This is a genomic window from Streptomyces sp. NRRL S-340 (assembly GCF_000720185.1).
Classification (GTDB): domain Bacteria; phylum Actinomycetota; class Actinomycetes; order Streptomycetales; family Streptomycetaceae; genus Streptomyces.
Map to the genome: position 1 here is coordinate 56706 of NZ_JOIY01000023.1, position 55316 is coordinate 112021.

The 55316-nt window shown below is 71.0% G+C and carries 56 protein-coding genes and 4 pseudogenes (2 of these 60 cut by a window edge); 28 read left to right on the plus strand and 32 right to left on the minus strand.

All coding sequences use genetic code 11. The features are described 5' to 3' along the window. Window positions 1-709, plus strand: the end of a protein-coding gene (locus IG64_RS19200) for a SpoIIE family protein phosphatase (RefSeq protein WP_037857835.1). It extends 1385 nt beyond the left edge of the window; only the last 709 of its 2094 coding nucleotides appear in the window; the start codon falls outside the window, past its left edge; it ends in the stop codon at window positions 707-709. Window positions 710-1009: 300 nt separating this feature from the next. Here the strand turns inward: IG64_RS19200 and IG64_RS19205 are convergent, their stop codons facing one another. Then, window positions 1010-1540 carry a MarR family winged helix-turn-helix transcriptional regulator gene (locus IG64_RS19205; RefSeq protein WP_037857838.1) on the minus strand — a complete coding sequence of 177 codons (531 nt, stop codon included), beginning with the start codon at window positions 1538-1540 and terminating at the stop codon, window positions 1010-1012. A 58-nt stretch (window positions 1541-1598) separates the two neighbouring features. Between IG64_RS19205 and IG64_RS19210 the strand changes: the two genes are divergently transcribed. Next, entirely contained in the window at window positions 1599-2552 is a 954-nt protein-coding gene (locus tag IG64_RS19210; RefSeq protein WP_037857840.1) for an amidohydrolase family protein, read from the plus strand. Between the two features lie 121 nt (window positions 2553-2673). Here IG64_RS19210 and IG64_RS19215 read toward each other — a convergent pair whose 3' ends face one another. From IG64_RS19215 to IG64_RS19260, 10 genes are all read right to left on the minus strand, one after another. Next, window positions 2674-3399, minus strand: a complete 726-nt coding sequence (locus IG64_RS19215; RefSeq protein ID WP_037857843.1) for a dienelactone hydrolase family protein — start codon at window positions 3397-3399, stop codon at window positions 2674-2676. A gap of 286 nt (window positions 3400-3685) precedes the next feature. Further along, window positions 3686-4495: a carbon-nitrogen hydrolase family protein gene (locus IG64_RS19220; protein ID WP_051813093.1), complete on the minus strand. Its 810-nt coding sequence runs from the start codon at window positions 4493-4495 to the stop codon at window positions 3686-3688. Between the two features lie 81 nt (window positions 4496-4576). Further along, window positions 4577-5257, minus strand: coding sequence for a GntR family transcriptional regulator (locus IG64_RS19225; RefSeq protein WP_051813095.1), 681 nt, complete (start codon window positions 5255-5257; stop codon window positions 4577-4579). A gap of 78 nt (window positions 5258-5335) precedes the next feature. Then, the gene (locus IG64_RS19230; protein WP_199811622.1) at window positions 5336-5863 is read right to left on the minus strand and encodes a flavin reductase family protein; all 528 of its coding nucleotides are present in this window, start codon (window positions 5861-5863) and stop codon (window positions 5336-5338) included. After that, window positions 5860-6213 (minus strand): cupin domain-containing protein, encoded by a 354-nt coding sequence (locus IG64_RS19235; RefSeq protein WP_037857849.1) that lies wholly within the window; start codon window positions 6211-6213, stop codon window positions 5860-5862. The genes IG64_RS19230 and IG64_RS19235 overlap by 4 nt, the downstream gene beginning before the upstream one ends. Beyond that, a complete protein-coding gene (locus tag IG64_RS19240) occupies window positions 6210-7703 on the minus strand; it encodes a 4-hydroxyphenylacetate 3-hydroxylase family protein (RefSeq protein ID WP_051813097.1) in 1494 nt (497 codons plus the stop codon). The genes IG64_RS19235 and IG64_RS19240 overlap by 4 nt, the downstream gene beginning before the upstream one ends. 11 nt (window positions 7704-7714) lie before the next feature. Then, complete coding sequence (locus IG64_RS19245) at window positions 7715-8377, minus strand: DUF2848 family protein (protein WP_051813099.1); 663 nt, start codon at window positions 8375-8377, stop codon at window positions 7715-7717. A 33-nt stretch (window positions 8378-8410) separates the two neighbouring features. Then, window positions 8411-9121 carry a hypothetical protein gene (locus tag IG64_RS19250; protein WP_037857851.1) on the minus strand — a complete coding sequence of 237 codons (711 nt, stop codon included), beginning with the start codon at window positions 9119-9121 and terminating at the stop codon, window positions 8411-8413. A 268-nt stretch (window positions 9122-9389) separates the two neighbouring features. Next, complete coding sequence (locus tag IG64_RS19255; RefSeq protein WP_037857853.1) at window positions 9390-11042, minus strand: amidohydrolase; 1653 nt, start codon at window positions 11040-11042, stop codon at window positions 9390-9392. Between the two features lie 87 nt (window positions 11043-11129). Next, window positions 11130-12470 (minus strand): MFS transporter, encoded by a 1341-nt coding sequence (locus tag IG64_RS19260; protein ID WP_051813101.1) that lies wholly within the window; start codon window positions 12468-12470, stop codon window positions 11130-11132. Between the two features lie 169 nt (window positions 12471-12639). Between IG64_RS19260 and IG64_RS19265 the strand changes: the two genes are divergently transcribed. Further along, window positions 12640-13566 carry a LysR family transcriptional regulator gene (locus IG64_RS19265; RefSeq protein WP_234438554.1) on the plus strand — a complete coding sequence of 309 codons (927 nt, stop codon included), beginning with the start codon at window positions 12640-12642 and terminating at the stop codon, window positions 13564-13566. Window positions 13567-14472: 906 nt separating this feature from the next. Here the strand turns inward: IG64_RS19265 and IG64_RS19270 are convergent. From IG64_RS19270 to IG64_RS19275, 3 genes are read right to left on the minus strand one after another with little or no spacing between them, the layout of a single operon-like run. Beyond that, window positions 14473-15408, minus strand: a complete 936-nt coding sequence (locus IG64_RS19270) for a DUF72 domain-containing protein (protein ID WP_037857854.1) — start codon at window positions 15406-15408, stop codon at window positions 14473-14475. Further along, window positions 15309-16181: a DUF1684 domain-containing protein gene (locus tag IG64_RS43265; RefSeq protein WP_420709944.1), complete on the minus strand. Its 873-nt coding sequence runs from the start codon at window positions 16179-16181 to the stop codon at window positions 15309-15311. Before IG64_RS43265 ends, IG64_RS19270 begins: the two co-directional genes overlap by 100 nt. After that, the gene (locus IG64_RS19275; protein ID WP_037857857.1) at window positions 16178-17029 is read right to left on the minus strand and encodes a helix-turn-helix transcriptional regulator; all 852 of its coding nucleotides are present in this window, start codon (window positions 17027-17029) and stop codon (window positions 16178-16180) included. The genes IG64_RS43265 and IG64_RS19275 overlap by 4 nt, the downstream gene beginning before the upstream one ends. Window positions 17030-17167: 138 nt before the next feature. On the opposite strand from IG64_RS19275, the gene IG64_RS19280 reads away from it, so the two are divergent. From IG64_RS19280 to IG64_RS19290, 3 genes are all read left to right on the plus strand, one after another. Beyond that, on the plus strand, window positions 17168-17455 hold the full coding sequence (locus IG64_RS19280) for an Atu4866 domain-containing protein (RefSeq protein ID WP_037857859.1): 288 nt from the start codon (window positions 17168-17170) through the stop codon (window positions 17453-17455). 100 nt (window positions 17456-17555) lie between these two features. Further along, window positions 17556-18992 carry an MFS transporter gene (locus IG64_RS19285; protein ID WP_037857862.1) on the plus strand — a complete coding sequence of 479 codons (1437 nt, stop codon included), beginning with the start codon at window positions 17556-17558 and terminating at the stop codon, window positions 18990-18992. Between the two features lie 83 nt (window positions 18993-19075). Next, entirely contained in the window at window positions 19076-19843 is a 768-nt protein-coding gene (locus IG64_RS19290) for an SDR family NAD(P)-dependent oxidoreductase (protein WP_037857864.1), read from the plus strand. Here IG64_RS19290 and IG64_RS41210 read toward each other — a convergent pair. Beyond that, on the minus strand, window positions 19830-19985 hold the full coding sequence (locus IG64_RS41210) for a hypothetical protein (RefSeq protein ID WP_158771604.1): 156 nt from the start codon (window positions 19983-19985) through the stop codon (window positions 19830-19832). The two genes, IG64_RS19290 and IG64_RS41210, sit on opposite strands and share 14 nt — an antisense overlap. 419 nt (window positions 19986-20404) lie before the next feature. Further along, the gene (locus IG64_RS19295; RefSeq protein ID WP_051813103.1) at window positions 20405-20860 is read right to left on the minus strand and encodes a MarR family winged helix-turn-helix transcriptional regulator; all 456 of its coding nucleotides are present in this window, start codon (window positions 20858-20860) and stop codon (window positions 20405-20407) included. Between the two features lie 207 nt (window positions 20861-21067). Here IG64_RS19295 and IG64_RS19300 point away from each other — a divergent pair, with 207 nt between their 5' ends. The 8 genes from IG64_RS19300 (at window position 21068) to IG64_RS40515 (ending at window position 28858) form a co-directional block, all read left to right on the plus strand. Beyond that, window positions 21068-22045, plus strand: a complete 978-nt coding sequence (locus IG64_RS19300; RefSeq protein ID WP_037857865.1) for a TAXI family TRAP transporter solute-binding subunit — start codon at window positions 21068-21070, stop codon at window positions 22043-22045. After that, window positions 22042-22767 carry a class II aldolase/adducin family protein gene (locus tag IG64_RS19305; RefSeq protein ID WP_037857866.1) on the plus strand — a complete coding sequence of 242 codons (726 nt, stop codon included), beginning with the start codon at window positions 22042-22044 and terminating at the stop codon, window positions 22765-22767. The genes IG64_RS19300 and IG64_RS19305 overlap by 4 nt, the downstream gene beginning before the upstream one ends. Window positions 22768-22818: 51 nt before the next feature. Next, window positions 22819-23586: a dienelactone hydrolase family protein gene (locus IG64_RS19310; RefSeq protein WP_078884095.1), complete on the plus strand. Its 768-nt coding sequence runs from the start codon at window positions 22819-22821 to the stop codon at window positions 23584-23586. A gap of 31 nt (window positions 23587-23617) precedes the next feature. After that, on the plus strand, window positions 23618-24601 hold the full coding sequence (locus tag IG64_RS19315) for a hypothetical protein (RefSeq protein ID WP_037857867.1): 984 nt from the start codon (window positions 23618-23620) through the stop codon (window positions 24599-24601). Window positions 24602-24623: 22 nt separating this feature from the next. Further along, window positions 24624-25724, plus strand: coding sequence for an alcohol dehydrogenase catalytic domain-containing protein (locus IG64_RS19320; protein ID WP_037857869.1), 1101 nt, complete (start codon window positions 24624-24626; stop codon window positions 25722-25724). Next, the gene (locus IG64_RS19325; protein WP_037857871.1) at window positions 25721-27304 is read left to right on the plus strand and encodes a bifunctional 3-(3-hydroxy-phenyl)propionate/3-hydroxycinnamic acid hydroxylase; all 1584 of its coding nucleotides are present in this window, start codon (window positions 25721-25723) and stop codon (window positions 27302-27304) included. Before IG64_RS19320 ends, IG64_RS19325 begins: the two co-directional genes overlap by 4 nt. 109 nt (window positions 27305-27413) lie before the next feature. Continuing rightward, window positions 27414-28691, plus strand: coding sequence for an NAD(P)-dependent alcohol dehydrogenase (locus IG64_RS19330; RefSeq protein WP_234438555.1), 1278 nt, complete (start codon window positions 27414-27416; stop codon window positions 28689-28691). Next, window positions 28688-28858, plus strand: a complete 171-nt coding sequence (locus IG64_RS40515) for a hypothetical protein (protein WP_199811623.1) — start codon at window positions 28688-28690, stop codon at window positions 28856-28858. Before IG64_RS19330 ends, IG64_RS40515 begins: the two co-directional genes overlap by 4 nt. Window positions 28859-29314: 456 nt before the next feature. On the opposite strand, the gene IG64_RS19335 is transcribed toward IG64_RS40515, so the two are convergent. Further along, on the minus strand, window positions 29315-30154 hold the full coding sequence (locus IG64_RS19335; protein ID WP_037857873.1) for a fumarylacetoacetate hydrolase family protein: 840 nt from the start codon (window positions 30152-30154) through the stop codon (window positions 29315-29317). 105 nt (window positions 30155-30259) lie between these two features. Between IG64_RS19335 and IG64_RS19340 the strand changes: the two genes are divergently transcribed. Genes IG64_RS19340 through IG64_RS19350 form a run of 3 tightly spaced genes read left to right on the plus strand, consistent with a single transcriptional unit; the run spans window position 30260 to window position 31993 of the window. Next, window positions 30260-30754 carry a VOC family protein gene (locus IG64_RS19340; protein ID WP_037857874.1) on the plus strand — a complete coding sequence of 165 codons (495 nt, stop codon included), beginning with the start codon at window positions 30260-30262 and terminating at the stop codon, window positions 30752-30754. A 53-nt stretch (window positions 30755-30807) separates the two neighbouring features. Then, entirely contained in the window at window positions 30808-31203 is a 396-nt protein-coding gene (locus IG64_RS19345; RefSeq protein ID WP_324609584.1) for a helix-turn-helix domain-containing protein, read from the plus strand. Next, on the plus strand, window positions 31190-31993 hold the full coding sequence (locus IG64_RS19350) for an IclR family transcriptional regulator (RefSeq protein ID WP_037857876.1): 804 nt from the start codon (window positions 31190-31192) through the stop codon (window positions 31991-31993). The genes IG64_RS19345 and IG64_RS19350 overlap by 14 nt, the downstream gene beginning before the upstream one ends. Before the next feature lie 881 nt (window positions 31994-32874). Here the strand turns inward: IG64_RS19350 and IG64_RS19355 are convergent. Further along, window positions 32875-34062, minus strand: a complete 1188-nt coding sequence (locus tag IG64_RS19355; protein ID WP_037857878.1) for an MFS transporter — start codon at window positions 34060-34062, stop codon at window positions 32875-32877. A gap of 89 nt (window positions 34063-34151) precedes the next feature. Between IG64_RS19355 and IG64_RS19360 the strand changes: the two genes are divergently transcribed. Continuing rightward, a complete protein-coding gene (locus tag IG64_RS19360; protein ID WP_037857880.1) occupies window positions 34152-34913 on the plus strand; it encodes a DeoR/GlpR family DNA-binding transcription regulator in 762 nt (253 codons plus the stop codon). Between the two features lie 266 nt (window positions 34914-35179). On the opposite strand, the gene IG64_RS19365 is transcribed toward IG64_RS19360, so the two are convergent. Continuing rightward, window positions 35180-35383 carry a hypothetical protein gene (locus tag IG64_RS19365; RefSeq protein ID WP_037857881.1) on the minus strand — a complete coding sequence of 68 codons (204 nt, stop codon included), beginning with the start codon at window positions 35381-35383 and terminating at the stop codon, window positions 35180-35182. Window positions 35384-35846: 463 nt separating this feature from the next. On the opposite strand from IG64_RS19365, the gene IG64_RS43270 reads away from it, so the two are divergent. Then, window positions 35847-35969 carry a DUF3885 domain-containing protein gene (locus IG64_RS43270; RefSeq protein ID WP_420709946.1) on the plus strand — a complete coding sequence of 41 codons (123 nt, stop codon included), beginning with the start codon at window positions 35847-35849 and terminating at the stop codon, window positions 35967-35969. Here the strand turns inward: IG64_RS43270 and IG64_RS19370 are convergent. Then, window positions 35951-36535, minus strand: coding sequence for a YrhB domain-containing protein (locus tag IG64_RS19370; RefSeq protein WP_037857883.1), 585 nt, complete (start codon window positions 36533-36535; stop codon window positions 35951-35953). The genes IG64_RS43270 and IG64_RS19370 overlap by 19 nt on opposite strands. A gap of 196 nt (window positions 36536-36731) precedes the next feature. Further along, window positions 36732-36981, minus strand: a pseudogene (locus tag IG64_RS38980) (LexA family protein); the annotation flags it as partial. 193 nt (window positions 36982-37174) lie between these two features. Between IG64_RS38980 and IG64_RS19375 the strand changes: the two are divergent. Both IG64_RS19375 and IG64_RS38985 read left to right on the plus strand, forming a co-directional pair. Beyond that, window positions 37175-37717, plus strand: a complete 543-nt coding sequence (locus IG64_RS19375; protein WP_199811624.1) for a hypothetical protein — start codon at window positions 37175-37177, stop codon at window positions 37715-37717. A 30-nt stretch (window positions 37718-37747) separates the two neighbouring features. Then, window positions 37748-38628 (plus strand): IS5 family transposase gene (locus IG64_RS38985; protein WP_107474300.1). Its coding sequence is split into 2 segments (ribosomal slippage): window positions 37748-38108 and window positions 38108-38628, totalling 882 coding nucleotides; the frame shifts between segments, so codons are not numbered across the junction. 85 nt (window positions 38629-38713) lie between these two features. Here the strand turns inward: IG64_RS38985 and IG64_RS19380 are convergent. Beyond that, window positions 38714-39595, minus strand: coding sequence for an alpha/beta fold hydrolase (locus IG64_RS19380; protein WP_037857885.1), 882 nt, complete (start codon window positions 39593-39595; stop codon window positions 38714-38716). A 119-nt stretch (window positions 39596-39714) separates the two neighbouring features. Between IG64_RS19380 and IG64_RS19385 the strand changes: the two genes are divergently transcribed. After that, window positions 39715-39990, plus strand: a complete 276-nt coding sequence (locus IG64_RS19385; protein ID WP_037857888.1) for a DUF4253 domain-containing protein — start codon at window positions 39715-39717, stop codon at window positions 39988-39990. Window positions 39991-40193: 203 nt separating this feature from the next. Here the strand turns inward: IG64_RS19385 and IG64_RS19390 are convergent. Both IG64_RS19390 and IG64_RS19395 read right to left on the minus strand, forming a co-directional pair. Then, window positions 40194-40977 (minus strand): annotated as a pseudogene (locus tag IG64_RS19390) (IS110 family transposase); the annotation flags it as partial. 292 nt (window positions 40978-41269) lie between these two features. Continuing rightward, entirely contained in the window at window positions 41270-42631 is a 1362-nt protein-coding gene (locus IG64_RS19395; protein ID WP_037857889.1) for an erythromycin esterase family protein, read from the minus strand. 751 nt (window positions 42632-43382) lie between these two features. Between IG64_RS19395 and IG64_RS43275 the strand changes: the two are divergent. Beyond that, a pseudogene (locus tag IG64_RS43275) lies at window positions 43383-43487 on the plus strand (hypothetical protein); the annotation flags it as partial. Here IG64_RS43275 and IG64_RS43280 read toward each other — a convergent pair. From IG64_RS43280 to IG64_RS19425, 7 genes are all read right to left on the minus strand, one after another. Next, window positions 43460-43885, minus strand: coding sequence for an IS110 family transposase (locus tag IG64_RS43280; RefSeq protein WP_420709948.1), 426 nt, complete (start codon window positions 43883-43885; stop codon window positions 43460-43462). The pseudogene IG64_RS43275 and the gene IG64_RS43280 overlap by 28 nt on opposite strands. Before the next feature lie 497 nt (window positions 43886-44382). Further along, window positions 44383-45870, minus strand: coding sequence for a hypothetical protein (locus IG64_RS41215; RefSeq protein WP_051813106.1), 1488 nt, complete (start codon window positions 45868-45870; stop codon window positions 44383-44385). Window positions 45871-46589: 719 nt separating this feature from the next. Further along, entirely contained in the window at window positions 46590-48824 is a 2235-nt protein-coding gene (locus tag IG64_RS19410; RefSeq protein ID WP_037857892.1) for an ATP-binding protein, read from the minus strand. An 81-nt stretch (window positions 48825-48905) separates the two neighbouring features. Then, complete coding sequence (locus tag IG64_RS41630) at window positions 48906-49385, minus strand: DUF6207 family protein (protein WP_078884097.1); 480 nt, start codon at window positions 49383-49385, stop codon at window positions 48906-48908. A gap of 108 nt (window positions 49386-49493) precedes the next feature. Continuing rightward, window positions 49494-49904, minus strand: a complete 411-nt coding sequence (locus IG64_RS19415) for an arsenate reductase ArsC (RefSeq protein ID WP_037857893.1) — start codon at window positions 49902-49904, stop codon at window positions 49494-49496. Beyond that, the gene (gene arsB / locus IG64_RS19420) at window positions 49897-51009 is read right to left on the minus strand and encodes an ACR3 family arsenite efflux transporter (RefSeq protein ID WP_037857894.1); all 1113 of its coding nucleotides are present in this window, start codon (window positions 51007-51009) and stop codon (window positions 49897-49899) included. Before arsB ends, IG64_RS19415 begins: the two co-directional genes overlap by 8 nt. Then, window positions 51006-51389: an ArsR/SmtB family transcription factor gene (locus IG64_RS19425; RefSeq protein WP_037857896.1), complete on the minus strand. Its 384-nt coding sequence runs from the start codon at window positions 51387-51389 to the stop codon at window positions 51006-51008. Before IG64_RS19425 ends, arsB begins: the two co-directional genes overlap by 4 nt. A 105-nt stretch (window positions 51390-51494) precedes the next feature. Here IG64_RS19425 and arsM point away from each other — a divergent pair, with 105 nt between their 5' ends. Next, a complete protein-coding gene (gene arsM, locus IG64_RS19430) occupies window positions 51495-52313 on the plus strand; it encodes an arsenite methyltransferase (RefSeq protein WP_037857964.1) in 819 nt (272 codons plus the stop codon). 63 nt (window positions 52314-52376) lie between these two features. Here the strand turns inward: arsM and IG64_RS42265 are convergent. Then, window positions 52377-52503, minus strand: a pseudogene (locus IG64_RS42265) (translation initiation factor IF-2); the annotation flags it as partial. Between the two features lie 233 nt (window positions 52504-52736). Here IG64_RS42265 and IG64_RS19435 point away from each other — a divergent pair. The 4 genes in view from IG64_RS19435 to IG64_RS19450 are tightly spaced (at most 26 nt apart) and all read left to right on the plus strand, a layout consistent with a single transcriptional unit that may run on beyond the window. Then, window positions 52737-53033: an antibiotic biosynthesis monooxygenase family protein gene (locus IG64_RS19435; RefSeq protein ID WP_037857899.1), complete on the plus strand. Its 297-nt coding sequence runs from the start codon at window positions 52737-52739 to the stop codon at window positions 53031-53033. Between the two features lie 16 nt (window positions 53034-53049). After that, complete coding sequence (locus tag IG64_RS19440) at window positions 53050-54171, plus strand: ABC transporter permease (protein ID WP_037857902.1); 1122 nt, start codon at window positions 53050-53052, stop codon at window positions 54169-54171. After that, window positions 54168-54884, plus strand: a complete 717-nt coding sequence (locus IG64_RS19445) for an ABC transporter ATP-binding protein (protein ID WP_051813108.1) — start codon at window positions 54168-54170, stop codon at window positions 54882-54884. Before IG64_RS19440 ends, IG64_RS19445 begins: the two co-directional genes overlap by 4 nt. A 26-nt stretch (window positions 54885-54910) precedes the next feature. Continuing rightward, window positions 54911-55316, plus strand: partial view of a TetR/AcrR family transcriptional regulator gene (locus IG64_RS19450; protein WP_037857904.1) — the 5' portion only. 170 nt of this gene lie beyond the right edge of the window; 406 of the gene's 576 nt are visible here — the first part of the coding sequence; its start codon is at window positions 54911-54913; its stop codon lies off the right edge, out of view.

Sequence of the window (55316 nt, forward strand, 5' to 3'; positions counted from 1 at the left end):
CAACTCCGCCGTGACCCTGCAGCGCAGCCTGCTGCCCGGCACCCCGCCCCGGCTCACCGGTCTGGAGGTGGCCTCGCTCTACCAGCCCGCGCAGGCGTCCTGCGAGGTCGGCGGCGACTGGTACGACGTCATCCCGCTGGCCGGCGACAAAACCGCCCTGGTGGTCGGTGACGTGATGGGCAACGGCGTCGACGCCGCCGCGGCGATGGGCCGGCTGCGCACCGTGACCTGCGCGTACGCCGACCTCGGCCTGGACCCCGACGAGGTGCTGCGGCACCTCGACAAGATCACCTGCGGGCTCGAGCGCTACATCGCCACCTGCCTCTACGCCGTCTACGACCCTCACCGCCACCTGTGCCACATCGCGAACGGGGGCCACCTGCCCCCCGTTCTCGTCCGCGCCGGCGAGCGCCCCGAACTCCTGGACCTGCCCACCGGTGCCCCGCTCGGCGTCGGCGGGGTGCCCTTCGACACCACCGCCTTCGACCTGTACCCGGGCGACCGGCTCGTCCTCTACACCGACGGTCTCGTCGAGACCCGCCACCACCCCATCGACGAGCGCCTGGCCACACTGGTGAACGTCCTCGACGAACCACCCCGCCCGCTCGACGAAACCTGCCAGTGGCTCCTGCACTCCCTTCGCCACCCCGAGGACAACGACGACGTGGCCATCCTCATCGGGCAGGCCCGGCCGGCACAGAGGCCCTGAAGGAACCACCGCCCTGTCGGCCGGCCACTCCCTCTCCCTGCCTCCCGGGCGAAGACGGACAGGAGGAGGGCCATACGGAGGCCGAGCACGCTGACCAGTGCCTGCACGGCGGTCTGTGTCCGGGCGCGGTACGGGCGCCGTAGCCCGATCCGGAAGGCGCCGGCGGCGCCGCCGAGCGCCGGGCGGGGATCCCGCACCAGGTCGGTCATGCGCTGGAGCACCGGGGCGGCCGCTGTACGCGCGGTGCCGGGATCCGGCAGCGCGTTGCTCAGCAGGGCCGGCCGGCGGAACCAGGGTGCGTCACCGCTGTGCGGCCTCCCCCTCGGCGGGCGGGGGGACGGTGTCGCCGATGACGGCGGCGAGGCGCTGGAGCTGCGCGGCGAGTTCTCGGCGTTCCAGTGGTGTGAAGTGCGCCAGAGCTTCGCACTGGCGTGCCCGCAGTTCCGTCCGCATGACCGCGAACCGGCCGGCGCCGTCCTCGGTGAGGCGGATGAGGACCTGCCGCTCGTCGTGCGGGGAGCGCTGCCGTGTGACCACGCCCGCCGCTTCGAGCTGTTTGAGCATGCGGGTGGCGGTGGGGACGCTGACCTCGGCGGCCGCGGCGAGCCTGCCGACCGGCAGTCCCTCTCCCCGGGTGTCCGCGGCGAGGGGCTCCAGCAGGGTGAGCTGGGCCATGGACAGCCCGGCCCCGGAGCGGCCCATGGTGGCCGCCCGAGAGCGGCGCATGGCATAAAAGAGCCGGTCGGCGGCCTGCGCCAGCTCCCTCACACTCGTCTCTTCGCAGGCAAGGTCCTCAAGGCCGTGCTCTTCGTGCTTGCTCACCTCTCCCATGGTTGTTAGCTTACTAAATGAAGTCATTAGCAAGCTAAGTTTTAGGAGGCTTCCAGTCATGGACTTCCCCGCCCGCATCGACGTCCACCACCACATCGTCCCGCCGGTCTGGGCCGAGACTCTGGCCGCCCGCGGCATGGACTCCGGCGGCTGGGCCATCCCCGCCTGGAGCCCGCGGAGCGCGATCGCCATGATGGACCAGCAGGGCATCGCCACCGGCGTCATGTCCGTCACCGCGCCCGGCGTCCACCTCGGCGACGACACGGCCGCCCGCGACCTGGCCCGCGCCGTCAACGAGTACGGCGCCGAGGTCGTCAAGGACAACCCCGACCGCTTCGGCCACTTCGCCAGTATCCCGCTGCCCGACGTCGACGCCGCCGTCGCCGAGGCCGCGCACGCCCTCGACGTCCTGGGCGCCGACGGTGTGGTCCTGATGTCCAACGCCCACGGCAAGTACCTCGGCGACCCGGCCTTCGAGCCCCTGTGGGACGAACTCGACCGCCGCTCCGCGAACGTCTTCGTCCACCCCGCGCAGCCCCCGATGACGCTGCTGCCCGGCACCCCCGCCCCGCTCGCGGACTACGTCTTCGACACCACCCGCACTGCCCTGAACATGGTGCTGAACGGCGTCATGGACCGGTACCGCAACATGCGGGTGATCCTCTCCCACGGCGGCGGATTCCTGCCGTATGCCGCCTACCGCTTCTCCGGCCTGACCTCCACCGTCGTCGACCGGAACCGCAAGGCGGAAGACGTCCTGCGCGACCTGAAGCGGTTCTACTTCGACACCGCCCTGTCCGCGAGCCCCTCCGCCCTGCCGGCCCTGCTCGCCTTCGCCGAGCCGGGTCACCTCCTGTACGGCAGCGACTGGCCCTTCGCCCCGCAGGAGGCCGGCTCCTACTACAACCGCTTCCTGGAGACCTACCCCGGCTTCGCCCCCGGCCAGGCCGAGGCCATCGACCGCGGCAACGCCGGGGCGCTCTTCCCCCGCCTCGCCCGCCGGCGGGCGTAGGCGGGCCCGCATGCCGACGTCAGCGCAGTGCCGGGATGCCCCGCGTCAGCGGTGCGGGGCATCGGCGCGTGGCCAGGGGCGGGCGTGGAATCGGAAGGCGGAAGCGCGGTTGCCGACCGGATCACTCCGGTGCGGTCAGGCACTCGGCGAGCAGGTCGACGACGTCGTGCCAGACCCGCTGCGCGTGCCGTGGGTGGTGGCCGACGCCGGGGACCACGGGGTGGTCGACCGGCGGGTGGTGGAAGGCGTGCAGGGCGCCGCCGTAGACCACGAGGCGCCAGTCGACGCCCGCGGCCTGCATCTCGGCGGTGAACGCGTCCCGTTGCGCGGGCGGCATGATCGGGTCTTCCGAGCCGACCCCGGCCCACACCGGGCAGCGGATGCGCGCCGCCTCGCCCGGCCGGCCCGTGGTCAACGCGTTGACCGTCCCGATCGCGCGCAGGCCGACGCCGTCGCGCCCGAGTTCCAGCGCGATGGCGCCCCCGGTGCCGTAGCCGACGGCGGCGATCCGGTCCGGGTCGGTCCGTGGCTCGGCGCGGAGCACGTCGAGCGCCGCGTGGCCGATGCCTCGCATCCGGTCGGGGTCGGCGAGCAGCGGCATGCAACGGGCCAGCATCTCCTGGGGGTCGGCCACATAGCGTCCGCCGTGAAGGTCGAAGGCCAGCGCCACGTATCCCAGCTCGGCGAGAGCGTCGGCCCGGCGGCGCTCGACGTCGCTGAGCCCCATGCCCTCTGGCCCGATCAGCACCGCCGGCCGGCGATCGACTCCGGCCGGGAGTGCGAGGTGCCCGATCATCGTCAGGCCGTCGGCCGGGTACTCGACCGTGCGCGTCGTAACCGTCGTCATGCGACTGGACTGTAGTGATCGTCGCGTCCGGTCGGGCCGCTGTTCTGCCGTTGGCAGAGCGGCGCGGGTGTCGGTTCGGCGGCCCACACCTGCGAACGGCCCGGCGAGACCGCCAGGGCCCGTGCGCCCGGCCGTCTGCTCGTCCGGTCCGACAGGAGGGCGGCAGGGCGGCACCCCCGCCGATGCCGCCGCTCTGCCGGACACCCCCGTGCTCGTGGTCCCCACTTCTCCTCTCGTCACCGCCCCCACACCCGGTGTGCCGCCGACGCCGTAGCCGGCGTCGGCGTCAGGCCGGGGCGGGAGCCGTGAGCCGTACGCGGTTGGCCAGGACCGGGAGGGCCTGCCTGGCCGGTTCCAGCGTGGACAGGTCCAGGTCCTCGACCAGCAGTCCGGGTTCCCGGTCGAGGGCGCCGACGAGGGTGCCGTCGGGAGCGACCAGACGGCTGTGTCCCACGCCGAGGGGGCCGGGCCCCGAGGGGCTGCCGACGCCGGCGGGGTCGGCCTGCCCGCAGGCGGCGACGAAGCAGGTGGAATCCAGCGCACGGGCGGTCGTCAGGAGCCGCCAGGCCTCGGGCTTCCCCGGCCCGTCACCCCAGGACGCGGAGACGACCACGACCTGCGCGCCCGCCTCGGCGAGCGCGACGAACTGCTCGGGGAAGCGCACGTCGTAGCAGGTGGCGAACCCGAACCGCACTCCTCCGATGTCGCGCACGAGCAGGTCGGTGCCGGCTTGGACGGTGTCGGACTCGCGGTAGCCGAAGGCGTCGTACAGGTGGATCTTGTCGTACCCGTCGGTGGTGACTCCGTCGGTGACCAGAAGGGTGTTGCGCGTGCGTCCGTCGGGGGCCGGCGTGAACATCCCGGCCACGATCGTCACCTTGTGGGCGGCCGCGAGGGACGCGACCTGACGGGCCCAGGGTCCGTCCAGCGGCTCGGCCGCGTCGGCGACCGAGCCGGAGAAGGCGCACATGGCGGCCTCGGGGAAGACGACGACGTCGGCGCCCCGGCCGGAGGCCCGGGCGGTCAGGCCGGTGATGGCGCGCAGGTTCTCCTGCGGGTCGGTGGTGCTGAGCATCTGGGCCAGGGCGATACGCACGGATCCTCCTGTGACGATGGGCGGCGATGGACGGTGGTCTGGTCGCGCCGATGCCCGTGTGCTCCCGGCCGCAGGGGCGCTCTACTGGGCGAGAAGGGTGACCAGGGTGGTGTTCAGGTGCCGGTCGATGGCGGTCGCCGCGGCCTCGGCGTCCCCCTCTTCGAGGGCCCGCATGATCAGGGCGTGCTCGGCGCAGACCTCCTGCCAGCGGGATTCACGTTCCTGGACGGCGAGGAGTCCGGCACGTGTCTGGCGGTCGCGCAGGCTGGTGTAGGTGCGGGTGGCCAGGCGGTTGCCGGCGAGGGCGACCAGTGCCTGGTGGAATTCCCGGTCGGTGGCGATGAATTCCCGGGCGTCCCGCGGCGTGTGCGGGGTGGTGTCGGCGAGTTCCTGCTGGTGGGCCAGGTGTTGGCGAAGTCCGGTGAGGTCGGCTCCGGGGAGGGACGTGATCTTCTGCGCGGCGTGCTTCTCGAGCACTCCGCGGATCTCGAACAGTTCGGTCAGTTCGCGGGAGGTCATGGCGGGGACGAACACGCCTCGTTTGGGCATGAGCCGCACCAGGTCCTCGGAGGCGAGGACGACCAGGGCCTCGCGGACCGGGGTCCGCGAGACGCCGACGGTGTCGGCGATGGCCTGCTCGCTGAGAAAGGTGTCCTGGACGTCGGGGTCCGTCAGGACGTTCTCGCGCAGGTACGCGAGAACCTTGTCCCGGGTGGAGAGAGCCTGCCCGGCCCGGGTGTCCGCAGTGTCCGCCTGGTTCATGTGCGCATCGTATGCACTCCGTGGACGTCCGCCGGACGGGGCTGCCCGCAGGGCCCGGGCAGCCCCGTCGTGGCGCGGTCAGAAGGTCCAGGGCATCGGGTCGTGCCCGAAGCCGAAGAACTCCCCGAAGTGTCCGGCGTCGAAGGCCAGGGCGGCTCCCTGGCGGTCCCAGGCGCCGGTGACCTCTCCGAAGATGACCCGGTGGTCACCGACCGTGATCGCCTGGTGGACGGTGCACTCCGCCTGGGCCAGGGAGTCCTTGATCAGGCGGATCCCGTTGCCGGTCACGTCGAAGTGGCCGCCGGCGAAGTGGTCCCGGCCGGGCCGTGAGAAGACCCGGGCCACCTGCTCCTGCCGGGCGGACAGGATCGAGACGCCGAAGGTGCCGCAGGACTCGATGGCGTCGCCGGTCCGGGACCCGTGGTTCAGGGAGACCATCAGGATCGGCGGCTCCAGGCTGATGGACGTCAGGGAGTTGACGGTCATGCCCTGCGGGGTGCCGTCCTCCAGGGTGGTGACCACGGCGACGCCGGTGACGAAGTGCCCCATGGTGCGGCGCATCGCCAGTTTGTCGGGTACCCGCAGGCGTTGGGTCAGCGCGCTCACGCGTCCTCCTTGCGCATGTAGCGCACCTCGAACATGCGGGCGCCGGTCTCGGACTTCCAGGGGCCGTGCCTCATGCCGGGCGGGCGCACCGCGTAGCAGGGTGCGGTGAACGTCCGGCCGAGCTCCAGGTCGGTGAAGGAGCCCTCGAAGATGAACACCTCCTCCCAGGAGTCGTGCACCTGGACGCCGTTGGCGGAGGTGTCGGTGCCCGGTTCGAACTTGAGGATGCGCGTGACGACGTCGTGCTCGGGGTCCTCGGCCAGGACGGCCATGGTCAGTCCGGGGGCGTTGCCGGGGGCCGGGACGTAGGTGACGTCCTCGATGCCGGTGAACTCGATCTCGGGCTTCATGCGGAGACCTCCTGGGTGTCGGTGGGGGCGGGGGCGGTGGTGACGTCCGGGCCGGGGACGGAGGCGAGGAAGGCGTCCAGCTCCGGCAGCAGGGACTCGTAGCCGAAGTTGTCGAAGGCGTAGACGCCCTTCACCAGGAACGGGGCGCCGGCGTAGAACATCTCGTACTGCTGGTGGCGGCCGCCGAACTCGGTGCCGATGATGTCCCAGGCCAGCTTGAAGAGCTTGACGCGCTCGGTGGTCTCCACGCCCGGGGACTTGACGTAGCGGGCGAGGTCGCCGCGGGTCAGGTCGCTCTCGAGGTCGCGCACGGTGGCGGGCAGTTGCAGAACGCCGCCGCCGACCAGGTCGCGCAGGATCGCGATCACGCGCGGGTACATCTCGGACTGCAGGCCCATGGAGCCGTACAGGGCGCGGGCGCCCGGGATCATCAGGCCGGACTCGTCGGGCTCGGCGGTGTACTCGGCGGCCAGGACGGCGGACTCGATCAGGGAGACCAGGGAGGCGATCTCACCGAGCTTCTCGCGCACGCCGGGGATGCGGTCGGTGCCGTTGACCTGGGTGACGCGCCGGGCGACGGAAGCGATGAACTTCAGCTTGGCGGTGAAGCGGATCTGGGCCTGCCAGTTGCCCAGGGCGTGGGCGCCCGTGCCGAAGAACTGCCGGCGCACGGTGTCGGTGTCCCGGCAGGCGAACACGCGCTCCCAGGGGATGAGGACGTCGTCGAACACCACCAGGGCGTCGGGCTCGTCGAAGCGGGTGGTCAGCGGGTAGTCGAACTCGCTGGACGCCTGCGGGGCGTAGGGGCGGCGGTGGTAGAGCTTGAGGCCCTCGGCGGCGGCCGGCACCGCGAAACTGACCGCGAAGTCGACGTCGTCCGGGCCCAGCGGCTTGATACAGGACACGAAGATCTCGTCGGCGACGGCCGCGCCCGTGGCCAGCATCTGCGAGCCGCGCACGACGATGCCGTCCTCGCGCTCCTCGACGACGCCGACCTGGATGAACTCCTCGCCCCATCCGGAGGCGGTGGTGGCCCGGGAGTACTGCGGCGGGATGATCGCGTAGGCCAGGTACAGGTTCTCGTCCTGGACGCGCTGGACGTAGTCGCGCACGTTCTGCGAGAAGTCGCGCGTCTCGGTGGTGAACACCTCGGGGTGCGCGCCGAACGCGGCCATGTAGGTGCCCACGTGGTCGGGGCTGCGGCCGATCCAGCCGTGGGAGACCTCGGCCCAGGTCTCGATGGCCCGGCGGCGCTCGACGAGGTCCTCGCGGCTGTAGGGGGCGGTGAACACCTTGTTGACGGTGGTGCCGTCCGCGCGGGTGGTCTGCATGCCGCGCTCGGGGCTCGCCGCCACGTCGAGCATGGTGGCCACGGTGCGGGCCACACCGGCGAAGGCGGGGTGCTTCGCGACGTCGTCGACGGCCTGACCGTCCAGGTAGACCTGGCGGCCGTCGTTGAGACTGGACAGGTACTCGGCTCCGGTACGCATCAGGGGTCTCCTCAGTTCGTCTTGTACTCGTGGCGGATGGTGGTGCCCTCTGCTGTGGTCAGCTCGACGACCCAGGAGGTGGCGAACAGGAACCGGCCGGTCAGCAGCGGTACCGTGCCGCCGATGACCACGACGTCCTCGTCGTCCGTGATCAGGCCGCGCTCGGTCATGCGGGCGAACAGGTCGCACGGGTGGAGCAGTTCGGCGAGACTGCCGTCCTGGTACGGGGCTCCGTCGGCGGTGCTGGTGAGGGTGCAGCCGTCCCAGTCGAAGGTGTCCGGGTCGAACGGGACGACGGTCGCGCCGATCGGTTTGGGGCAGGCCCGCTTCGAGGTCAGGATGTCGGTCTTCTCGATCTCGCGGTCGGTGTGGTCGGAGGCCACGCCCAGGAAGAAACGACCGCCCTGGCGCACGATCAGCGGCTCGGCCTCGCCGGAGGAGTCCGGGGACGCCGGGGCCTGGGCGGCGGTGGTCAGCAGGCCGAGCGGCATGGGGTAGAACATCGGCACCTCGGGCGGCGGCGCGACGCCGATGGCCGCCAGCTCGTCGATGTGCGCCTTGACTCCGGCCTGGTCGCGGCCGGCGTACCCGGCCACCACCACGGTGGCGTTCTCCAGGGGGACGGGGACGCCGTCGGGCGTGGTGAGAGTGACAGCGTCGGTGGTCGTCGTCACTGACGACTCCTTCCGGGGTCGGTGCGTGGGGGTTCAGTGCGTGGCCGGACGGGCGCGGAGGTCGTCGTGGCGCAGCGCCCGCACGGTGGAGGTCAGGTGGTCGCGGGCGGCCTGGACCGCCGCCTGCTCGGCGGCGCGGGCGAGGGCCGCGGCGACCGCGCGGTGCTCGGCCAGGACGTCCCGGCCGCGTTCCTGGCACCGCGGTGCGGCCCGCGCCCGCCCAGGCGCATCCGCCGGTGGTGCGGGGAGCGGCACAGGCCGGTGAGGACGTGGTCGCCGCCCGCGGAGACGGTCGCGGTGTGGAACTCCACGTCGAGGGGGTCGGACCCGACCGGATCGTCCAGGGCCGGCGGCCTGCCGGCCCAGGATGCCGGACAGCCGGGCGGACGACGCCCGTGCGCAGGCGGCCTCGGCGGTGGCCCAGTTCTCGGTCACGCCGCGCGCCTCGAACAGGGCGCCGGCGTCGCCGGGGCTCGCGGGCGGGACGAGCGCTGCGCGCCGCGGGACCCGGCGCACCCTCCCGTCCCCCCGCGGGTGGGTCAGGGCCTCGCGCACCGGGGTGCGGGGCACCTGTGCCGCCTCGGTCACCTGAGTCCCGGTCAGGAACGGGTCCTCGTTCGACGGCAGCGCGACGGTCTTGTGCAGCATCCGCTCGCAGGCGGCGGCGTCGGCGGCGGTGTGGTGCCGGCCCGCGGACAGCGGCCCCAGGCGCGGGACGACGGGCTCCGTCGGGTTCTCCGCCATGTGCACACCTGCCTTTCCTACGTCGTCGGAGAGCGAGCGAGGCTCCGGCCGCAATCGGTATGCCGACTGTAGACGAGCTGTATACAAGTTGTCGACAGTCGATCTCGTCATGCTGGTGCAGAAGTGGTGAGGACTGCCGTGCGCGCCGGAGCGGCGCCGCCACCAGGGGAGTCGACCGGTGAACCCGGACCGTTTCGGTTCAGGTTCCAGGGCAGTACAGACGCCCTCGATCGATTCGGGAAGACCCGCGGTGGCCCGCGCCGGCGGTTCAGGAGACCCGCAGGGCCCCCGTGTCGTGGGCGATCCGGCCGCCGACGACGGTGGCCGCGACCGTCACCTCCGCGATGCGCTCGGGAGCCACGGCCAGCAGGTCGTCGCTCAGGACGGCGAAGTCCGCCAGCCTGCCCCGCGACAGGGTGCCCTTGACGTGCTCCTCGTGGACCGCGTGGGCGGAGCCGACCGTGTACGCGCGCAGGGCCTCCCGGGCCGTCACCGCTTCGTGCGGGGCGATCGGCAGGCCCGATGCGGTCCTGCGGTTCACCATGTCGTGGATGCTCAGCAGCGGATCGGGCGCGACGACGGGCGCGTCGGACGAGCCCGGCAGCACGACCCCCGCGTCGAGGAACGAGCGCATGCGGTAGGCGAGTTCACTGCGGACAGGACCGAGAGCCGCCAGCAGGCCGTCACCGATCTCCGAGAGGAAGCGGCCCTGCGGCACCGGGATCAGCCCCAGTCCGGCGATCCGGGCGACCTGCTCGGCGCTGGTGACCGCCGCGTGCTCGATCCGGTGGCGCACGTCGGCGCGGGGGTGCACGCGCTGCGCCTCCTCGTAGGCGTCGAGGACGATGTCCAGGGCCGCGTCCCCGATGGCGTGCGTGGCGATCTGCCATCCGCAGCGGTGCGCCTCGACGATGTAGCGGCGGATCCGCTCGGGTTCGTGCTGGAGCAGGCCGCTGTTGCCCGGGGTGTCGTGGTAGTCGCAGCACATCGCCGCGGACCGGCCGATCAGCGAACCGTCCGACATCAGCTTCGTCGGTCCGACGCGCAGCCATTCGTCGCCGAAGCCGGTGCGCAGGCCGAGGTCCAGTCCGTACCAGTCGGCGCCCGGCTCGAAGGCGCCGCAGTCGCGCAGCGCGGTGATGTACGGCATGACGGTCATGCGGACGCCCAGCTCACCGCGTTCCCGCACCCTCATGTAGGCGTCCAGGTCGGCGGGGCCGTTGCCGATGCCGTCGGTGACACCGATGCCCGGCTCCGTCACGCTGGTCAGTCCGACGGCGAGGGCGGCCCGTGCGCCGGCGGCGATGTTGGCGGTCCACTCGGCGACGGGCTCGGGACGCAGTGCCCGTTCGACCAGCTGCATCGCCGTCTCCTGGAGCAGCCCCCGCGCCCGCCCCGCCGCGTCGCGCACGACGTGGCCGCCGGGCAGGTCGGGCACCGCGGAGAGGTCGCCGAAGCCGGCCCGCCTGAACGCCTCCGTGCTGGCCACGCCCATGTGGTGCGAGGTGTGCACGAGCCACACCGGGCGGCCCTGTGCCGCCTTGTCGAGCGCCTCGGCGGTCGGATGGGCGCCGATCTTGTTCTGGTCGTAGCCCGCGCCGAGGATCCAGGCGTCCTCGGGCAGCGTCGCGGCCCGTTCGGCCACCGCCGCGTACAGCGCGTCGAGGCTCGGCGTGACGGCGTACGAGAGGTCGAGTTCGCGCAGTCCCTTGCCGACGAGGCTGAGGTGGTGGTGCGCGTCGTTGAACCCGGGGACGGCGGGGGCGCCGCCGAGGTCCACGACCAGGTCGGCCGTGCAGCCCGCCAACTCCTCGTCGAGGGCCGCGATCCGGCCGTTGAGGACACCGAGAGAGCGGGCGGTGGGGCGGTCCGGGTCGAGGGTGGTGAAACGTCCGTTGCGGAAGACGGCGTCGAGACGCACGGGTGGTCAACTCCTTGGGTGGGGCCGGTCGGCCGCCGCGGCGCGGATGCTCGCACGGCGGCCGCCCGGTCGGTGAGGTGAAGGCCGTCAGACGGCCGCGGGAACGGGCTCGACCCGGGGTGTACGCCGGCCGGTGGACCGGGCGAGCGCGGCGACGCAGGCCGAGGTGACCAGCAGCAGGACCGCGTAGAACGCGACCACGGGCCAGATGGAGCCGCCCCCGGACGTCAGCAGCGACTGGGCCACCAGCGGGGTCGTACCGCCGATGAGGGTCGAACACAGCTGGTAGGACAGGGAGATGCCGGTGTAGCGGATGCGGGAGGGGAAGGCCCGGGCGAGGAACCCGGCCAGGACGGCGTAGTACCCGGAGCCGCTGACGATGCCGAGCGCGATGCCGCAGAAGACGAGGACGGGCCGCGCCGTGTCGATCATCAGGAACATGGGGACGGCGACGACGACGTTGACGAGCAGCGAGCACACCATGAACCGGGTCTCCCCGGCCCGTTCGGAGAGCAGGGCGGCGTACGGCTGCCACAGGAACTGCACCACGGTGATGCCGAGCAGGACGTACAGCATCGTCTGCCGGCTCATGTGCAGCTCGTTGGTGGTCCAGGACAGCACGAACGTGTTGGTGAAGTAGGCGGCGGAGATGCCCATGATCGAGGCGCCGATGCCCAGCAGCACGGTCCGCCACGCGGTGCGCAGCACCTCGGCGACCGGGAGCTTCACCACCTCGCCGCTCTCCTTGACCCGTTCGAAGTCGTCCGACTCCTCGACCCTGAGACGGATGACGAGGCCGACCACGACGAGGAGCCCGGACAGCAGGAACGGCACGCGCCAGCCCCAGGACGTGAACGCGGCGTCGTCCAGGGTGCCCGCGGCGAGGAAGACCAGGGTGGACAGGATCGCCCCGGCCGGAGAGCCCTGCTGCACCAGCATGGCGTACAGGGATCCCCTGCCCTTGGGGGCGTTCTCGGAGGCCATCAGGACCGCGCCGCCCCACTCGCCGCCGACGGCGATGCCCTGCACGGCGCGCAGAAGTGCCAGCAGCAGGGGCGCCGCTGTGCCGATCTGCGCGTGTGTGGGCAGGACGCCCACCAGGAAGGTGGCGGCACCCATCATCACGAGCGTGGTGACCAGGGTGCCCTTGCGGCCCATGCGGTCCCCGAAGTGGCCGAAGACGATGCCGCCCAGCGGTCTGGCCAGGAAACCGACCCAGAAGGTGGCGAAGGAGGCGAGCACACCGGCGGCCGGCGACACGTCGGGGAAGAACAGCTTGCCGAAGACGAGCGCGGACGCCGTGCCGTAGATGAAGAAGTCGTACCACTCGATGGTGGTGCCGACGAACGCGGCGAGGCCCGCGCGGCGGGCCCGGCGCGGGGCGCGCGTGCTTGCGGCGGCGGAAGAGGCGGAGCGGGCAGCGTTCATGAGGCCTCCGGCGGACACGGGGCTCTTCGGCGAGCGTGGCGGACGGCCGGGAGGACCCGGCCGGGACCGGTGACGAAGGACCCGGGGCGGTGAGCGGACAGCCATAGTGTGAATTCGGCCGGTCATACGGTCTAATACTTGATTACTCGTCTTCCCATGCCTCGAAGGCATGGGCGGCTCACCGGAACCGATGGAGGCCGTGGTGGAACTCCGCGTGCTGCGCTATTTCCTCGCCGTGGCGGAGGCCAGGTCGGTCACCGCCGCGGCCCGCCAGGTGCACGTCGCCCAGCCCTCCCTGTCGCGTCAGCTGAAGGGGCTGGAGAAGGACCTGGGCGTCGGCCTCTTCACGCGCGGCCCCGGTTCCCTGACGCTGAACGCCGCGGGCCGCCGCTTCCTGCCCATCGCCCGGGACCTGGTCCGCCGCGCCGAGCAGGCCGCCGAGACGATGGCCGCCACGGGGCGGGGAGAGGAGGCCTCCCTGACCGTGGTCGCCGCCGCCCCCACCGTCGCCTACCTCCTGGCCCCGTTCATGGCGGAGGGCGGTACCGCGGGGCCGGCGCTCCACGACGCCCTCCAGGAGGAGCCGAGCAGGGTCTTCGACACCCTGCTGCGCAGCGACGCCGACCTGGGTGTCTCGACCACTCCGGCCCCGGCCCCGCTGGAATCGGCCTTCCTGGGCCGCACCCCCGTCGTCGCCCAGGTCCCCGCGCGTCATCCGTGGGCCGAGCACACCACGGTCACCCTCGCCGAACTGACCGTTGAGCCGCTGATCGTGATGCCGCGCTCCCACGTGGCGCGGCTGGTCGTCGACGAGGCCGTCAGCCGGGCGGGCCTGACGCCCGCGGGCGTCATCGAGAGCGGCTCGTCCGCCTTCGCGCAGGCCCTCGCCGCGCGGGGCCGGGGCGTGTGCCTGGTCACCGACGACGCGCGCTTCGGCCTGCGCGAACTGATCGTCCGGGCGCCCGGCGGCCCCCTCACCGTCCCCCTCTACGCGGGCTGGGACGCCTCCCACTACGCCCGCTCCGCCATCCTCACCCTGGTCGACGGTCTGAGAGAGCACCTCGTCCATCGCCTTCGGCGCTACCCGGGCCTGTGATCCGGGGCCTGCGAGGCGGCGCGGTCGTCGTAGAAGCCTCACCGGTCCTGTGGCCGGGCGGACCATCCGCGCCGGCTCAGCGGGTCGGGGCGCGGCAGCGGGCGGGAACCGCACCGAGGACGAGGTGGGCGCAGTCGCCGCCCTCGGCCGCGTTCCCCCGCAGTTCGGCGATGCCGGGCGACCACCGCGTCGGTGACGGGAGGGCGGCACCGGCCACGCCGTCGGGCGTGCCCGGTCACCGGCCGCCGCGACGGGCAGCGGCGCGCGGACGGGATCCCGGGAGCCTTGCGGGTTCGGTCGCGGGGGAGCCGCGTCGGGAAGCGGCCGATGTCCCGGTCCGCCAGTTCCTTCGGGTCAGCGCTTGATGCGGCTGCGTATGGCAAGGACCGCCAGCGCGAGCAGGGCAGGCTCGGTGAAGCGACTGACCATCTCGGTATACGTGCCCCAGGTGGTGAGGTCCTGACCGCTGGATGGGCAAGTTGCGGCCTTTATGGCCTCACCAGACCTTCAGCGGACGGTACTTGGGAATTCGCTAGAGCACCAACCTCGAAGAAAACACCCACGATGTTCATCGCCGGCGGGCCCTCCGCTTCGCCGTGCGATACCCGGCGTACCACCAAAGGTTGATTCACCGAATCTCGACTGGGCTGGTTCAGTCGATGAAGTCGCGACGGTGTACGTACGGCTCTGGCTCGTACACGGCAAGGAGGACGGCTTCGGCATGGCCGGGCTCCTCATGCCGCCGGCGCGCTTGGCCCTCTTCGAATGTTCCGGGAGCAGCGGTCGCCGACACCTCGGCGCCGCAAGGACTCGACCTCGACGCCGAGCCCGGCCGGCTGCGGGGTCTCAACGACGCCTGCCACTCGCCCGTCGCCACCGCCGGCCTCATCGGCCATCCGAACGTGGTCAGCCATCCCAGCCGGTCCCCGGCAGCGGGACAGCCGTAGGCCGCGGCTGGTGCGGTACCCGCGCCCCCAGCAGGCGCCGCATCGTCTCCGCTGCGCGGACCGCCGCGTCCGCGCAGCAGTTGTTGAACAGGACGTGCACCTGTTCCGTCCGCTCGGCCAGGCCCCGCACCCGGGGCACCCACTCCGCCAGCTCCGCCTCGGTGTATGTGTGTCGGTAGGCGTCCTCCTTGGACCCGGTGCCCCAGAGCGGGCTGCGCCCGTGGAAGCGGACGACGGCCAGCCGCCGTGCCGTGACCGGCGCGGAAGGCGGCATCGAGGTCGGCAGGTGCCGGGCCGTGTCCACGGCGACCGCGGTGGCGTCCAGATCCGCGAGCAGTGCCGCGGTGGCCGGCTCCCGGTCGCCCCGCCACCAGTCCGGATGCCGGAACTCGACGGCGAAAGGCCAGCCACGGGCCCGCTCACGGCAAGCGCGTACGAACGCCTCCGACCGTGGGCCGGGCGTGAGCGAGGGAGGGAACTGGAACAGCACGGTCCCGAGCCGTCCGGCCCGTCGCAGCGGCGCCAGCCCCTCGGTGAAGCGCGCCCACAACTCGTCGAGCAGGCCCGCGTCGTGGCCGCCGGGATCGGGGGTGCGCCGCCGGCCCAGGGCCGGCCGCAGGTCGGCGGGCAGCGCGTTCGGGCGCGTCGGATGCCCCGTCAGCAGGGAGAAGGCCTTGACGTCGAAGACGAAGCCGTCCGGCGTCCGCTCCGCCCACAGGCGGCTTGTGCGTTCGCCGGGCAGCGCGTAGTACGTGGAGTCCACCTCGACGACGGGAAACCGCTCGGCATAGAACCTCAGCCGCCCCTCGGCGTCGCGCCGCCCCCGTGGATACCAGCCGCTCGCCACCAGTGCTCGGTCCGTCCAGGAACAGGTGCCCACGAGGATGTCGCCCATGAGGGCCGTATTACCCGTGGGCGCCCGGCCATGTCCGGCTGGGTGGGCAGGCTCACCCGTCCGTCCTCGCCGGCGCCGGAGATCATGAGGGAGCGGCCCGCGCTGCGGCTGGTCACGCCGCTCGTGCGGTCGGTGAAGACGGCGTTCAGCACCCCGCCGGAACGCAGCGCCCGCAGGGTGCACCTGTGAGCGCCGTACTGGATGCGCGCGCGGCGGGGGAGTCGTACGCGTGCTCGTCCAGTCCCGGATCGACGGAGCGTGTTCGAACTGGGTGATTCGTACGGTTCGTGATGACCCGCCACCACCCAATCGGGACCGGCGAGAAGGCGGGGACTCCGCGGAAGTTCCGCCGCGTGGGAGCGTGCGGGTCGTGGACCACGATCACGCAGGTCCCGCGGCAGGTGATGCCGAGCTCCAACTCGCCGGGCAGATGTTCTGGATGCGTCTCGCCCGGGGTGAGGTGGCCCGGGCGCAGGTGGCCGTCCTCGTCGGTGTGGCCGCGGCACCGGCACCGGCTTCTCGCTCACCGGACTCAGGCGCAAGGACGAGAGGGCAGCCCGTGTCACGACGTGTCCCGACGAGTCGGCCCCCGGTGGGACGGCCGCCCTCGGAGCGGTACGCCACGGTATGGAGGACTCGCCGCGAGCCGCACTCGGCAGAGGGCGTCGGCCGCCTTCTCCCAGAGGACGCGCCGGGCCGGCTGCCGGCCTGCCTGACGACCGGTTCTCCCTGGGCCCGACTCTGGCCTGAGCCGTGGTGCGCGCGGGACTCACTGTCCGGCCGAACGGGACGGAGTCAGCTTCCCGCTGGCGTGCAGGGTGCCGAGGAGGGCCAGGGCGTGGGCGGAGGGGCTGCCCGGCTCGGCGTGGTAGATGACGAGTTGCTGGCCCGGGGCGTCGCGGACGTCGAAGGACTGGTAGGTGAGGGAGAGAGGGCCGACGTCCGGGTGGAGGAGTCGCTTGGCGTCCTGGGTCTTGCCGCGCACGGTGTGCTGCGCCCACAAGCGTCGGAACTCGGTGCTGTGCCCGGTCAGCGTGTCCACGAGGTGGCGCAGACGCGGGTGCTCGGGGTCGAAGCCGCTCGCCTGGCGCAGATTGGCCACGGCGGCCTGCGCGGCCCGGTCCCAGTCCTGGTAGAACTGCCGCCCGGCCGGGTCGAGGAAGGTCATGCGGGCCAGGTTGTCCGCGGGGGTGAAGGGGGCGTAGAGGGCGTCGGCCAGGGCGTTGGCGGCCAGGAGGTCGAGGGTGCGGCTCATGACGAACGCGGGGGTGTGCGCGTAGCCGTCCATCAGCTGGCGCAGCGCGGGACTGACCTGCTCGCTGGTGTGGAGGCAACCCCGGCCGTCCGGTGACACCCCGGCAAGACGGTGCAGGTGGGCGCGGGCGTCCGCGTCGAGCAGCAGGGCCCGGCCGAGGGCGTCCAGCACCTGGGGGGAGGGGTGCCGCTCACGGCCCTGCTCCAGCCGGGTGTAGTAGTCGGCGTTGACTCCGGCCAGGACGGCGACCTCCTCGCGGCGCAGTCCGGCGACCCTGCGCACGCCGTGACTCGCCATGTTGACGTCCTGTGGCCGCAGGCCGGCGCGGCGCGCGCGGAGGAACTCCCCGAGGTGGTTGTCGTCCATGGATCCCAGGCTAGGCGGTGCCCGCGCGCGCTTCCCGGGTGTGCCGCACCCAGGCAGGAAGGACCCTGGCACCCCTTCGCTGAGCTGCGCAGACTCGGTCGGGCACCACAGCTGACGCTCACCGACGAAAGGAATCCGATGACAGGCGACGCGCGCAGCGACCGGAACCGCGGGAACGCCGACGTGGTCGGCATGTGGGTGACCGCGGACGGCCACATCCGCCAGGAGCTGCTGCCGGACGGGCGCTACGACGAGGCCCGGGGAGACCGGCGCAGCGCGTACACCGGCCGGTACACGGTGACCGGCGACCACCTCGACTACGTCGACGACACCGGCTTCACCGCCACGGGCGACATCCGCGACGGCGTGCTCCACCACGAGCACCTCGTGCTCTACCGCGAGGACCGGGCGGAGAAGCCCTCGTGAGGGAGCGCGGCAGCGTCGCCCTTTCCCACGTCCACGGACACGGAGTCCGCCGCGGTACGGGCCCCGTCCCGCCCGACCGTCCCCGGAAGAAGGCAGAGCGATGAAACAGACCGGCGAAAGCACCACCGGCACCGTCGGAACCGGACCCGTCGCGGGGGTTCTCCCGTCACCCGGCACTCCGGCGCTGCTGGTGCTGTGCGCGGCTCATTTCATGGACGCCATCGACCTGTCCGACGTGGGCGTGGCCCTGCCGGTCATCCAGCGTGACCTCGGTATGTCATCGGGTTCCCTGCAGTGGGTCGTGTCCGCCTATGCCCTCGGCTACGGCGGGTTCCTCCTCCTGGGCGGCCGGGTCGCCGATCTGTTCGGCCGACGACGCGCCTTCCTCACCGCGGTCGCCGTCTTCGGCGTGGTGAGCGCACTGGGAGCGCTCGCGCCGAACGGTGGCCTGCTGGTCGCGGCGCGGCTGATCAAGGGCATCGCCGCCGGCTTCCTGGCACCGGCCGCCCTCTCCCTGATCACCACCGGCTGGCCGGAGGGCCCGCGGCGTGGCCGTGCTCTCGGGTGGTACGCCACCGCCGGCGCCTGCGGCTTCGTCGGAGGGCTCGTTCTCGGCGGCGTGCTGACCGAAGTGTCGTGGCGGCTGGTCTTCGCCCTCCCGGTGCCCATCGCCGCAGCGGCACTGCTCGCAGGGCTGCGCCTGCTCCCGGCGGACCGCCGGGACGGCGCGCGCGACAGGATCGATGTCCCGGGTGCGCTGACGGCCACCGGAGCACTGGTGCTCTTGGTCTACGCCCTCACCCGGGCTCCCTCGCACGGTTGGCTGTCCGCCCGCACTCTCGTCCTCTACGTCGCCGCGGCCTGTCTGCTCGGCCTGTTCCTGCGTGTCGAGTCCCGCGCACCCAGTCCCTTGGTGCCGCTGCCCTTCCTCATCCGGCGCGCAACCGCCGGCACCAATCTGACGGTCTTCGCCATGTGGGGCGCCTACACGTCCTTCGCGTTCCTCGCCACGCTCTACCTGCAGAACGTGCTGGACTGGACGCCGCTGCAGACGGCCGGCGCCTTCGTCCCGCTGGGCCTCGCCAACGGCGCGCTGGCGCCGTTCGCGGGACGGCTCGCGACCCGGTTCGGCGTGCACAGGACGATCGCCGCGGGGATGCTGCTGCTCGCACTGTCCTACGCGTTGTTCTTCCGGATCGGGCCGGACAGTTCCTTCCTCACCGTGGTCCTGCCCGTCATGGTCGTCAACGGCATCGGCACCGCCGCGACGTTCCCCGCGCTGAACATGAGCGCGGTGGCCGGGGTGCCCGACCGGGACCAGGGGCTGGCGGGAGCTTTGCTCAACACCTTCATGCAGATCGGCGGTGCTGTCGTCCTCGCCCTCGTCACGGCAGTCGACGAAGCCGGGCAGCGGGCACACCGCAGTGACCCTCTGGCGGGCTACGGCCCTGGCACCGCGGTCATCATCGCCGTCGTACTCGCCGGCCTGGGCGGCACCCTCCTCCTCCGGCACCGGACCGGCAGCCGGGACCACTGACGAGGTGGTTCCTCACTCCACCACCGAGCCGTCCGGCACCACGCACGGACACCCGGCCCACCACCCCACCAGGGAGCACCCGCATGACCTCCACGACCCCGTCCGCCGAAGCCGCCGAGTTCAGCGGGAAGACGGCTCTCGTCACCGGCGCCGCGCGTGGCATCGGCAAGGAGACCGTGGCACTCCTGCACGCCCGCGGCGCACACGTCGTCGCCGTCGACATACGGCCCGGACTGGACTCGCTGTCAGCGGAGTTTCCAGGGGTCGTGACGGTGACCGGCGATGTCACCGCGGAAGAGACCGCCACTCGCGCGACAGGGGCCGCCGTCGATGCCTTCGGCGGGCTGGACATCTTGGTCAACAACGCCGGGCGCACCCTGAACAAGCCGGTCACGCACACCACCGCACAGGACTGGGACAGCGTGATGGCCGTCAACGCCCGCGGCGCCTTCCTCTTCGCCCGGGAGGCCTTCCGCGCCATGGAGGAGCGCGGGGGCGGGGCCATCGTCAGCACCGGCTCCTACGCGTCCACCGTCGGGCTGCCCGAAGGGGTCGTCTACAGCGCGTCGAAAGGCGCGCTGGCCCAGCTGACCAAGGTGCTGGCGCTGGAGGGCGGCCCCCTGGGCATCCGCGCGAACCTCGTCGCCGCAGGCGTCGTCGAAACCGACTTCCTCGACACCTTCCGCCCCGACAGCCGCGCCTACCTGGCGTCCTTCGCGGGCGCCCACCCGCTGGGCAGGGTGGCGCAGCCCCGCGAGATCGCGGAAGTCCTGTGCTTCCTGGCCTCGCCGCGATCCTCTTTCGTGACGGGCGCCGTACTGGCCGCGGACGGCGGCTTCACCGCGGCCTGATCCGCCGCGGCAGCAGCCCGCCGCGTACGAGGCGCTCTCCGCCGAGGTGTCCTCGCGCGAGGATCTGACCGATGTCCTGGTGGGACTGGTCCAGGTCGGGCCGTCCCGGCGCCGCGGCGCGGTCCTCGCCTTCGGACTGCACCTCACCATGCTGCGCGATCCCGCGCTGCGCGCGCCGACCCGGGAGTGGACCGGGTTGGTCATCCAGCAGCCGGTCGGTTCGCAGGATTCTTCCGGCCGTTCGACCAGCAGGGTCCGCAGCGGCAGCACGCCGTCCCCCCCCGTCCACGGGCCGCGTCCTGAGCGGTGCGGGAGGCTTCCTTGCCGTGGCCGGGCTCGAAGACGTAGCGGGGGCGGGCCCTTGGCGACGGCATGTCCCGCCGCCGACTGGGCGCCGTCCCGCGGCTCCACCACTCCACCGACTTGTAAAGCTTCGGCGGCTGCGGCCGATGCCTGCCCTGCCGCGACCTGGCGACCTGCGTTCTGGTGCCTTCCTCCCCGGTGGGGACGCCCCTCTTTCTGCGGGTGGGGTGTGCCGCCTACGGGGTCGGCGTGTGCCGCCTACGGGGTCGGCGCCAAGATGCGGGCAAGTTCCCACAGGTCGGGCAGTGCGGCGCTGATGCGTTGCCCGGCCCCGGCCGGCAGCTGCTGCAGAGCCTCCTTGATCGCCTTGCTGAGGCTCTCGTTGACTTCCTCGCCGGCTGTGATCATCTTCCCTGTGGGATGCAGCTCCACGTACCGTCGGTCGTGTTCACCGGGGCGGCGGTCGATGAAGCCGTCGCGGGTCAGCCGGGTGACCAGGGTGCTCACGTTGTTGGGCTGCATGCTCAGGGCGGTGGCGATCTCGCCGACACTGATGCCCGGCCGGCTGTCGATGAGGCGCAGAACCTCCACCTGGGCGAGCGGGCGGGTGGGCTGGCCGGTCGGTGGCGTCTGGCGCTGGCGGAGCGCCCGGTGCAGCGTCCACGCAAGACGGATCAGGTCATCGGGCAGCTGTTCGGACTCTCGCTCGCTCACCTGCCCACTGTACCTCTAAAGCTAGAGCTGTATCCCCCGTCGGGCCGCGCCGGGTCACGGATGGCTTGACGGGAGGGGCGAGGCAGATGACTCTAGCAGTAGAGGTATAGCCGTAGATTTACCCGCTCGCTCTCTCGCATCCTGGCGCTTCGCCTTCTATGCTGGCCGAATCGCAGGACATAAGTCCTCGTATTCAGGACTGGAGCCATGGGACCCACCACCGTTTCGGCCGGCCGACCGGCCGAGCCGAAGATCGAACGCTCTCTCACGCTGCATCTGCGCGGCGACTGGGGCACCGCGAACCTGCACCGGGTCTGCGGATGGATCGCCCAGGAACTCGCGGACCGTTGCGGGCCGCACACGCGGATCGCGACGTGGAACAGCAGGGGCTTCAGCGACGCGGTACGGGCCGTGGGCCGGGGAGAGGTGCAGGTCGCCCTCACCACACCGGCGGCCTTCGCCGCCGCGGCGCTCGACGGCCGCGGCGTCTACGCGGACGAGTTCTTCCCCGACCTGCGCGCTCTCGGTGTGGTGCCGCAGCGGGACCGCCTGGTCGTGGCCGTGCACAAGGACCTCGGCGTCACCACTTTCGCCGAACTGCGTCGGAGCAAGCCCGCCCTGCGGCTCGCCACCTCCGTCCATGACGGCGTCAACCACGTGGGACTCGCCGCACACGAGCTGCTGACACGTGCGGGCGTCGACGTGGCCGGCTGGGGCGGCGAACTGCTGGAGGACGAGCGACCGTTCGAGTCGTTGGACCATGCCACGCAGGGACGGGCGAACGCCATCGTCCATGAGGCGATCATGCTGCCCGCGTGGCAGGAGATCGGCCGTCATTTCACCTTCCTCGAAGTCGAGGACGACGTCCTGGACAGCCTCCATGCCGACTTCGGCTGGCCCGCGGCGGTCGTCGACGACGAGTACTTCCCCGGCCGGGCGGCCTTCAGGACCCTCGACTTCTCGGACTTCCTCGTGTGTGCCCGCGCCGACCTGGCCGAGGACGTGGCCTACGCCATCGCGTGGCTGCTGGGGGAGACGCGGCACATCATCGAAGGGCAGTACCGGCACCTGGCCCCGGAACGCAGCCCCGTCACTTACCCGCTCGACCCCGTCACCATGGGCAGGACCCCGATCCCCCTGCACCCCGGGGCCGCCCGGTACTACGACGCCCTGCCCGCCGCATGACACCCGCCCAGGCCCGCGGACTCGCCGTGGAAGCCTCCCACGCCCTGGCCGCGGCCGGACAGGGGGACATGGTCTGGGGGCACGTCGCCGTGCGCGACCCGGACGGCCGTGGCATCTGGATCAAAGCACCCGGCTGGGGCCTCGAAGAGGTCCGTGACGACCGGCTGCAGCTCGTCTCGTACGAAGCCGAGGTGCTGATCGGCGAAGGGGCTCCGCACAAGGAGTGCCACATCCACCTGGAAATACTGCAAGCCTCCCCGGACCTGGACTGCACCGTGCACACCCACGCGGTGTCGGCCATCGCGTTCGCCGCCCTCGACGTGCCCCTCCTGCCGCTCTCCCACGAGGGCGCCCTGTTCGCGGGAGAGGACGTGCCGAGGTTCAGGGATACGGGTGGGCTCGTCAGCAGTCCCGAGCTGGGCAGGGCTCTCAGCGCAGTGCTCGGCGCAGCCCCTGCCGCTCTCATGCCCAAGCACGGGCTCGTCGCCGCCGGACACACCGCCGCGGCAGCCGTCATGCACGCCGTGCTGCTCGACAGTGCCTGCGCCGTCCAGCTCCGGGCGCAGGCGGCCGGGCGGGCGGTCGTCCACTCCGACGTCACAGAGGCCCGCGCCAAACGCGCCCAGTGCTGGCCTGACAGCCAACTGCTGGCCGGTTACCGCTATCTCGTCCGACAGGCGGCCACCACGCGCGCCGCCTCCGATTCCTCCGGCCCCGCCTGAGACGCGCCGTCCCTCGACCGCCTCATGCCAGCTCAGCAAAGGACATGTGCCATGAACGACCAGCCCGACTCCGCCGCAGTCGCCACCGACTGGACCACCGTCGCCACCGACTGGACCACCGTCTCCACCGGGGACGGACCGATGCGCGTCTTCGTCGCGCGGCCCGCACAGCCCTCCGACCGGGCCGTGGTCGTCCTGCAGGAGGCGTTCGGCGTCAACGACCACATCCAGGACATCGCGTGCCGCTACGCCGCGCGAGGCTTCCTCGCCCTGGCCCCGGACCTGTTCCACCGCAACGGTGCCGGCACCCTCGCCTACGAACAGCACGCCGAAGCCATGCCGCTGATCGGCGCCATCGGGCCGGAGGCGATCGTCACCGACGTCGAAGCCGCCTTGGCCCACCTCGCCGAGAAGGAGAACGTGCCCGCCTCCCGCACGGCGATCCACGGCTTCTGCTTCGGTGGCCGCGCCGCCTTCACCGCCGCGACCGGTATCCGCGGCCTCGGCGCCACCGTCGTCTTCTACGGACCGGGCATCGCGGCCGGCCCGCACGCGGTCCTGGACCGGACCGCGGACATCGACGCCCCCGTGATGCTCCACGTCGGCGCCCAGGACCCCACCATCCCCGGCGACCAGGTCGCCGCCATCGAGGAAGCCCTCACCACCGCGGGCGCCACCTTCGAGAGCCACGTCTACGAAGGCGCCGGGCACGCCTTCGCCTGTGACGCCCGCCCGCACATGTACGTCAAGGACAGCGCCGAGACCGCCTGGCAGCGCACCCACGCCTTCCTCGACAAGTACCTTCCCGCTGCTTCCTGATCACCGCTTCCCCGACGGAACAAGGACGTTCATGGGTACTGTCACCGAAATCGTCGCGGTCGTCTGCGCCGACGAGCCCTCCCGCACGATCGAGCGGGACGAGCACCTCCTGCTGTCCCCTCCGCACCCCAATCCCTTTCCGGTGAAGCTCTGGAGGGATCACGAACCTCTGAGTGTGGTGCACTTCCCCCACGCGTACGAGCCCGTGCCGTTCGCCCCGCCGCGCGGCGTCTACGAGAGCGACCAGGTCCGCGTCGAATGGCAGACGATGGACAACCGGCAGCCCTTCTACCACCGCAACTGCGACGTCGACGAGATCTCCTACCAGATCACCGGCGAACGCACCCTCATGACAGAGCTGGGCACGGTCGAGCACCGGCCGGGAGAGTTCTCCCGGCTGCCCCGCGGTGTCGCCCACGACAACTACGGGCGGCGCGAGAGCCACCTGCTCTTCTACACGCCCGCTCCCGTCAGGGAGGAACGCGCCCCCGTCCGGCGCTCCGAAGCCGTGTTCCCGCCCTTCCCCGGCTGGGAACCGGGCGACCTCAACGAGGCGGTCACCCAGTGCATGGGCACGCCCGGCCACGACATCACCGTCGCCCCCGTCGACGAACGGCGGCTCCTGGAGCAGGTACACGCCGAGAAGGAACGCCTCAGCGTCCTCACCGGAACCGAGGATGTCGGCACGACCTGGCTGTACCGCTGCGCCGGCTTCCGTCTGGGGTCCGTGCGCCTGACGCCCGGGCCCCGGCGCGTCTACCGGCGCACCCTGGACGCCGACGAGATCCAGTACCAGATCAGCGGCCGCCGGACGCTGGTGAGCCAGCGGGGCATCGTCGAGCTGGGGCCGGGCGACTTCGTCCGTGTTCCGCTCGGCATCGCGCACACCAGCGTGTGCGCCGAGACCAGCGAGCACATCGCCCTGTTCTCCGACCGTGAGCTTCCGCAGATCGCCGAGACGACCAGGACCGCCGAGCCGTACACCCGCGACCGCCTGGCCGCGCTGCGGCACTGAAACGACGTAGGAGCCGCATCTCATGACCGCCATGCTCGCCGCGCGCGCCCACAAGGGCTCCGACGCGCTGCACCTGCACACGATCGCCGTCCCTGACCCGGGGCCCCAGGACGTCCTGGTGAAGGTGGCCTCCGCCGGGCTCGCCCCCGGGATGATGACCCTGCTGGCCCAGGGCGCCTTCAGGCACCTGCCCACCACACTCGGGCACGAGGCCGCCGGCACCGTCGCCGCCGTGGGCAGCGAGGCAGCGGGGGTCGGTGTCGGCACCCGGGTGCGGGTGCACCCCAACCTCAACTGCCGCGCCTGCGAGTACTGCCGCTCCGACCGGGACATGATGTGCCCGCAACAGGCGATGATCGGACACGCCGCCTTCGGCGACGTTCCCATGCCGTTGTACGACCGCTACCACGACGGTGGTCTGGCCGAGTACATCCGCGTGCCGCACTGGCTCGTCGACACTCTGCCCGACAGCGTGTCCTTCGACGTCGGAGCCAAGATCCACGACCTCGCCAATGCCATACGTGCCCTCAAGCGCGCCGATCTGCCGCTGGGCGCCACCCTCGTGGTCACCGCCGCCACCGGCACGATGGGGACAGCCACCATCAAGCTCGCCCGGCACTTCGGCGTCTCCCGTCTCATCCTGGTGGGACGCAGCGCCGAGCGGCTGGACGCGGTCAGGCCGCTCTCCGGCGACGTGCACACCGACGTGGTGGCACTCGACGAACTGCCGCCGAACTGGGCGGAGGAAGGCGGTCTCACCCGAGCGCTGCGCGCCCTGGTCCCGCAGGGCGCGGACGCGGTCCTCGACTTCGTACCGGAAGGACCCGCCACTTCCCAGGCTCTCGCCGCTCTGGCAACCGGTGGCAGCCTCGTCCACATGGGCGCCAACCGCAGCCCGCTGCCGTTCCCGATGAGCGCCGTCATGGTCAACTGCTGGCGCATCGTCGGCACCCGCGCCTGCACCCGCACGGACGTCCGGGAAGTGATCACCCTGCTCGCGCGGGGCGCACTGGGCGCGGAGGAGCTCATCACCCACCGCTACCCACTGGCCGGGGCGAACGAAGCCGTTGCCGCGCTGCAGAACCGCACGGAGCCGATCTGGATGGCGGTGGTCAACCCGTGACCGCGGCTCAGCTTCCCGTCCTCGTCGTCGGCGGCGGTCCTGTCGGTCTGACCGTGGCGAACCTCCTCGCGGCCCGGGGTGTGCCCCTTGTCCTCGTCGAGCGGAACGCCTCCACCAGCGACGAGGCCAAGGCCATCAGTCTGGACGACGAGTCCCTGCGGACCTTGCAGACGGCAGGTCTCGCGGACAAGGTCCTGGAGATCGTCGTACCGGGCACCGGAACCCGTTACTACGACCGCAGAGGCCGGCCCCTCTTCCACGCCCGCGGCCCACAGCCCTACCGGCTCGGCTTCCCGTTCAAGAACCAGTTCGCCCAGCCCGAACTGGAAAAGCTGCTCTTGGACGAGCTGAAGTCCCGCCCTGGAGCGGACATCCGCTTTTGCACCGAACTGGTCACCGTGACCGAGAACCCGGGCGGCGCCACCGCCGTGATCCGGTCACCCGGGAACACGGTCACGGAAGACCTCCGGGTCAGCTGGGTCCTGGCATGTGACGGGGGCCGCTCCACCGTGCGAGAACTGCGCGGCATCGGCATGACCGGCACCAGCCATCAGGAGGTCTGGCTGGTCGCCGACACCATCGGCGACCACCACGACGAGCGCTACGGCATGCACCACGGCACCCCCGAGCGGCCCACGGTGATCGTGCCCGGCCGCGGCGGCCGCTGCCGCTACGAATTCCTCCTGCACCCGGGAGAGGGCGAGAAGGGAGCGAGCCCCGACTTCCAGACCGTACGCCGGCTCGTCGCGCCCTACCGGCCCCTCACCGAGGACCAGGTGGAACGCTGCACCGCGTACACCTTCAACGCCGTCGTCGCCGACCGGTGGCGCGACGGGCACGTCCTGCTGCTCGGTGACGCCGCGCACATGATGCCGCCCTTCGCGGGCCAGGGGCTCAACTCCGGTGTCCGGGACGCCGCGAACGTGGCCTGGAAGATCGACGACGTGTGGCACGGCCGTGCCGCGGAGACCCTGCTGGACACCTACGAGGCGGAGCGGCGCCCGCACGCCACCGCGACGGTCCGCTACTCGGAACGACTCGGCGACGTCGTCATGACCACCGACCGGCGCCGCGCCCTTCTGCGGGACGTCGCCGCCCGCACGCTGCTGCGCATACCACCGGGGCGCCGGTACCTCACCGAGATGCGGTTCCGTCCCCACGCGCGGCACCGGGCCGGCCTGGTCGTCGGAGGCCACGCACTGACGGGCACCCAACTGCCCCAGCCACGGGTCCTGGTCCCACCGAGTCTGCACCCGCAGTGGTTCGACCAGGTACTCGGCCCGTCCTACGCACTCCTGGGCATCGACGTCCCGGACGCCGCCTGGCAGCACTTCGACGCCACCCAGTGGCCGGACGACAGGCTCGACATCAAGCGGATCGACGTGCTGCTGGGCGACCGGTTGCCACCGGCGGCGGGACCACGCGAAGCCGTCGCGGACGCGGACGGCCGCCTGGAGGAAGCCCTCGCCCCCGCCCGCAACCGGTTCGTCCTGGTCAAGCCCGACCGCTACATCGCTGCCGTCATGGGCCCCGACGACATTCCTGCCGTGGCCGAGGCATTGCGCAGGAACACCCGGTGACCTCGGTCCCGACGACCACGGCGGCCGTACGGGTCCACGAGCACGGCGGCCCCGAGCGACTCCTCCACGAGCAGCGGCCGCTGCCCGCCCTGGGCCCACCGATGTGCTGGTGGCCGTCGACACCGCCGCCGTCTCGGGCTGGGACCTGAAGTACCGCCGCGGACTGCGGCCCGGCACGAAACGCGCGGGTGGCCGGTTCCTGCCCCGACCCGGCCACCCGCCTTTCCTCATCGCACGAGAGAAGAAGCTCTTGCCCACCCTCACCACCGTCGCAGTGGCCCGCACCGGCGAGGACACCTTCCACTGGGAACGCGCCGTCCTCGACGACCCCGGCCCCGGCGAAGTCCTCGTCCGCCTCGTCGCGGCCGGCCTGTGCCACACCGACCTGTCCGTCCTGGCCGGGCGCCTGCCCACCCCTCTTCCCGCCGTTCTGGGCCACGAGGGAGCGGGAACCGTCGAAGCCGTGGGACCCGGCGTGGCCGGCATCGCCCCCGGGGACCACGTCGTGCTCTCCTTCAACTCCTGCGGCCGCTGCGACGCCTGCCGCACCGGCCGGCCCACCACCTGCGCAACGTACTTTCCCCTCAACTTCCGGGCCGCACGGGCCGACGGCACCACCCCGATCCGCACCGAGGACGGCACACCGCTCGGCGGCCTGTTCTTCGGACAGTCCTCGCTGGCCCGCCACGCCGTCGTCTCCGCGCAGAGCGTCGTCCGGGTCGACGTGGCAGGCGAGGAAGAACTCGTCCCTCTGGCACCTGTCGGCTGCGGGATCCAGACCGGAGCCGGTGCGATCCTGAACCTGCTCAAGCCCCGCTACGGTGACAGCGTGGCCGTGTTCGGCGCCGGGGCGGTGGGACTGTCGGCCGTCATGGCGGCCCGTCTCACTCCCGCCCGCACCATCGTGGCCGTGGACGTCGTCCCGTCGAGGCAGGCTCTCGCCACCGAACTCGGCGCCACCCACACCATCGACAGCGGCAAGGAAGATCTCCGCTCGCGCCTCGCCCATCTGGCCGGTCCCGGCGGCCTGACACACATCGTGGAAACCACCGGTGTCCCCGCACTGCTGGAGCTGGCCGCCACGGCCATCACCGCCCATGGCACCGTCGCCGTCATCGGAGCCCCCTCCGCCGGCAGCAAGGCATCCTTCGACATCAACTCCCTCATCGACGGCCGCACCATCCGCGGTGTCACCGAGGGCGGCAGCGACCGCACCACCTTCATTCCCGCTCTCATCGACCTGGCACGCCAAGGACGCCTGCCCTACGACAGGTTCGTCCGCTTCTACGCCGAAGACGAGCTCCACCAAGCGGTGACCGACGCCCGCTCCGGGCACACCATCAAACCGGTGATCTGCTTCGGCGACCGGACGGGGGAGGAACGATGAGCCTGCCGCACGCCCGCAACCTGATCGACGGCCGGTGGCACGACGGACACACGACAGGCACCGCCCGTGCCCCGGCCACCGGACAGGCCATCGGCACCTTCGCCGATGCCGGAGCCGTCAGCGCCCGCCACGCCATCGACGCGGCCCGCCGCGTTTTGCGCTCCTGAGGAAGCGAGTCCAGCATCTGGCGCGCGCGGGTGCAGAGCTGCCGGCCTCCTCGCGTCCTGGACTTGTGCCGGTTGGCAGTTGCTCCACGAGACCGCAGCCGTCCGGGAACGCTTCTGGCAACCCACGGCGCCCGGGATCGGTCTCGGCCTCCGTCACCGCCTCGGTCACCTGCTGGACTCTCCACGCTGGGCGTCCGACAGGCGGCCCACCACTGCGGCGACACCCTCCAGTGCAGTGCCCGATGCGCGCGCGGAGCCCGGCACTGTCCGCTCCGAGCGGCGGGTGGGTCTTTAGAGCTGCGGACAAAAGTGGGTTCCGGTCAGCGGGCGGTGTCCGGTGCGTGCGATCGCCAGGCGCCGGGAGGTCCTTGTGGCGGAGCTGCCAGGGCCTTTTGGCAACGCGGCGAGGGCGCGTGCCGGGCGCCGCCCGCCGGGGCCCGCTTTTGTTCGCAGCTCTCAGTCCAGCGTCTCGCGGACGCACACGTTGCGGGTCTCGCCCAGGCCCTCGATGACGGTCCTGAGGGTCTGGCCCTCCTTGAGGTAGACCTTGGGGTCGCGCCCGTCACCGACACCTCCCGGCGTGCCGGACAGGATCACGTCGCCCGGCTGCAGCGTGATGATGTCGCTGACGTAGGCCACGATGTCCGCGATCCCGAACAGCAGGTCAGACGTGCGGGAGAGCTGCATCACCTCGCCGTCCACCTCGCAGCGGATCTCCAGGTCCGGCTCCCGGCCGCCGAACTCGTCCGACGTGACCAGTTCGGGGCCCAGGGGTGTGGTCGCCTCGAAGGTCTTGCCCGCCAGGAACTCCCGGGTGCGGCGCTGGTACTCGCGCACGGTCACGTCGTTGGCGACGGTGTAACCGGCCACGTGGCCGAGGGCCTCGGTCTTGGCGACGTGGCGGGCGGCCCGGCCGATGACGAAGGCCAGTTCCGCCTCCCAGTCCACGGTGTCGCTCACCGCGGGCAGGGTGACCGTGTCGCCCGCGCCGATGAGGGAGCCGTCGTACTTCGCGAACAGGGTGGGGTGGCGTGGGGTGTCCCGCCTCATCTCCTTGATGTGCGTGGCGTAGTTCAGGCCGAGGCAGATGATCTTGTTCGGGTGCGGCACCACCGGAGCGAAAACGGCCTCGGCGGCGTCGACGCGCTCGCTTCCGCCGCCGGCGGCCGCCCGGGCCCAGTCGTCACCCGAGTTCAGCAGGTCCCCCACGTTCGCATGGGGGAGCAGGACGTAGGAGTCCCCGTCACGCCGAGCGGCCCGGGTCCTGCCACTCGTCCGCAAAGTCGCCAGCCGCATGCCTGGTGCCCCTCTTCCTTCGTTGACTGATTCCGGGGTCGATCGTACGCTAGTCGCGACATGCAGGATACATGTCCTGCAAAACGAGACACAGGAAGGGGTGGCATGGCTATCACCGGACTCGGCCACACGGGGCTGTGGGTCTACGACCTGCCGAAGATGCGGGACTTCTACGAGCGCGTCATGGGGCTGAGCGTGACGGACGAGGACGAAGGGCTGCAGATCGTCTTCTTCAGCGCGCGGCCCGACGAGGAGCACCACGAATTCGTGCTCCAGTCCGGACGGACCTCTCCCATCGGCGACAAGCAGCAGCACCAGATCTCCTGGCGCGTGGCGTCGATCGAGGACATCCGAACCTTCCACCGGCGCTTCGAGGAGGAAGGGGTCCGGGTTCAGCAGGAGGTGACGCACGGCAACGCCTTCGGGATCTACTTCTTCGACCCCGAGGGGAACCGCAACGAGGTCTACCTGCGCATCGAACGGGACGTACGGCAGCCCTTCCGCAAGAGCATCGACTTCAGCCTTTCGCCGGAGGAGATCTACGCGGAGGCCGAGCGGCTGCTGAGCGACGGCGGCGCCGCCTACCAGCCGGTCCAGTAGCCCAGGGCCGGCTTCCTCGCCCCCTGCCAAGTCGCCTGTATGCCAGGATCCACATCTCGCGATACGGGAGTCGGGCAGGGCGCCGAAGGAGGAAGGCGACCGCTGACCGGGCCCTGGACATCCTCCTCATGTTCGACGACGACCGGCTCGTCCTGTCCGCCACCGACGTGGCGGACCGTCTCGGAGCGGCCCGGTCGACCGCCTACCGGTACCAGCAGAGTCTGACCGCCAACAGCTTCCTGGAGGAAAAGTGCGGCTCGGGATTCCGGAGAACGGCAACGTCGTCGGGGCCCTCGGTGTCGCAGCCTTCTTCCACCGGGAAGTGCCGCACATCGAGGGCGTGTGTCAGGCGGCTGAGGATCTCTCGGCCGAGCGGCCCGCATGGAGACCGGCTGAACGGCGGAAGCCGCACACAGCACCCGTACGATGTCCTGCATGACAGGACGTAAGTCAGAAAAGGCCACTCCGGCGAGCCAGTACCGTGAACGCAACTCGACCGCGGACCGTGCGCTCGACATCCTCGGACTCTTCTCGCAGGACAAGCTGTCCCTCTCCGGCCAGGAGGTGGCGACCGCTCTGGGGACGGCCCGCTCGACCGCATACCGCTACCTCCAGAGCCTGGTCGGCAACGGGTTCCTCGAAGAAGACCCACAGGGCGGGTTCCGGCTCGGTCTGCGGGTTCTTGAGCTGGCGCGCCTGGCCCGTCGGGGCTACGGGCTGTCGGAAATCGCCCTGCCCCTGATGCGGGAACTGTGCTCCGACATCGGCGAGACCGTACTGCTGACGCGCCGTGCCGGAGGCGCCGCCATCTGCGTGGAGCGATGCGAGGCGGAGCATCCGGTGCGCATCTCCTACGAACGTGGCAGCGTGCTTCCGGCCAACGCCGGCGCGTCCGCGCTGGCGCTGCTCGCCTGGTTGCCCGAGCAGGAGTGCCGTGAACTGCTGGAGGCGCAGAGACTGCAGCGGTTCACCGCACGCACGATGACCGACGTCGATGCTCTCATGGAACGGCTCGCTCAGATCCGGCAGGACGGGTTCACCGTCAGCCGCGGTGAACTCGACGTCGACATCCTCGGTATCGCCGCCCCGGTACGCGGGGCGTCCGGGAGCGTGGTGGCCGCGCTGAGCATCGCCGCACTGGAGCACCGGGTGCCGGACCGACGGCTCGGCGAGGTGGTCGCAGCGGTGCGCCGTGCCGCAGAACTCATCAGCGGCCAGCTGACGGTCGTCGGGGACTGACGAAGACATCCTCGCCGACGGGCAGGTGCCGGTAGGACGGCATGCCAGCACTGCGTCCCAGGCCGGCTGCGCTCGCGCCGCCGCGCGGCCGGCTCGATCGACGGTATGCATCTGGTGCGGACCGAGTTCGGACGGACTGATGTGGCAGCGGGGAGATCTCTCTGCAGGCACATCGCGCACCGTCACCGCCCGTCGGGGCGGTGCGGGGCGCGGACGCTGCCGTGCATCCTCGCACCGCGGTGTGCTCCACCGGCTGGAAGTGCACGACATCGTCCGCATCGAGTGGAGAGTGGAGGCCATCGCACTGCGTGCCGGGTGCGAGTGGAATCCGCCCGGTGCACTCCACCGGGCGGGAAGTGCGTTCACCGTGGGCAACTCAACGCACCGTGCGCGCGCCGCTCCGCACCCGCGCGCCGCGGCCCCGGACATCCGGTGCGTGGGGCGCGCTACACGTGCGGGAGGCGCAGGTTCTCCTTGGCCGACAGCAGCCCGAGCACGGCGTGCTCCTGGTGGTGGGCGTGCCAGTGCTCCGCCAGGGCACGGTCGGTGAACAGGGTCAAGCCTCGCGCCGTCTCTGCGGTCGGGGCGACGGCGTCGAAGTCGCCGACGGCCTGGACGAACTCACCCGTCGTAGTCGATCGTCAGACCGCGGACAAGGGGTGCTTCCTCACGGTGGCCCCGGCCCGTGCGCACATCCCCGTGCGGGCCGGACGACTGCCGGGCCGGCCCAGCGCTGGGGGGACCGAGGACACCGTGCCCGCCGACCCCACACCCCGCCCCACCCGAGACCTCCGCACCGTGCCCGGTCCGGCGCCCGCCGGCCCGGTCGGGAAAGCCCGTGTGGCACGGGGTCAGGCCGTGCCACACGGGCGGTCGCGGGGTCAGCAGCTCGGTTCGACCGCGTGCGGTCGGCCGGAGGGGGCGGGGGCGCGCAGGATCCCGGCAGCGGCGACGGCTGTCGCGCAGAACAGGGCCGGGAGCAGGAAGGTGTGGTTGAGGGCCATGAGATGGGTCATCCAGCCGATGACCGCGGGGCCTGCGAGCATGCCGACATAGCCGAGTCCGGCGACTCGTGAGACGTTGGTGCCGGCGGCCGTGGGGTCGAGGTGTCCGGCGGCACTGAACAGTTGCGGGATACAGCCGGACAGGCCGAGGCCGAACAGTGCCCAGCCTGTCAGTGCCGCCCAGATCCACGGTGTGAGGGCCACGAGCGTGATGCCGGTGGCGGCCAGAGCCGCGCCGTGACGCAGGACGGCGACCGGACCGAACCGTGCGGACACCCGGTCCGCCAGGAGCCTGCCGATGGTCATCGTCGCCGCGAACGTCCCGTAGGCGAAGGCGGCGGTGCTCCGCGAAGCGCCCAGGACGGTTTTGAGGTGCAGGACGCTCCAGTCGTTGGCGGCGCCTTCGCACAGCATGATCAGCAACGCCAGAACGGCAAGCAGCCAGATCCGGCCGGGAACAGCGCGTTTCCCGCCCTGGGCCTCGCCGTCGGCTGCGGGCGTGTCCGGTGCGGAGGGCAGAAGGCCGCGGGCTGCGGCCAGGGCGACGACGGTACCGATGCCGGCGGTGACGGCCAGGGTCACGGCTGTGCCCCAGCCGATGCCGATGGCTGCCGCACCAGCGAGGGCGGCCAGGACACCGCCGACGGAGAACGTGGCGTGAAAGGCCGACATGACGGGCCGCCGGTACGCCGTCTCCACCTGCACGGCGTGCGCGTTCATGCTGACGTCGAGGGTGCCGTTCCCGAAGCCGAAGGCCAGCAGGGCCGCTCCCAGGACCCAGGGTTCCCCGGCCAGGCCGGGCAGTACCAGGGTCACGCTGCACAGCACGCCGGCCAGGGGGACGACGGTACGAGTGCCGAGCCGGTCGGACAGGCGGCCACCGAGCTGCATGCCGGTGAAGGCCCCGACCCCCAGCAGCACCAGGAACCCGCCCAGGGCCGCGTGACTGATGCCCACGCGGTTTTCGATGGTCGGGATCTCTACTACCCACATGCCCAGCAACGTGCCATTGAGGATGAAGTAGACAAAGGTAGTGAAGCGGGCGACGCGCAGCGCTCTTTCCATGCCTGAGACCATAACGAACAAATCTTCTGTGCGAAACCTCGCCTTACACACACAACTGAAGTTCGATCCGAGTGGTGTTGAATCGCGGTATGAGCACTGCGGAACGTCATCGTCTGATCGCCCAGGCCGTTCAGGAGGCAGGGACCGTCACGGTCGGCGAACTGGCCGCCCTGACGGGCGCCTCCGACATGACCATCCGCCGTGACCTGGACCATCTGTCCGCACAGGGCATCCTGGAACGGATGCGCGGCGGCGCCCGCACCCTGCTGTTGAGGGGGGACGAGCCACCCTTCGCGCTACGCGTTCACGAGGCCGTCGACGCCAAGCGCCGGATCGCGGCCGAGGTGGTCTCGCTCATCGCCGACGGCGAGAGCGTCCTGCTGGACAGCGGCACCACCTGTCTCGAAGTCGCACGTCTGCTGCGCGGACGACAAGTCACCGTCATGCCCCTGTCGTTGCAGGCGCTGCACGTCCTGAGCGACGCTCCCCAACCGACCGAGCTGCTGGTCCCCGGGGGCAGGCCCCGCGCACCTGAAGGAGCCCTCACAGGACCTCTCGCCCTCGCCTCCCTCGCGGCGCTGCGCTTCGACACCGCGGTACTGGGCTGCTGCGGTCTGACCTCCACCGACGGCATGACCGCCTACGACCTCGACGAGGCGGCAGTGAAGAAAGCCGCCATCACCTCAGCGCGCCGGGTCATCGCCGCCGCCGACGGCAGCAAACTCGGCCGCACCGCCCATGCCTACGTCGGCCCCCCCACCCTCGTGGACATCCTCGTCACCGACACGACCGCACCCGCCGTCGAGACCACCGCACTCAAGGAGGGCGGCACCACCATCAAGATCGTTTGACGGCCCGCAACGGGGGTTCGCCGGGCGTCTGGCGCTGGACCAGGGTTGCGGTGACGCGCAGCAGGTCGCCCGGCTGTATGCCGTTCAGCCGTTCGTGTGATCCGGGGGTCGCCGCTGGTGCAGGTGACGACCGTTTCGGAGGCGTCGTCGGGGACCGCGTCGATGTCGGCGGGGTCGGACGGTCAGGTCGAAGATGGCGGTGCCGCGCGGCCGGGGGCGGGTATCGCGTCGGCCCAGCTCGTCGACGGCGCAGTGCTTGGTGTTCATCATTTGGCTTCTGCCAGGGCCTCCGTGGGGCGTGGGGAGCGCGGTCGGGTGGTGCACTGGGCGATGTCCAGCAGCTCGCGGTTGCGTCGCTGGTGTGCGGGAGTGAGCGGGCGGCCCTTGGCGCCGTGGCGGAGCCAGAGCGGGGAGGCGGGCGGCCCGGGGCGGGCGAGGGCGTGGTCGCCGTCGCGTTCGGTGCTGCTCATGGAGGTCCTCCAGGTGGAGGTCAGGCGTGGTCGCCATGGTCCTTGGGCTTCGTCCTGAGGTCTGAAGCGAACCGTTCGCGGCGGGCATCGACGGCTTGGCGGTGATCCAGTCCTCAGCACATTTCCCTGGCGAATCAGTGTGTTCAGGGCTGGGGCGGGCAGGCGGAGGCGTCAACATGGCTGGACGGCCGGAGATGTGACGGTGCTGTCCTTTCTGTGACGTGTGGCGCTTCCCGCTTGGCGACCCGCGGCCGGCAACGGCGCTCCACCTCTTCACAGCGGGCATGCCACGCCGGGTCGAAGCCGGCGGGCTGCCGCCCGCACTCCCGCAGCGGCCTCGGTCGGCTCGCCATTTCTCCGGCTCCGGAATCGTATGTGCGATTCGCGTCGACACAGGTAGCGACGGTCAGGGCGTGAAAAGAGCAGATGACAAGATGGTGGCGTCCTCGTCACCGACATCCGGATGCAGCGCATCCACCATCCCTGCGACGGTGGCTCCGACGTTTTCCGCGCCACGTCCGAGGAACGGGACCGGGCGCGAGACCGGTATGCCGACCGGCTTTCTCGTCACCCCTCGGGTCTCTGACCCTCTCGGCTCTCCGTCCCGTTCATAATCGTCTTCACTGCAAGTACCGGGCTGAGAGGCTCCACGAGTTCCTTGGTGGCGACGGCCACGAGCCGCGCGGGCGCATCACCGTCCAGCAATGCGCTCACATATTCGATGGCCTCCGCAGGCGAGAACAACGGCAGCCTCTGGCGCAGTGCCCGCACAGCGTGCATGCGTCCGCGCGCCGCGGCGACTTCGCACAGCGCATCGTGTAGATCGTCTACTGCGGTGCGCACCGGCAGCCCACGTATCCGGGCTCGATAGTCGGCCTCCCACTCCCCGGTTACCGCGGAGACGACGCCGACTTGGTGCAGTCCGCCGTCGACACGGTCGACCAGGTAGGGCCCGTTACCGGCCAGCATGAACTCCGGGTTCCGGGTGCGTACGAACTTCTCGGAGGTCCAGAAGACGATCCACACCAGCTCGTGCTCCTTGACGCTGACCACAGCCATCCGCAGCGCGTCCTCGCCCGCAGCCCGCCACTGCTGATAGTCGCGCTCCAGCTGGTCCTCGACGGCCTTGACGGCGGCCTCTCGCTCGATCACGTATGCAGCTTCCCGTACCGACCCCTCTCTCGACCAGCGAATTCCCATGGCCCAAAGGCGCGTACGAGGGGGCTGGGGGCTTCTTGGCCAGGACCACGACAGCAACGGAACAAGTGCTCTGCGCCAGTACCGCTCAAGATCCTCGGCACCTGCTTGGAGTGCCACGACGGCACGACCGCCGACCCCACCACCTACATCACCCTGCCCGCCCACGACCTGACCCTGCGACGCGGGCTGGGCGCCGAACATGAGGGCGGCGGAGGATCGGGAGGTGGGCCGGGTCGTGCGGCATCAGCCAGAGGTGGCCGGCCTCGCGGCGCAGACGCTTGACCGTGGCCTCGCCGTCCAGGCGGGCCGCGACGATGTCGCCGTGGGCGGGCTGAGTCCTGGCGGCGGACCGTGGCGATTTCGCCGTCACAGATCACACGCTCGATCATGCTGGCCCCATGACCCGAAACCGAGGAGTTCGCCGAATCTCGGAGGACTCAGGCCGGGAACCGACGGCAGACTGCCACCGGTAGCGTGAGGTCTGGCGTGGGTTCGCGTACGGCTGGGGCCGGAATCAACCGCAGCACTCTCCGCCTTCGGCAGCCATCATCCTCGTTCTCCGGTGTCAGTCCCACCCCCTAGCATCCGCTCGTGAACTTCGAATCCCGTCTGCCCCACGGCATAGCTTTGCCGCCCGGCCGCATGATCACCTCGGACGAAGGCGACGGCGACGTGCAGCCACTGTGGCTGAGCGACGCCCCCGCCGCAGCCGATCTGTGGCCGAGGCTGCGGGCCGAACACTCCACCTCCGGACTCTGGCCGCTCCTGCTCGACGCCCTCGACCCGCATCACACGGACTTCCGCCCCTGGGGCTGTGGCGAACTATGGCCCGAGCGCATGTCGGCGCCTGCAGACCACAGCGCCGAGGACCTCCTTGCCCGTTGGTGGCAGGGCCACAGCACCATCGACGAAGACGACGACCAGCTCTCCGCAGACGAACGCCTGGCCGTCACCGCCCCCTTGGGCCAGGTCTGGCCCGGCCGAGCACCCACGCCGCCACCCTCGCCGCATGCCGATGAGATCGCCGACCAGTACGCGCAAGCTTTCCTGACGCAGAGTCCGCACGCACGCCTCGGACTCGTCTCCGCACCCCGCGGCGCCGACGCCCTAGGGCCTGTCCAACGGATCATGTGACCTTCGCGGGCCTGGCTCGTTGGCCTGTCCGTGAGGCGGGGAGATCTGTCGAACGAGGAATGGGCCCGGCTGAAGCCGCATCTACCGAAGTCCGCTAAGCGGGGCGGTCGTTGGGTGAGCCATCGGAGGGTCATCAACGGGATCTTGTACCGGAATCGCACGGGGGTGCCCTGGCGGGATCTGCCTGCGCGTTTCGGCAAGTGGAAGACCGTGTATGAGAGACACAGACGCTGGTCGGCGGACGGCACGTGGGACAGGCTCTTCGCCGCTGTCCTGGCTGACGCCGACGCGGAGGGCCGCATCGACTGGTCGATGGTGAGCGTGGACTCCACCTCCTGCCGGGCTCACCAGCACGCTGCCGGCGCCCGCAAGCGACGCCCGCGGGTGCCGGGAAAAGATCAACGCCCCGGCAGCACCGCTCCGACGAGGGGCTCGGACGCTCTCGGGGCGGCCTCACCTGCAAGATCCACCTCGTTGGGGAAGGCGGACGCCGCCCGCTGGCCCTGCTGATCACGCCAGGCCAGTGGGGCGACGCCCCACAGTTCATCCCCATCATGGAACGTGTCCGAGTCGCCCGTCTCGGCGGCGGACGTCCGCGCACCCGACCGGACCGTCTCGGCGGTGACAAGGCGTACTCCTCGCGCCGCAATCGCCGATACCTGCGACGACGCCAGATCAAGCACACGATCCCCGAACCGAAGAACCAGCGGGCCAACCGCCAGAGCCGCGGCAGCAGGGGCGGCCGGCCTGCGGGCTTCGACAAGACGATCTACAAAAGGAGGAACGAAGTCGAGCGAACGATCAATGCGCTCAAGACCTGCAGGGCCGTGGCCACGAGGTACGACAAGCGTGCCTACATCTTCCACGGCACCGTCATCATCGCCTCGATTCGACTCTGGCTGCGCCCATGATCTGGGACAGACCTGGCGTACTCGAGGCCGGCACCAGTACCGGAGCAGCCGCATCTGCCCTCAATGCTGCTCTGGCCATGCTTGCTCAACCGGTATGGGTCACCACGGCATCGATGAGCTCGGGCCAGAGTTCACGCGGGCGATCGTGGCCCATGTCGGGGACCAGCAGGAGTTCGGCGCCGGGAACCAGCTCCGCGGTGCGTTTCCCGCCGCTGGGGTCGATCAGCGTGTCGTCCAGGCCGTGGATCACCAGCGTCGGCACCCGCAGCTCACGCAGTGCATCCGCACGTGAACCGCTGAGGATCATCGCGCCGAGCTGCCGCCCGATCCCCTCGGGGTAGTAGGCGCGGTCGTAGCTCGCGGCGGCCAGCTCACGCAGCACCGAGGCGTCGCCGTATCGCTTGGAGGCCCACACCAGTTCCCGCTCCGCCGCCGCAACGTATCCCTCGCGGTCCGCGGGCTTGGGACTGAACAGCACCGCCTGGGCCTCCGGGCTGGACTGGCCGTATTCGCTCTCGCCGGTCGAGGACATCATCGACGTCAAGGTCAGCACCCGCTCCGGGCAGGAGAGGGCCATCACCTGGGCGATCATCCCTCCCATCGAGGCACCGACCACATGGGCGCGTTCGATACCGAGCGCGGTGAGCAGGCCGAGGCCGTCACCCGCCATGTCGAGAAGCCGATAGGGAACCATGGCGAGGGCGGCGGGAATGTCTCCCGAGCTGACGGCGGCGATGAACTTGCCCATGTCCACAGGATGATCGTCGAACTTGGCGGACAGCCCGCAGTCCCGGTTGTCGTACCGGATCACGTAACGGCCGCGGTCTGCCAGTGCTCGGCAAAAGTCCTCGTGCCAGGCGAGCATCTGCGCGCCGAAACCCATCACCAGCAGGACTGGCGGGTCTCCAGGGTCGCCGAAACTCTCGTACGCGATAGACACCTCAGGGGACACGTCAACGATCGACATGCACGGAGACTGTCATAGTCATCCACGGAGCGCACCCAGAATATCGTCCGGTGACCTGCACATACTTTCCTGGCTTCTGCCCGTGATCCGTCGGACAGGCCCTAGCCACGGCCGGCTGGATGGGGCCCGCAAACTACGACAACGACACCGGGACCTTCGCCGCCGTCGTCCGCGACTGGGAAGACCGATTCGGTGTGCGTGTCGTCGGCGTCGGATTCAGCACCCTTCACCTGAGCGTCGCCACGCCCCCGAGCCGACTCGAAGACGCCCGGGCCGTCGCCGCCGAGCACTTCGCCTTCTGCCCTGACAACATCTGGCAGGGCCCACACCCGGATCTGGCCTCCTACGCGGAGGGCCTCATCGACCTCAACTGCTGGGATTTCTGGTGGGACTGAACCCGCAGCACACGGCGCGGTAAGCGATCACCTCCCCAACGACGGACCGCGATCTTTCCCATCCTCTGAACGCAGCACGTCAGCACTTCTCGTGTACGCCCCGGACTGCGCCCGACGCACACGCCGGCGGTGCTGAACAAACGCGGCACGATCGACCAGGCCTGGGAAAGGCTGCCGGCGTCGCCCCTCTCGACGACCGCCGGCAGGGCTTCGATCCGGGCTTCCAGGGCCCGGCGCTGTCCATGGACGACAGCCGGCGATTTCGCCAGCGAGGGCACGATCACGTCGAGGGTGCTGGTGCCCGGGACGACGACGGTCTGTTCGTCGAGCGCGGTGAAGATGTCGTCGACCAGCCGCTGGGCCATGCGTGGGGCTCTGGGCCGGATGGCCTCGACGAGTTTGCGGCGGCCGGCCTTGCGCAGAGCGGCCGGGGATCCGTAGTGCTCCAGCAGCCAGGTGATGGCGGGATGCTCCAGGCGGGGTCCCAAAATGCGTTCGGGGCTGGGGTGGAACTGGGTGAGCAGGCCGCGGATGCGGTTGGAGGTGCGGTTGGCCTCGCCGGCGAGGCCCTGGTCGAAGCCGGTCGGCATGGTCGGCTCGGCGGTGATCTCGTCGGCGAGTTCGAGGGAGCGCAGGGTGTGGGCGGCGTCCACGAGGACAGCGGCGCCGCGGGCGTCGGTCTTGTCCTCGCCGGAGCAGAGGTCGGCGATCCGGCGCATCGAGATTCCGGGCAGGTGGGCGACCTTGCAGCCGGCGTCACGGGCGACGGCCAGCGGCAGGGCGCCGATGGATGCGGGCTGGTCCACGACCACCAGGACGGTGCCGAACTTGGCCTTGAGCTTGTCGAAGACGGCCCGCAACTGGGGTTCGCCGTTCGGCAGCCTTGTCGAAGACCTTTTTCCCGGCCGGGGTGAGTCCGTGGCCGTGCAGGCTGCTCTTGCCGACATCCAGGCCGAGGAAGACGCCCGCCTCGTCGATGTCGATCACCGCATCCCCCCATGCGCCGATGCCGTGCCGGTCTCGGTGGCGGGGCCGTTCGCGCGCATCGACGTCGTGCAGACCTGCCGCCCGCAGCGACCCGGCATTGCGCCGGGCCACTGCGGTGCCGGACCTCTGATCAGCGTCTGTGACGGCACCCAGGCACCCCACGGGCCCGGTGACACCCCCCGGTCATGCCATCGACAGGGGCAACAGTCATGCCGGGCCCGAAGGGGGGCAGCAGCCCTCTTGCAGGACCACGCGCGGGCCGGAGCGGCTCAGAGGCCAACGCGATGGGCCGTCACCGCTTCGGTTTGTCGGCCTCCCGGACCTCGTGGAGGTGGATGAGGATGTCGAAGGACTTGGCGATCGCGATGTCGCGGGGCTTCTCGGGGAACTGCGTGCCGATGTTGAGTGTGGGCCGGGCGACGTCCAGCCAGGCGCGCGCGGCGGCCGGCGCCCTGCGGACGTCGAGATAGAAGTTTCGGTAGCCGACCTGGTCGAGGGTGTACTCATTCCTACCGGGCTCGGCGGCGCCCACGGTGAACTTCTTCCAGTCGCCGCCGAGGGCGGCGTCCTTCGACAGGAACGAGCCCCGGTCGAAGGTGAAACCGATGGGCAGGTAGTCCTTGCCCATGGTGTCGCGCAGGAACGACCCCTGGGTCTTGGAGTACAGCTCGGGGTCGTCGGAGACGTAACCGGCGTGGTTGTTGTGCGCCGAGACCAGGATCTTGTCGCCGGTGCGCTTCCGCCACCACGTGACGTTCTGGGCCATCACCTCGTCGCGGAAACGCTCAAGGCCGTTGAGGGACTCCCGGTCGGCGGGGTCCAGGGTGAAGAACTTGGCGGTCTGGGCGATCGAGCGGGCGTTCTGCTCGGCCCAGTCGAAGGCGTCTTGGCCAGAGCCCTTGTGGCTGCTGACCAGCTCCAGGGCCTGCTGCGCCCTGGCGGCAAGCCGCTGCCGCTCCGCGAGCGGCTTGGCCAGGTAGGCGAAAGCGTCGTCGATGGGCCGCAGGCCGGTGTAGAGCTCGTTGAGCCGCGGCAGCGACTCAGGGTGGTTCTTCTCCATGTAACCGGTCACTCGTTCGAAGAATGCGTCATTCAGCGAGGGGGCACCGATGTCGTCGCCCATGAAGTGCACGGGGCGGTCGGGGTGGTTGCGGTTGTGGTCGCGCATCCACTCGATGAGATGTATGAACTCTTCCCGATCCCAGGGGGAGTTGGCCAGCGTCTGTGCGGCGATCTCGCGGGCGTCGCCCTTGCCGGTTCGGAGGTAGTCGTCGATCTGGAGTCCTGCGGACCAGCTCAGCTCCAGGGCGAAGGTGGTGAAGCCCTTCTTCTCGACGAGGTAGCGGAAGACCCGCTCCTTCATGGTGAAGAACTCGTGGGAGCCGTGGGTGGCCTCCCCGAGACCGACCACCTTGGCGTCGCCGATCATCGCGGACAGGGCTCGCAGATCGGCCGTGTTTCCGCCAGGTTCGGTCGCACGCAACGGCTGGGCTGCCTGCTCCAGTGCGTGTACCGGGTTGTGCTTCCCCCCGGCAGTGTGGTCCTTGTCGACGGTGGCCGCCTGGACCGCCACCGGGACGAGGACCGCCCCCGCCGCGATCGCCGCCGTCGCCAGCAGCCGCCGGCGGCTGATGCGCTTGGTGTGCCTGTTCATATGCTCTTGTCCTTTGATAAGAATCGGATGTGGAGCCCGGAAGGCGCACGAGACCCGCCACTGCGCGTGGCTGCCCGAGCACCCGATCGGGTGGAGGTGTGATCCGCCTGCGCCCTCGTCGGCTCGCGGTGCTCAGCCGCGCCGTCCTTGCGGTAATGGCCGTGGACAGGCTGAAGCGTGCGATGGGGCGGTCAGCTAGTGCCGATGTGGTCGTGCGGGACTGGGGCGGGACGCGGCTCGCCGGGATGCCACCCGGGCGGGTACGGCTGGGGCTGCCTCGTGGTGCGGCGCGGCCGGACGGGCCACCACAAGGAGCAGCGGCCGAGCGGCGCGGCGAGCGCAGGGACCAGCGCGATGGACAGGACGAACGCCGACAGCAGGTGCCGAGGGCCGTCGCGAAGCCGATCTGACTTTCCATGGATGTCTCGTGGAGAATCCAGTCAGGGCGCGAATCACGAGACTCCCGTTCACATGTGACGCCGGACAGTGCCCTCAAAGTCCATCACCGGAATGCGCGGAGGCCGTCGGAGCGGGGGACGAGAAGCGGTACGGGGCCCTGGGACCGGCTGTGCCCCGGACCAGGACCGTGGTCCTGGTCCGGTGTCGGCCCATGGGCGGAGCCATGGAGCCCTGGCGCGCTGGGGACTGTCCGTAGTTGCGATCAAAGCTGGGCTTTGGGTCCTGACTGAGGTGCCGGTGAGACAGACGTGCGCAACTCACGGACGAGCAACGGGAGTTCACTGGGCCGTTTCTGCCGGTCGGCAGGTTCGGACCGTACCCCGAGCGGCTGCGTGAGCAGTTCGAGGGGGTGCTCTGGAGGTTCCGCAGTCAGTGGCGGGAGATGCCCGAGCGGTTCGGTGCCCGGCAGACGGTGTGCAACCGCTTCATGCGATGGCGGGATGGGGGCGTCTTCCAGGTCCTGCCGGAAGAGGCGATCGCCGAGGCCGCCCGCAGGGACGAGAGGTCCACGGCTGTCTCGTCACCGGGGCGGAGGACGCCAAGGTCCTTGCCCACGCGGGCATGGTCGGCGATGACGAAGGCGTCACCGGCATCCGGCGTGCCCTGGCCGCGGTAGGCGGCTGATGCCTGGTGCACGGCACGGCCGGTGAGGCAGACCATCGGCCGGCCGTGGCCGAGCAGCAGGCCGATGAGCAAGGCAGCACCACCGTGGTTGACGTCCACAGCCCACAGCGCGTCCTGGGAGAGCGCGAGTACGCCGCCGATCAGCCGCAGCCGCGCGTACTCGTCGTTCAGGACTCGCCGTCACAGGAGGCGTTGGCCCTGCGCGTCGATCACCACGCAGTGGGTGTGTTCCTTGCCGATGTCCACTCCGGCCCCGATCTGGCACGGACACCTCCGCCGGCTCGTCGGCCAAATGCAGCCCAGCGGACGACCTCACCGACGTTGTCCTGCACAGCGATCGAGTCGCGTACCCCAGTCAGCGGTCGAGACGTCGCGGGGCTTCGGGCGGCCAAGTCATGTGAGCCATCCAACGGCGACAAGCTGACAGCCGAACCCGGAACCCCTGGGCCCGACGATCTTACGAATGACCGTCTCAGACCCACGCTCGGAAGGCAGGACGAGCTGAGCACCCTGCGTTCACGGACCCGAAGGCCGCCCGGCTCCTCCGGATTTCCGGTCCGCGCCCCGGGGCCGGTGAGGGGCGCCGCCGGGCGGTGCCTCTCACCCGGAGACCGTCAGAGGGGAAACCGGGCGACCGGACACCCGGACAGCCGGGCATCCGGCCAACCTCAGCTCGAAGCCAGCTGGTTGGCGATCTCCTTGTGCCACTTCTCGGCGTCGGCCGGGTCGTTCAGGGACGCCGCCCACGCCTCCTCCGTCATGTGCAGGTTCCCGGGGCCCGACTTCAGCGCGACGAGCAGTTCCCGGGCCGAGGCGCGCAGTTCGGGCGAGGTGCCCTTGCCGGCCGGGACCTCGGGGCCGGCGGCGAGGCCGTAGAGGGTGCGCGCCATGGCGTCGCGCTTGCTGTGCTCGGCCTTCTTCCAGAACTTCAGCGCTTCCTTGAGGGCGTCCTGGCGGGAGGCGGGCTCGGCTGTCGTCTGCTCGGCCTCCTCCGTGGGCGGGGCCCAGCGCTCGGGGTGGCGGGCGCCGTCGTAACGCTTCTTGCCGGCGCGCCCGGCCTTGTACGCGGTGACCGAGAGCAGGAGCCCCGCCGCTGTCGCGGCCAGCGCCCAGCCGACCGGGTTGCTCCCCAGCGTGCCCGTGGCAGCCGCTGCGATCGCCACCGCGCCGCCGGCCGACCTCACGCCGTCCCCGACCGCGCCGACCCCCTGCTTCCAGAGCTTGTTGCGCTGCTTCGCCAGCGCGTAGTCCCTGGCGGTGTTGAGGGCGATGGTGTCCTGTGCCTTCTTGACGTCGCCGGCGGCCTTCTCGATGCTCGTGAAGGCCGCACCGGTCTGGTCCAGGGCGGCGCCCAGCCGGTCCGCGAGGCCCTCGTCGTCGCCCTCATGGGCACGCTCCAGCGCGACATACGCCTGCGCGAGCGCCCAGTGGCTGTCCACCTCCGCCTTGTGGAGCCGGTTGATTTCGGACTCCTGCACCGGCGGCGCGGGCACGTCGATCTTCTTGAGGTTCTGGTACTTGCGCGTCGTCAGCCCGAACCGGCGCGCCGCACGGACGCTCTTGACGCCCGCGACGGCGCCGACCATGCCGCTCCCGGCCTCGGCGACACTCGCCGCCGTCACGAGGCCCTCCGCGTGCAGAGCGTTCTTGGCGACGCCGATGAAGTCGGATGCGTCGGTCGCCGTGTTCTGGATCGCGTCGAGCATCTTGGAGGGGTACTTCTTGCGCGGGGCGTGGGAGGAGGGACCCGTCGGGTTCTCCTTGGACGCCTTGTACGCCTTGGTGGCGTCGATGACGTTGTTGACCGCCGTGACCCCGTCGGTGAGCCCCATCTCGGCACCGGCCGCGGCGGCGGACGCGCCGGCCTGCTCCGAAAGGTGCGTGTCGGCGTTCTGGGACGCCTTCCAGTTCATCTCCGCGTTGGCCGGGACCATGCCGCGCAGGACGAAGGTGTCGAGGACGTCGAGGTGCTTGTTGGCCCGCTCCAGCGCGCTGGCGATCCGCTCCCGGATGTTCAGCCCGGTACGGGACTTCTTCTTCGCTTCCGGCTCGGCCTGCTCGTCGGCGGGCTTCGCCGTCTCGTCGTTCCCCGCGAGACGCTGGACGACGGCGGACGCGGCCCTGTTGCCGGCGAGCGCCTGTATGGACCCCATCATCGGTCCGATGCTGTGGCGGTCCGGCGCCCCCGCCAGATTCTTCGCGCCGCGTATGAGGGGCCGGGGCTGTGGAACGGCCGGCTGCCTCGTGCGGTTGTCGAAAGCAGTGTTACTACCCACCGGTGTCCTTTCCGGGCTCGTGCTGACACCGGGTGCGTGGCAAGTCGGGGCATCCGGCGGGGCCTTGCTCCCCCACAGTATCGACTGCCCCATGACTCTCATGGAAGGTGTTTCTCGTCTCGCGTTCGTTCTGCGTTCCGGTTCTGTACACCGGTTCGTGGCCATCGCATCGTTCTGGCCGCTCCGGGCCCCGGCACCAGTGCCGCCGTACCGCATCAGCCACCTCGCCGGACGTCCCCGCCCCTGCCCCCGCGGTGGTTCCGGCCACTCCGGCGCCGCGATCCTCAGCGCGGCCAGGCCCGTGTCCAGGGTCGGCCGCATCACCGGGGCGAAGTGCGGGCCGTGGTCGACCGGGACGTCCTGGGCGACCGTGTTGTCACGGACCGCCGCCGCGGACTTCTCCGGGCTCGCGTACGAGTGCCTCCAGGCAGTGGTCCGGGTCGAGGCGAGAGCTGTGTGCTGGAAAGACGCCACCGACGCCCGGCCCGGTGGATGCGGCAGTACCCTCGCCCCTCACCCGCACCGGTTCCTGGGCCCGCGCGTTCGCACCGCACCAGCCCACTGAAGAAGCCCCCGGAAGACCGCCCGCCGTGCCGCGCTCACTCGTGAGGGAGAGCGTTCGCCCTGGCCCGCAGCTCGTCCGCGCGGGCGATGCGGAGGGAGTCGAAGAGGTCGGCGGCGGTCGTCCAGTCGGCTCGGGCCCGTGCGGTGTCGCCTTGCTCCAGCCGGACGGAGGCGAGATTGTCGAGGACTTCGGCCCGCCCGTAGTCGTCGAGGGCCGCCTCACAGATCCGCAGCGCCGTCGAGTAGCTGGCGATGGCGCTGTCTCGGTCGCCCAGGCCCTGCTGGGCGTAACCGATGCTGTTCCACGCGGCGGCCTCGTAGCGGCTGTCCGTGGTCGTCGCGAGGATGGCGGCGGCTTCCTCGCCCGCACCGATGGCTTCGCTGAAGCGCTCCGACTCGGCCAGCTGCCAGCTCAGGTCGGTGAGCCCGCGCGCCACCTCACCCGCGTCATCGAGGCCGCGGGAGATCTCCACCGCCCTCTTCGCGTGCTCCAGGGCCTCCTCATGGCGCTCCAGGCGGTAGCGCACCCAGCCGGCGAACCGCTCGGCACGGGCCTGGTGCTCGGCGGGCAGGCGGTGCAGGTGGCCGAGCAGCAGGCGCACCGGCTCGTCCGCCGCGGCGGCGTCCCCGGCCTCCACCAGGGCACGGGCCAGATTCTGGCCGCATCTGGCGATGGCGACCGGATCGTCGAGCGCCAGGGCCGCGTCGAGCGCGCCGCGGGCAGCGGCGATCTCCTCCGTCCAGTGCCCCGCGACCTCGTTGTAGCGCATCCACTGCAGTGTGACGTCGACCCGGGACCGCCGCAGTTCCGGGTCGCCGAACGAGTGGAGGGCGGCCGCGGTGGTGGACTCTTCCTGGCGGTACCACTCCAGCGCCTCCTCACGGCTGCCGACCGGTACGAGCACCACTCCCGGCAACGGCGCCCCGGGCACGTCGGAGGGCGACTGCGTGACGTACTGGTTCGCCGTGTGCGCGTTCTGGCACAAGTAGTCCATCAGACGCCTCTCGGCCCCGTGCCGGTCGTCCCCCTCCGCCGCGGCGAGTTCGGCCCCGTAAGCGCGTACCAGATCGTGCAGTACGTAGCGGCCGGCGCCGTCCCGGGTCAGAAGGCTGGCGGTGAGGAGCCTGCGCAAGTGCCTGCGCGCGTGCGCGAGTTCGACGCCGGCCAGGGAAGCGGCTGCCTGGGCCGAGAAGGCGGGGCCGGGGTGGAGGGCCAGGTACCGGAAGAAGCGCGCCGTGACCGGCTCCAGTGCCCGGTACGACTGGTCGAAGACAGCGCGGACACCCGCGGGCTGCTCGTCCGTCGCGAGCGCGTCGAGCCGGGACCTGGAACGCCGCAGTTCACCGGCCATCTCATGAAGCGTGAGCCCGGGCGCGGAGCGCAGCCGGGCGCCGACGACAGCGACCGCCAGGGGCAGACGTCCGCACACGTCGACGAGATCGGCGGCCGCCGCCGGTTCCGCCCGGCACCGTTCGTCACCGATCCGCGCCGCCAGCGCGTCCAGCGCCTCTTCTTCCGTCCATACGTCCAGACTGACCAGGGAGGCGCCCTCGGTCACGGCGAGCCCGGACAGGTAGTGACGCGAGGTGACGATCGTCAGACAGCCGGGCGCCGCCGGAAGGAGCGGACGGACCTGCTCCTCGTTCCGCGCGTTGTCCAGGACCACGATCATGCGCCGGGCTGCGATCCGGTCCCGGAAAAGGGCACTGCGCTGGTCCGTACCGGACGGTATTTCGGTGCTGGGCACCCCCAGGGCGCTCAGGAAGGAACCGAGAGCCTCGTCCGGGCCGAGGGGCCCGCGCGCCGTCTCGAACCCGCGCAGGTTCACGTACAACTGGCCGTCGGGGAACCGGTCGGCACACCGGTGCGCCCAGTGCACCGCGAAAGCCGTCTTGCCGACCCCCGCCATACCGCCGATCGCGGAGATGACCACGTGTCCGCCGTGCGCGGTGACCTGTTCTTCCTGCATGCGCACCATGTCCAACAGGTGTGCACGGCCGCGGAATGCCGCGAGGTCGGGAGGCAGCTGCTGCGGCACCCGCCGCGTGCGGCCGGCGGACGCCTGGACGAGGAGCCGGCGCGCCTCCTCGTCCAGCTCGAGGGCGTCCATCAGCTCGCTCAGCGTCGCCGGCCGCGGCTGGCTCTGCCCCCGCTCCATGTTGCTGATCGCCCGGACACTCACACCGGACGCCTCGGCAAGACCTTCCAGTGTCAGCTGCGACCGCTGCCGCGCTTCGCGCAACAGCACACCGAACGTTCGCTCCCGCATCACTCTTCCTCTGCAAAGCAGTCTGGCCGCCTCGGCGCAGCTCACAGCTTGGCCAGGAACCGACCGACGCTCTCATGAACACTACAATCCGCTGTCGCCGTGCCCGTGCCCGGCGCGGCCGTGGCTCACGCCGGGCGGCACTATCGCCTGCCCGGCGCTCACACAGGTCTCACCGCCGGCGCCGACCGAAATCCCCCGGCGGGTGCGCCCGTTGACGGCGCCGGCCGGTGCCCGCGGCACGTGGGAGCGGCGGACAGTGGCGGCGGTCGAGGAAACGCGCCCGGGTCCGGGTGCGGTCTCCTGCAACAGGGGAGCGCCGGCCCCCGGGCAGGTGGTCGGGCGCTGCTGCCCGGGGGTCAGGGCTGTTGGCGCATGTCGACGTGGAAGGCGCAGCCGTACGCCGGGTTGTCCGGGGTCGCGGGTGGTGCGTTCGACCAGGGGGATGGCCCACATCGATGCGAGCGCGGTCTGGAAGGCGAAGGCTGCCCGGTCGTCGGCGGCCGCCACGTCCACGACGACGAGACCGGGTTCTGACACGGGTACTTCGTCGATCACGTCCACCCGTCACACGACGTGCTCGTGGCGGCGGGAGTTCTGTCGGTCTTCGACACTACGGGGACCGCGCGGTCCGGCCGGGCGAGCTGCCGGGCGCAGGGCGGCCGGTGCGGGTCAGTCAGCGAGGAGTTCGGTGAGCAGGGCGCGGACGCGGGACTCGATCTCGTCGCGGATCGGGCGCACCGCGTCGACGCCTTGTCCGGCCGGGTCCTCCAGCTTCCAGTCGAGGTACCGCTTGCCGGGGAGGACCGGGCAGGTGTCGCCACAGCCCATGGTGATCACCACGTCGGACGCCTGGACGGCCTCGGCGGTCAGGATCTTCGGCGTCTGGCCGGACATGTCGATCCCCATCTCGCGCATGGCCTCGACGGCGGCCGGGTTCACCGAGCCGGCCGGGGCTGACCCGGCGGAGCGGATCTCGACGCGGTTGCCCGCGAGGTGGGTGAGCCAGGCGGCGGCCATCTGGGAGCGGCCGGCGTTGTGGACGCACACGAACAGCACCGACGGCTTCGGGGTGTCAGACACGGGCGGACCCTTCCTGCGCGGCCACCGGTTCGGGTGCCGTGTTCGGCTGGGGGAAGTACCGGCGGGCAGCGAGGGCGACGTAGACGAGGCCGATGAGTACGGGGACTTCGATGAGGGGGCCGACGACGCCAGCGAGAGCCTGGCCGGAGGTGGCGCCGAAGGTGGCGATGGCGACCGCGATGGCCAGCTCGAAGTTGTTGCCCGCCGCGGTGAACGCGAGCGTGGTCGCCTTCGGGTACTCCAGGCCGGCCGCACGGCCCACCGCCATCGACCCGGCCCACATCAGCGCGAAGTACACGAGCAGCGGCAGCGCGATCCGCGCGACGTCGAGGGGCTGGGAGGTGATGGCGTCGCCCTGGAGGGCGAAGAGCACCACGATGGTGAACAGCAGCCCGTACAGGGCGAACGGCCCGATCCTGGGGATCAGCTTCGTCTCGTACCAGGTACGGCCCTTGGCCCTCTCACCCAGGCGCCGAGTGAGGAGCCCGGCCAGCAGCGGGACGCCGAGGAAGACCAGAACGGAACGGGCGATCTCCCACACGGAGACGTCGAGCACGGTCTGCTCCAGACCGAGCCGGCCAGGCAGGACAGAGAGGTAGAACCAGCCCAGCAGGCCGAACGCGACCACCTGGAAAGCGGAGTTGAGGGCGACGAGGACAGCGGCAGCCTCGCGGTCGCCGCAGGCCAGGTCGTTCCAGATGATGACCATGGCGATGCAACGGGCGAGCCCGACGATGATCAGGCCGGTGCGGTACTCGGGCAGATCCGGCAGGAAGACCCAGGCAAGCGCGAACATCAGCGCCGGGCCGACCACCCAGTTCAGCACCAACGACGGGACCAGCAGACGGCGGTCGCGCGTGACGGTGTCCAGGCGGTCGTAGCGGACCTTCGCCAGAACCGGGTACATCATCACCAGCAGCCCGAGCGCGATCGGCAGCGACACCCCGGTGACCGTCACCTTCGCCAGCGCATCGCCCAGGCCCGGCACGAGACGGCCCAAGCCCAGCCCGGCAGCCATCGCGGCCAGGATCCACACCGCGAGGAACCGGTCCAGGAACGACAGCCGGCCCGCGACCGTCCCGGACTCCACCACGTCCGCGCTCACGAGCTCTCCTCGTCGCGCGCGGCCGAGGGGCGGGTCAGGACGGCGGCCAGCTGGTCGGTCATCGCAGGCAGCAGCCGGTAGTACACCCACGTCCCGCGCCGCTCGGAAGCGATCAACCCGGCCTGCTTCAGCAATTTCAGATGGTGAGAGATCGTCGGCTGCGACAGGTCGAACGCGGGCGTGAGGTCACAGACGCAGATCTCCCCGCCGGCCCGGGAAGCGATCATCGACAGCAACCGCAGCCGCACCGGATCCCCGAGCGCCTTGAACACCTTCGCCAGCCCGACGGCCCGGTCCTCGTCCATGGGCGCGGTCAGCAAGGTCGGACAGCATCCGCCGGTGCCGTCCTGTCCGAGGACCACAAGTTCTTGTTTCGACATGCTTCTATGTTGACGATTTTCGATCCAGGGCGCAACGTTGCATCGAGAAGCATCGATACAAGCCGTTCAGGTCCGCCAGGCCCCGACATGTGGAGAGTGAAGTTCATGAGCGAGAGCAACGACCTGCGCGAAACCGTCCGCCGGCGGTACGCCGCCGCGGCCGCCCAGGTCACCGAAGGCGGCACCGCCTGCTGCGGCCCGGCCGCGATCGAGGCCGACGACAACTTCGGCGGAGCCCTCTACGCCGCCACCGAACGCGACGAACTCCCCGCCGAGGCCGTCGCCGCCTCCCTCGGCTGCGGCAACCCCACCGCGGTGGCCGAACTGAACGAGGGCGAGCGCGTCCTGGACCTCGGATCCGGAGGCGGCATCGACGTCCTGCTCTCCGCCCGCCGCGTCGGCCCCACCGGCAAGGCGTACGGGCTGGACATGACCGAGGAGATGCTCGCCCTCGCGCTGGCCAACCAGAAGAAGGCCGGTGCCACCAACGTCGAGTTCCTCAAGGGCGCCATCGAAGCCATCCCCCTGCCCGCGAACACGATCGACGTGATCATCTCCAACTGCGTGGTCAACCTGTCCACCGACAAGCCCGCCGTGTTCGCCGAGTCCTACCGCGTCCTCGTCCCCGGCGGCCGGATCGGAATCTCCGACGTCGTCGCCGACGACACCCTCACCGCCGGCCAGCGGGCCGAACGCGGCGACTACGTCGGCTGCATCGCCGGCGCCCTGTCCTTCGCCGAGTACCGCGCCGGCCTGGAAGCCGCCGGTTTCACCGGCATCGAGATCACCCCCACCCACGCCGTCGCCGACGGCATGCACTCCGCCGTCATCCGCGCGACCAAGCCCGCGGGCCCGCACCCCGAGCCGACCACCGACTCCACAGCAGCCAAGGCCGCGCCCGCGAGCGACTGCTGCGGGAGGTGATCCGCACCGCACCCACCCCCGGAGCCTGTACGCCCGCCCCGTCCAGCAGGCGGTGGGGTGCTCCGGGCGGGCGGCCGCAAGACAGCGCAGCCGCGTGGCGAAACGCGGATTGGCGTCGACGATGTCCAGGCGGCTTCCGCGAGGCAGTCGGGGCAGCAGGGTGCGCGTGACCGCCGGTGCCGGCCCCGCTTCATGCCGGAGCCTGCTCGGTCACCGACGCCTCTGGCGGAATGGACCGGTCTACCCGATGGCGCGCCGTCTCGGCCAAACGTGCCTGTTCAGGGGCAACCACGAGAGGGGAAGCCGAAGCAGTCACCCATCTGAAGATGCTGACACTCACGTCAGAATCATGGCGTACGATGCTGACACAAGCGTCGGCAAGTAGTGTCGGCTCTGCCTTCATGCCGTGGAGTGATGTCAGAAATGTTCACTGTGACGAACCGGATTCCCGTTCCCGCGGCGGCTGCCGAGAGCTTCGAGGAGCAGTTCGGGGCGAGTATGGGCGCGCACCTGGCTGACGTGGAGGGCCTGCTCGGCGCTCGTCTGCTACGCCCGCAGGGCGAGGGCGGCGTGTACGTGGCGGTGATGGACTTCGTTTCCGAGGACGCGTTCACCGCCTGGATGAAGTCGGCGCCCTTCCGCGCGGCGCACCAGTCCTCCTCGCCGGGCATGGCCGGCGAAGTGGAGTCCTTTGAGACCGTCGTCGCCGTCGGCGCCTGAGCGGACGGGTACGCACGTGTTCCTCGCCCTGCGCGACCTGCGGTTCGCCCGCGGTCGCTTCGCTCTCATCGGTGCCGTGGTCGCGATGATCGCCGTCCTCGGTGTCATCCTGTCCGGCCTCGCATCCGGGCTGGCCGACTCCGGCATCTCCGCCCTGCGCGCCCTGCCTGCGACGCACCTGGCCTTCGACAAGTCCGCCTCCGGCGAGCTGTTCTCCCGCTCCACCGTCGCCCAGGACACGTGGCAGAAGTGGGCCACGCAGCCGGGGGTGCGCAAGGCCGAGCCGCTCGGCGAGCAGCTGGTCCACGCCCAGCTGCCCGGCTCCGGGGGCAGACAGCTGGACCTGGCGGTCTTCGGGGTGCAGCCCAGGGGCTTCCTCGCCCCGTCGCCGACCTCGGGCAAGGCGCTGTCCCAGGCGGGCGCCGACGGCGTCCTGATCAGCCAGGACATCGTCAAGGAGGGCGTCCATGTCGGCGACCGGCTCACCATCGGCCAGGCCGGCACCCCGGTGACCGTCGTCGGCACCATCGGCCATGCCTCCTTCGGCCACGTCGGCGCTGTCTACGCCCCCCTGCCGCTGTGGCAGAAGCTGCACTACGGCCTGCCCGGCAAGCTCCCGGCCGCAGCGAGCGGACGGGCCACCGCCGTGGCCCTGCAGCTGTCCTCCTCGGCCGACACCTCCGCGATCGACAAGCGGCTGGGCACCCGGACCGTCGACCGGGCCGGCGCGTTCGCCGCCTCACCCGGGTACACCGCGGAGTCCAGCACCATGACGCTGATCCGCGGATTCCTCTACGCCATCTCCGCCCTGGTCGTCGGCGCGTTCTTCACGGTGTGGACCATCCAGCGCCGCCAGGAGATCGCCCTGCTGAAAGCCATGGGAGCGAGCACCGGATACATCCTGCGTGACGCCCTGACCCAGGTCGCCGTCGTCCTGCTCGCCGCCACCGCCGCCGGCACCGCCGCCGGCCTGGCCCTTGGCAGGGCCATGAACGGCTCCGCACCGTTCTCCCTGCAGACGAGCCAGATCACCCTGGCAGCTGTGCTGCTGATCGTTCTCGGCCTGGCCGGCGCCGTCGTCGCGGTCCGCCGCATCACCAAGGTGCAGGCCCTCACCGCGCTGGGAGCAAGCCGATGACCCACCCCACCCCCACCCCCGCACCCTTGGCCGGCAAGGCCGCGCCTCCCGCCCTGCGCCTGACCGGCGTCACACTCCGTCTGGGAACCGACGAGCAGCAGGTCACCGCCCTGGACCAGGTCACCCTGGCCGTGGCCCCGGGCGAGTTCCTCGCGGTGACCGGCCCCTCCGGATCGGGCAAGTCCAGCCTGCTGGCCGTCGCGGGCGGCCTGCAGACCCCCACCGAAGGCACCATCCACGTCGCCGGCGCCGACCTCACCACCCTGACCGAAGGGCAACGCACCGCCCACCGCCGCCGGCACATCGGCTACGTCTTCCAGAACACCAACCTGCTCGCCTCCCTCACCGCCCTCGAACAGCTGCTGCTGCCCGCGCATCTCGCCGGACGGCTCGACGCGGCCGCACGCCACCGCGCCGGCGAACTCCTCGAAGCCGTCGGCATGAGCCACCGCGCCGACCGGCGCCCCCACCAGCTGTCGGGCGGAGAACGCCAGCGTGTCGGACTGGCTCGCGCGCTCGTCCTGTCCCCTGAGGTCCTCCTGGTCGACGAGCCCACCTCCGCACTCGACCGGGCCCGCGCACGCGACGTGGCGGACCTCTTGGCCGAACAGACCCGGGTGAACAACACGGCCACCGTCATGGTCACCCACGACACGGAGATACTGGACGCGACCGACCGCGTCCTGGCCCTCAGGGACGGCCGCCTCACCTGACCACAGTCGAAAGGCCCGACCGCACTATGCCCAAGATCAGCGCCCCCACGGTTCCTGAGCACCGCGCCCGGCAGCGGGCGGCGCTGATCCGGGCGGCCGTCGACATCCTGGCCGAACAGGGCACCACCGCGGTCACCCCGGCGGCGGTCACCGCACGCGCGGGACTCTCCCGCCCCAGCTTCTACCAGTACTTCCCCTCCAGCGCCGCCCTCCTCGCGGCCGTCGTGGAAGACGCCTTCACCACCGCGGACACCGCCATGGCCCACGCCCTGGACACGGCGAGCGATCCCCGAGCACGCATCGACGCATTCGTGCGCGCCGAACTCCAGCTCGCCGCCCAGGGGCTTCACCGTCCCGCCGCCGCCCTCATGCGCGCCGACCTGCCCGCCGAGTGCCGCGACCGCGTCCACGAACTCCACCACCTCCACTACA

What these genes read in the sequence shown, in the direction of transcription:
- IG64_RS19205 (WP_037857838.1), bottom strand. Translation starts at nt 1,540, where the DNA reads ATGGGAGAGGTGAGCAAGCACGAAGAGCACGGCCTTGAGGACCTTGCC.
- IG64_RS19380 (WP_037857885.1), bottom strand. Translation starts at nt 39,595, where the DNA reads ATGTCGATCGTTGACGTGTCCCCTGAGGTGTCTATCGCGTACGAGAGT.
- IG64_RS19290 (WP_037857864.1), top strand. Translation starts at nt 19,076, where the DNA reads ATGACCTCCACGACCCCGTCCGCCGAAGCCGCCGAGTTCAGCGGGAAG.
- IG64_RS19340 (WP_037857874.1), top strand. Translation starts at nt 30,260, where the DNA reads ATGGCTATCACCGGACTCGGCCACACGGGGCTGTGGGTCTACGACCTG.
- IG64_RS43270 (WP_420709946.1), top strand. Translation starts at nt 35,847, where the DNA reads ATGCAGCGCATCCACCATCCCTGCGACGGTGGCTCCGACGTTTTCCGC.
- IG64_RS19240 (WP_051813097.1), bottom strand. Translation starts at nt 7,703, where the DNA reads ATGCGTACCGGAGCCGAGTACCTGTCCAGTCTCAACGACGGCCGCCAG.
- IG64_RS19315 (WP_037857867.1), top strand. Translation starts at nt 23,618, where the DNA reads ATGGGTACTGTCACCGAAATCGTCGCGGTCGTCTGCGCCGACGAGCCC.
- IG64_RS41215 (WP_051813106.1), bottom strand. Translation starts at nt 45,870, where the DNA reads ATGATGGGGTCCATACAGGCGCTCGCCGGCAACAGGGCCGCGTCCGCC.
- IG64_RS19280 (WP_037857859.1), top strand. Translation starts at nt 17,168, where the DNA reads ATGACAGGCGACGCGCGCAGCGACCGGAACCGCGGGAACGCCGACGTG.
- IG64_RS19225 (WP_051813095.1), bottom strand. Translation starts at nt 5,257, where the DNA reads ATGAACCAGGCGGACACTGCGGACACCCGGGCCGGGCAGGCTCTCTCC.
- IG64_RS19235 (WP_037857849.1), bottom strand. Translation starts at nt 6,213, where the DNA reads ATGAAGCCCGAGATCGAGTTCACCGGCATCGAGGACGTCACCTACGTC.
- IG64_RS19395 (WP_037857889.1), bottom strand. Translation starts at nt 42,631, where the DNA reads ATGAACAGGCACACCAAGCGCATCAGCCGCCGGCGGCTGCTGGCGACG.
- IG64_RS19410 (WP_037857892.1), bottom strand. Translation starts at nt 48,824, where the DNA reads ATGCGGGAGCGAACGTTCGGTGTGCTGTTGCGCGAAGCGCGGCAGCGG.
- IG64_RS19265 (WP_234438554.1), top strand. Translation starts at nt 12,640, where the DNA reads ATGGGCGGCTCACCGGAACCGATGGAGGCCGTGGTGGAACTCCGCGTG.
- IG64_RS40515 (WP_199811623.1), top strand. Translation starts at nt 28,688, where the DNA reads ATGAGCCTGCCGCACGCCCGCAACCTGATCGACGGCCGGTGGCACGAC.
- IG64_RS19350 (WP_037857876.1), top strand. Translation starts at nt 31,190, where the DNA reads ATGACAGGACGTAAGTCAGAAAAGGCCACTCCGGCGAGCCAGTACCGT.
- IG64_RS19385 (WP_037857888.1), top strand. Translation starts at nt 39,715, where the DNA reads ATGGGGCCCGCAAACTACGACAACGACACCGGGACCTTCGCCGCCGTC.
- IG64_RS19365 (WP_037857881.1), bottom strand. Translation starts at nt 35,383, where the DNA reads ATGAGCAGCACCGAACGCGACGGCGACCACGCCCTCGCCCGCCCCGGG.
- IG64_RS19305 (WP_037857866.1), top strand. Translation starts at nt 22,042, where the DNA reads ATGACACCCGCCCAGGCCCGCGGACTCGCCGTGGAAGCCTCCCACGCC.
- IG64_RS19270 (WP_037857854.1), bottom strand. Translation starts at nt 15,408, where the DNA reads ATGGGCGACATCCTCGTGGGCACCTGTTCCTGGACGGACCGAGCACTG.
- IG64_RS19300 (WP_037857865.1), top strand. Translation starts at nt 21,068, where the DNA reads ATGGGACCCACCACCGTTTCGGCCGGCCGACCGGCCGAGCCGAAGATC.
- IG64_RS19275 (WP_037857857.1), bottom strand. Translation starts at nt 17,029, where the DNA reads ATGGACGACAACCACCTCGGGGAGTTCCTCCGCGCGCGCCGCGCCGGC.
- IG64_RS19215 (WP_037857843.1), bottom strand. Translation starts at nt 3,399, where the DNA reads ATGACGACGGTTACGACGCGCACGGTCGAGTACCCGGCCGACGGCCTG.
- arsM (WP_037857964.1), top strand. Translation starts at nt 51,495, where the DNA reads ATGAGCGAGAGCAACGACCTGCGCGAAACCGTCCGCCGGCGGTACGCC.
- IG64_RS19435 (WP_037857899.1), top strand. Translation starts at nt 52,737, where the DNA reads ATGTTCACTGTGACGAACCGGATTCCCGTTCCCGCGGCGGCTGCCGAG.
- IG64_RS19310 (WP_078884095.1), top strand. Translation starts at nt 22,819, where the DNA reads ATGAACGACCAGCCCGACTCCGCCGCAGTCGCCACCGACTGGACCACC.
- IG64_RS19360 (WP_037857880.1), top strand. Translation starts at nt 34,152, where the DNA reads ATGAGCACTGCGGAACGTCATCGTCTGATCGCCCAGGCCGTTCAGGAG.
- IG64_RS19320 (WP_037857869.1), top strand. Translation starts at nt 24,624, where the DNA reads ATGACCGCCATGCTCGCCGCGCGCGCCCACAAGGGCTCCGACGCGCTG.
- IG64_RS19425 (WP_037857896.1), bottom strand. Translation starts at nt 51,389, where the DNA reads ATGTCGAAACAAGAACTTGTGGTCCTCGGACAGGACGGCACCGGCGGA.
- IG64_RS19260 (WP_051813101.1), bottom strand. Translation starts at nt 12,470, where the DNA reads ATGAACGCTGCCCGCTCCGCCTCTTCCGCCGCCGCAAGCACGCGCGCC.
- IG64_RS19210 (WP_037857840.1), top strand. Translation starts at nt 1,599, where the DNA reads ATGGACTTCCCCGCCCGCATCGACGTCCACCACCACATCGTCCCGCCG.
- IG64_RS19445 (WP_051813108.1), top strand. Translation starts at nt 54,168, where the DNA reads ATGACCCACCCCACCCCCACCCCCGCACCCTTGGCCGGCAAGGCCGCG.
- IG64_RS19335 (WP_037857873.1), bottom strand. Translation starts at nt 30,154, where the DNA reads ATGCGGCTGGCGACTTTGCGGACGAGTGGCAGGACCCGGGCCGCTCGG.
- IG64_RS19250 (WP_037857851.1), bottom strand. Translation starts at nt 9,121, where the DNA reads ATGGCGGAGAACCCGACGGAGCCCGTCGTCCCGCGCCTGGGGCCGCTG.
- IG64_RS19285 (WP_037857862.1), top strand. Translation starts at nt 17,556, where the DNA reads ATGAAACAGACCGGCGAAAGCACCACCGGCACCGTCGGAACCGGACCC.
- IG64_RS19355 (WP_037857878.1), bottom strand. Translation starts at nt 34,062, where the DNA reads ATGGAAAGAGCGCTGCGCGTCGCCCGCTTCACTACCTTTGTCTACTTC.